Raw genomic sequence first — 57,671 nt, 5'->3', positions numbered from 1 at the left:
TCGTAAAAAAAATACATGCCAACACGGAAGAGGATGAACGCAAACTACGGTTTATGTACAGATCGAGCGGTATCGATACCCGTTATTCGGTCGTTCCTGATTTTTGTCCCAACATAGGAGATAGCAGACTTTTGGTCAACGATGGAGATGCAATAATCCAGCGAAAGCTTGAAGACCGGCTACAAATATATGACGAGGAAGCGGTTAGACTAGCTGCGGAAGTCGTAGAGAAATGCTTACCAGATGACTTGGAACGAGATAAGATTACCCACTTAATAACCGTCAGCTGTACGGGTGTCAAAGCACCTGGGATAGATATAGACCTGATTCAACGTTTCAATATGCGGAGCGATATTTGTCGTACGTCTGTAAACTTCATGGGCTGTTACGCGGCTATCCATGGTTTAAAGCAAGCACATTATATTACAGAAAAGGACCCCGATGCGAAGGTATTGCTCGTATGCGTAGAGCTGTGTACCCTGCATTTTCAGACCGACCGGACGATCGATAACGTGACCAGTACGATAATTTTCGGAGATGGAGCTGCTGCTGTACTGATAGAAGGTGATAATGCGCGTACTAGTGGTTGGCGATTAGGGGACTTCTATAGTGAAATAAATTTTGACGGTCTGGATGACATGGCGTGGCGGATTTCAGCGAATGGGTTTCTCATGACCTTGACCAATCAGGTACCCGCTATATTGGAGCGCACCTGCGATGCCGTCATTAGGCGTGCACTACAACGCTATAACATAGGAAAAGGGGATGTGGACCTATGGTGTGTACACCCCGGCGGGAAAAAAATACTAGAAGCTATTGAGCGAGGTGCCCATATTACAAAAGCGCAGCTGGAGCCTAGCTACGAGATACTCCGCGATTACGGCAATATGAGCAGCCCCACCGTGCTCTTTGTACTAGAAAAATTGACGAGGGACACCCCAGATAGTGCGAAAGAAAAGAATATGGTTGGCATGGCGTTTGGTCCTGGCTTAACTTTGGAAACTTTTTACCTTTATCATGTCTGATTTTCTAAAACGAAGTGACGAAAAGGAATTGTTAGACAACCCATTGGTTCCTTTTGAGGATATTAAGCAGACCATGCAAGAGCTGGGTACGATCAACACTTGGCTGGGTGGGCATCGGACAACTTTGGAGGGCCTGAAGAAGCTGCTAAATAACAGAACGAAAGTGAGTGTTTGTGAAATTGGTTGCGGAGGAGGGGACAATTTAGTCGTGATTCAGAAATGGTGTCGAAGACGCGGAATCGAAGTAGAGCTTACAGGTATAGATATCAATCCGCATGCTATTGCGTATGCGAAGTCACGTTATGGCATATTGGACATTCAATTCATATGTGACGATTATCGGGCGAATACACTTGTTAAAAAGCCAGATATTTTTTTTAACTCACTGTTCTGCCATCATTTTGATGAGGGAGATTTGGTTGAGATGCTGCGTTGGATGCGCGTAAACAGCCGATACGGCTTTTTTATAAATGACTTACACCGTCATCCGTGTGCCTATTACAGCATTAAATGGTTAACCAGACTATTTTCGAAATCTTATCTAGTCAGACACGACGCTGCGCTATCTGTGCGGCGTGGATTTACCAAAGCAGAGTGGATCAATTTGTTTGAGAAGGCAGGCCTTGGCGGGGCGACTATAGACTGGCAATGGGCTTTCCGATATCTAATTGTGTGCAGGAATGGACGGTATTGATTATGATATCGGCATTGTTGGTGCCGGCTTAGCTGGCTTAACCGCAGCTATCCAGTTACGGAAAAGGGGGTATTCTGTTGTAATCTTTGAAAAAAATAGTTTTCCTTTTCACCGTGTCTGTGGTGAATACATCAGCTTCGAAAGCTGGGATTACCTCACCGATTGCGGTATTGACCTTGCGGGTATGACGTTACCTGTTATTAAAAAGATACAGGTAAGTAGTTTAAGCGGAATATTGTTGAACGCGGATCTCGATCTGGGCGGTTTTGGTATTAGCCGTTATACAATAGATGGATTACTTGCTATGCGCGCCCGGGAGATAGGGGTGGAGGTTCAGGACAACTGCAAGGTAGATCATATGGAAATGTGTTCAGATTATTATTTGATTCATTCGTCCACTGCAAGTGTCCGGGTACGGATGGCTATTGGTGCTTTCGGAAAACGCAGTAATATTGATGTATATTGGAAACGTGACTTTATATCGAGGAAACCAAATGCACTCAATAATTATATCGGTATAAAGTATCACATCAAAACCAGTTTCCCAGACGATACAATCGCGCTACATAATTTTAAGAATGGTTATTGTGGTATTTCTAAAATTGAAGACAATAAATATTGCCTATGTTATTTGACAACAGCATCTAACTTGCAGGATAGCGGCGGCATTAAAGAGATGGAGCAGCGGTTTCTATATAAGAATACCTATTTGCGGCAATTGTTTGAACAAAGCGAGTTCCAGTATACCCAACCACTCTCGATTTCTCAGATCTCATTTGATACAAAGGAACCTGTTTTCGCCCGTACGCCACTTGTCGGTGACACATGTGGTATGATCACACCGATTTGCGGTAATGGGATGAGTATGGCTATGCACAGCGGTAAACTGCTTACCCAACTAGTCGACAAATATTTACAAAAACAGCTCTCACTAGATGGAATGCTAGCCGCATACGTGGAAGAATGGAAAAAGCAGTTCGCTGTACGTCTGCAGACCGGACGCTTCGTACAAAGCCAACTGGGCAAGGAATGGCGAACGAATCTGTTCATATCGTTGCTGAAAAAATTCCCTGCGATAACAAATCGAATCATGGAAAAAACGCACGGTAGAAACTTCTGAATGGCAAAAAAGGCGAACGGGATAGTCTTCCGTTCGCCTTTTTAAATAAAATAACTACAGACTTAATTTGCAGCTGTTGAATCGGCCGGAGCGTCTGTTGGTCCAGGAACAATATCAACCAATTCCACATCAAATACCAATGGGGCATATGGAGGGATCTTGCCGCCACCACGTTCACCGTATCCGATGCTTGATGGAACCAATAATGTCGCTTTAGAACCTTTGCTCAATAACTGCAGGCCTTCTGTCCATCCTTGGATAACAGGATCATGACCTACACGGAAACGGATAGGCTCATATTGACGCATTGGATTAAATACGTTTTCTTTTTTTGCGACGTCGGCATCATTGGTGTCGAAAATTGTACCCGATACAAGTGAGCCGGTATAGTTAACCACTACGGTGTCTCCGAGCGCCGGTTTGTTTCCTGAACCTTCTTCCTTCACTATATATTGTAGTCCGGAATCAGTTTTCTTAGGATCCAGCTTGTTTTTTGCGATGTAGTTTGCCAATTTGCCTTCTTCAGCTTGTTTCAATGTTTCGATTTCCGCTTTGAAATACTCATCGACTTGTGCGTACATGGCAGAATCCGTCAAATCTCCTTTTTTGAAGTGCTTCCTTACCTTTACCTTAAACGTAGCGAATTTGTCCGCAAATTCTGGTTTCGGCTGCCCAGTTTTTGCAGCCATAGTATCTAGATTTAAACGGAAAATAGCGCTATCGCCTTCTCCTAACATTTTGAACATGGAGTTATAATCACCAGCATATAAGCCTGGGATGGAATCTGGAGCGATATTGACAATTTGAGGCAAACCGATGTCGTATGTACTTTGCAATAAGGAATCCTTACGATCCGATGTTACGATCATGTCTACCGACAATAAATCGCCTGGCTGCGCTTTTTCTGCTCCTGCGTCTTTAACAATGTTATATTCAAGACCGCCATCGCCTTTCTTGAAATTTTGGCAACTGGTTGCAGCTAGTAAGCCTACAGCGGCCGAAAGGAATAAAATTGATTTCTTCATTCTGATATAGTCACTTAAGTTATGTTGTTAATATTTCTTTATATGCAGGCAATATAGATTTGAACTTGTTTACCACTTGGCTGAGTTGTTCTGTCGAACTCCCCCCCGCAGCATTTAAATGTCCTCCTCCGTTAAAGTACTTTTTACAAATTTCATTACATGGAATTTCTCCAGTCGACCGCAAAGATAATTTAATTAATTCAGTTCTGTCAATAAATAACGCTGCCAATCGGATACCTTTGACAGACAAGGCGTAGTTTACCAATCCTTCCGTATCACCTGTGGTCACTTGGAACTGTTCTAAATCCTCTTTTGTAACAGCGAATACTGCGGTGTTGTATTCCGGGATAACCTCCAGACAGTTTAACAGGCAATAACCCAAAAATTTCAACCGATTCTCAGTCGAGCTATTGTAAACGTGTTCGTGAATCTCCCAGTTCTTAGCTCCCGATTCGATAAGCTTAGAGATAATTAAATGTACTGCTGCAGTGGTGGAGCGAAAACGAAATGAACCGGTATCTGTCATGATACCTGCATATAGGCAAGTAGCAATTTCCGGCGTTATGCCCGCGATGTCGTCACACGCATCGGTGATAAACGTATAAACCAGTTGGGCGGTCGCTGCAGCCGTGGCATCCCAATAACTGAGGGACGCAAAATCTTCGGGATCCAAATGGTGGTCTATCATCCATTTTTGACCTTTTGCAGTGCGAAGTACAGGTTCCAAAATATTGGTACGGCTAAGTACACTGTAATCCAAGCAAAAAATAATATCGGCATGTTGTATAAGACGTTTCGCCCGTTCTGTTTCATTCGGAAAGATAATAACGTCTTCACGCCCTGGCATCCAGTTTAGGAAGTCTGGGAAATCAGATGATAATACGACCTCTACCTGGTGACCTTTCGTTTTCAGCCAATGATATAAACCTAAAGAAGAGCCTAGTGCGTCTCCATCGGGTTTGTGATGAGTTGTGATAACGATATTCTTAGGTTGGGCCAGTAAATGTAAATTATTTTCTCCTGTCAGCATAAATCTTATAAGTGTGCAAACCTACTATTATTTTGCGGGTTGCAAAAATTTTTACGATTATCTCTTTCTTAAAAAATGTTAAGATTTGTGAATTGTCGGGCAGCCTAACGTCTGCTTAATGTTTGAATGCATATAATTTTCGGTCCCGTCTGATACAAAGCAAGTATGTCGCACTATTGTAATCGATTTTACCATAATAGAAATTTGGTAGCCCTTCGATAGGAAAACCGTCCTGTATCGATCCCCTTTCATCAAAGAGATAAACAAGATAATTTTTACGAGAAGCAACTCCTAAATAGGTATTTGAACGATCTGTGAAATACTGCGGACGATCGTTTATCTCTTGCGTGAAAGTAAAATCGAATAAGGTGCTGTTATCGTGTATATTTTTTGCCAGCAGTTTTTTTTGGTCGATAATCGTCATGCGCTGTGCTATACCATCCACATTTGGAAAATACGAAATCAGCGTGTGGTTTCCTCCGTGTTCCAGCTTTGCGGATTTCGGTTCTTCGTTAAAATCTATCGTAAAAGAAACCTGAGCGGTATCAACGGCATACACCGCATGTCGGTTTTGATCCAGCCTAGCAATCGCTATTGGGTTTCTAAACTGGCTGTCCGCTATAACTTCTTCTTTAAGAAGATTGCCTTGTGCATCGAATTGATAAAAATGGCCATTTTCTGTGCCCACGAAAATTTGATTGTCATGCACTTTGATATCAAATAATATTTTTCCGTCCAGCTGCTTATCGCCCCAGCTTTCCGCCTTTTTACCGTCTAATGTGTACACCAGTAAATCACGGTCTGCAGGAATGAAGATCAACTGTTCGCCACCAACGTTGCTAATCGTAGGTCTATAAGTGGGCTCGCTGTCCATCCCTAATGAAAAACCGGGCAAAGACTGGCCGTCTGGGTCAAATCGATAAAGCCTGTTTCGGTCCGTTACCAGTACAATGGATCGGTCATCCAATTGTTGAGCTTCACCAACTATACGTCCGTGGAATACGGTAGACCAAAGTTTGGTGCCCGAAGGGCTAATAGCGTGCACGGAATGATCTTGCTCTTGAACCAAAATAAATTGGCTCGTATCCGAATGTTCGAAAACTTGCGGTGCGGTAATCGGTCGATTGTTAAACGCATATACCCAGTTGGCTGTTGCGCCCAACGCGTTTTTACTTTTGTACACGCCGTAAATACTGGATTGGAAATTACCATTATTACCCGCTATCTGAATAGACCAGGAATAAAAATCTTGATAACCGAAATCGTTCTTATCACGAAAACTTTTGCGATATGCCGATTTGAGCAGGTTGCTAATCGTAGAGGATGATGCGCTTGTGCGCACGAAACAGGTGATATTAGCTTCGTTTCCCTGTATTCGCTCTGAATTTTTGAAACCTAATGTGTTGGTCAATAGGTTTGCATTTCTCCAATCGCGTTGATACGCAGTCAATAGACTTTGGTGGTTGGCCAGCACGAGGATATTCCCTACACGCAAGAGGTATGGGCGGGTGAACGATTTGAGCGGGTCGCCATAAAGTGCGTATGGAATATTCGAATGGTCTAATCGATAGAGAGAATCCGACACCCTCGTGGCCATTGATGAAATGAATGCATTTAGCTTCGTAGAATCGGCGACCGAAATGAAAGCTAATTCCGTTCGGTTACTCTGTTCTACCAAAGCAAATTCCCCTCCAAAACTAGGGCGTATATCCTCTTCAAAAGAAACATCTTTGCTTTTTCCCATTTCAGCAAACTGTGCCTGCAGCTGTAGAAGTTCGTTCCGTCGTTTTAACAGCGCTAACAGGTCTTTTCGGAAGTTGTCGGAGTCGCTGATAGCGAAAGAGAGATAGGAAGCAGTATTTTCGGGAAAGTAAGTATACAACGTCTGTGATGTTTTCCCCTGATTTCCGAACAGTTCAATATAGTTTTCTTTGTTATGCGTCGTCTTACTTTCGCCGCTCAATATAAGGGCATCATTCTTGAAACTTAGATTCCATGCAGATTGCCCGCCGAGGTTGTTGAACAATTTGATGAAATTACCCGCCTTGCGACGCATAAGGTGCGCCGCGATTCGAGGTATTTGCTCATGAACAAAATATACACTGAGGGGGGAATTTCGGCTATTATTTTCTACAAAGTAATCAATTTCTTCCTTCTCCAATTTGGGAGCTTGTTTATCCATTACCTTATATAATAGACTGTCCGAAAAGGAAGCAAATAAAATGTTTTCATGACATACAATATGAAATACAGAATCTTTGATTCCCTTATCCAAGCTGTAGATATGGGTTTCAAGGGTGTCTTTTTGCGTTACGGTGTAGGCAGGAGCGAGCCCCCTTAAGAACGAGGAGATTGTCTCCCTATCCATCGACATTGATGTGGGGATAGTAAACAACGTAGCAATTTTTTCTTTTTCTGGATGAAAGGAAACGTACAGATCAGCTTCATTTACATAAGGTTGGATGGTAGAATGTCTAAGCAGTTTGGCCTTTAACGTGTGCCATTGCTCAAATTCCTGTCTTCCAACCATGGCTTCGAAGATTTCAAAGTCCTTAAAAATATTGTCGGTAGTCGCGTCGTTTTGAAACGTGGTAACGAGAAACGTTTCTTTGGGGAGGAAAGTAAGTGGACGGAGTGTTTCTTTTTTCTCCCCTTCTAAATTTGCAAAATAATATAGCGACGCACCAATAATGGCGACAAACAGTAAAATGGTAATGATAATCGTATTTCTCATCAAACACAGCCTCTAGCGGATTCAAACCTAAATAAAATGCTTTGCATTCACGAACCGAATGTCAAATGGGTTCACATAAGCCATTAAAAATAAGCAAAAATGCATAACGCAAGATATAAAAATTATCACTGCTAATTCCTTTTGTATACGATTAATTGCGTACCAGTATGTTATACCCGCGCGGCTCCCAGCTTTCCAAATTGGAAATTTGTTTTGTAAAATTTAAAATACAATATGTGGTATATTTTATTACATTTATACCCACGGAAGAAATATCACTTGAATACAATCTCTTTTATGAATAAACAAATTATATTGGTAGCTTCTTTTTTCGGATTGACGGCTGTAATATTAGGGGCATTCGGAGCACATGGCTTAGAAGGGAAAATTAGCGATTATCATCTGGAAACATGGAAAACAGCAAACCAGTATCACTTTTATCATACTTTTGCATTACTCTTCTTATCGACTTTTTCCAGAGCTAAGAACGCCTCTATACGTATTTCTTTTATTGCTTTTACAATCGGTATGCTATTGTTTTCGGGGTCCTTATACCTGTTAAGTGTCCGTTCATTAATCGGAATAGACGGGTTGGGATGGTTAGGCCCAGTGACACCGCTCGGGGGACTTTGCTTTATGGTCGGATGGGTAGGATTGTTCGTGGCTGCCGTCCGGAATCGTTCATAAGGTTTTGTTTTCTTTTTTTCCATAAAAAAAGAAGCAAAAAATTCGTCGCTGAAAACCTTTGGCATTAGGGATTGTGCAAAAATAATATTTCTACTTTTGCCAAAGCTTTTGAGGCGACATAAATGTTAATAAGGGATAGTGCGTATACGTGTAATAAAACGGTTAATAATGTACAGCGAATATGCGAATAAAAACGACCTTGCATTTTTTCGTGGCCATCTTTATGTAGGCTATTTCGTTAAGAACAGAATGCTGTCTGAGCGAAGCGAGTTTTATTCTGTTTAGGAATAGACAAAGAAAGATAACGAAAACATGCTAAGTCTTGACTTTTATGGATTCGTGTTTTATTTTGGTATCCATGAACTCACTTCGTTCGGTTTTGTTTCTTTTTTTGTTAAGAAAAAAAGAAAAGAAAGATAATTATGTCAGAAACCTCTTTATTTCATAACGATCGGGAAACATTGTTTGTTGATGTTATTTTACCATTATACATTGCCAAAACATACACTTATCGCGTTCCTTTGGAATGGAACGCTGATATTGCTATTGGAAAGCGTGTCATTGTGCAATTTGGCCGTAACAAAATCTATGCGGCAATTATCCATAAGATTTCCAACGAAGCCCCTTCAAGTTATGAGGCGAAGTATATACTCAACGTAATAGATGACGATGCGGTGGTTGATGCCAACCAGTTAGCTCTGTGGGAATGGATTTCAGCATATTACATGTGCTATTTGGGGGAGGTTATGCAAGCGGCTCTACCCGCGGCTTTAAAGATGGCGAGCGAAACAAAAATTGCAGCCTCCGAAAATGTAAACGTAGATCGCTCGCTTTTATCCGACAAGGGGTATATGGTCATGGAGGCGTTGGATGTGGCGGGAGAACTGACAATAAACGATATCGTAAAGCTATTAGGGCAGAGTACTGTTTTTCCATTGCTAAAGAAGCTTTTTGACCAAGGATATATATTAATATCAGAAGAGATCAAAAACAGATACGTGCCGAAGCGCAAGGCCTGCTTAAGGTTTGCGCCGGAGTTTGATGATGCCGAAGGTATACGGGGCATGCTTGATTCTTTAAACCGCGCACCAAAACAACAGGATGCAGTGTTGGGCTTTATGCAGCTTCGAAAGGCGAAGACCGATATCACACGGCAAGATATTATGGAAGTGACGGGTGTGAGTGCGGGGATCGTAGCATCATTGATCGAAAAAGGAGTGTTTGTTGTGGAGGAGAAGATCGTCTCTCGTTTAGGAGGTGAAGAGGTCGAAATAACACCAAATTTTGTTTTCAATGCTGGGCAGCAGCAAGCTTTCGATCAAATAAAAGGCTTTTTTGAAACGAAAGATGTTGTGCTTTTGCATGGCGTAACCGCTTCGGGTAAAACGCAGATTTACATACGGCTGATTGAGCAAGCCATCAAGGAAGGTAAAAATGCCTTATATCTTTTACCAGAAATTGCCCTTACCACACAGATCACAGATCGCTTGAAATTACACTTTGGAGATAAGCTAGGGGTTTATCACTCGAAATTTAATGATAATGAGCGAGCGGAGGTATGGCACAAGGTATTGAAAGGAGAGTATAAGGTGGTAGTGGGCGCTCGTTCCTCTGTATTCTTGCCTTTTCAGCATTTGGGCTTGGTTGTGGTCGATGAGGAGCACGAGAGTTCCTATAAACAATATGAACCTGCCCCGCGGTATCATGCTCGTGATACGGCGATCTATTTAGCGCACCTACAACAAGCAAAGGTACTATTGGGATCAGCCACACCGTCGATAGAAAGCTACTACAACGCGAAGGCGGGTAAATATGGGTTGGTCGAATTGACCGAGCGCTTTGGAGAATCCCAATTACCGGATATACAAATAGTCAGCGTAGAAGAGCAAGGTCGTAAAGACCAAATGTTTTCTTATTTCAGCGGTATTTTGTTACAGGGAATCACCGATGCGTTGGAGCGAAAGGAGCAGGTCATTTTGTTTCAGAACAGACGTGGACATACACCATTTATGCAGTGCAACACTTGCGGTTGGGTGGCTAAATGCGTGAACTGCGATGTTAGTCTGACGTATCATAAGTCCACCAGCCATTTGCATTGCCATTATTGCGGACACACCGAACCTCCGGTGCAGGTTTGCCCTGCTTGTGGAATGCCACATATCGAGAGCAAAGGTTTTGGGACCGAAAGAGTAGAAGAGGAGCTGGAGTTGCTGCTGCCACAAGCGCGACTGGGGCGGTTAGATTTGGACTCTACCAAAGGGAAATATGGATTTGAGAATATTATCACGGCCTTCGATAACCACGAGTTTGATATTCTTGTTGGTACGCAAATGGTGGCAAAAGGGTTGGATTTTGGACGTGTCAGTCTAATTGGTATTATTAACGCCGATGCGATGATTAATTTTCCGGACTTCCGGGCGTATGAACGAGCCTTTTCACTGTTTTCGCAGGTAGCAGGGCGTGCAGGACGTCGGGAACATAAAGGAAAAGTAATCATTCAAACGCATACTCCAAATCATAGAGTGCTCGAACAAGTCATTCAGCATGATTATGAAGGTATGTTTATGACGGAGGTAAAAGAACGTAAGAATTATCAATACCCTCCTTTTTATCGTATCATTAAATTGGATGTTCGTCATACCGAAATGCAGTATGCTAGTGATGCGGCCAACCGTTTGGCGAACTTGCTTCGTGTGCAGTTGGGCAATAGGGTGTTAGGGCCGGAGCCACCATTGATATCCCGTGTCCGGAATCATTTTATCCAGACGGTGACCTTAAAAATAGAGCGCTCCAATGTGAGCATCACCCGCGTGAAAATGTTGGTCAGCCAAGCGATAACGCAATTTGGCATGGAGAAACAATACAAAGGCGTGCGTATTTCTATTGATGTAGATCCTTATTGACCCCCCCGCTCTTTCCACTGTTTTGAAAATGATTTGTCAGCGATCTTTGGTAATTTCCGATGTTGTCCCCACGTTTTCTTGAAGAAATTTTGTAGAAAGAAATTTTTCGTTTTTCCACTAAAAAAATCAAGTAAGCCACGACGTTGAATCGCATAAGTAAAACCCTTCCAAGCACGCTTTTCCATGCTTGGGGCCAAACCTTCTGCAACGGAATCTCGACGGTTGAGCAAAAGCATCTTGTGTATATCTATGCCTACGGGACATACTTCGGTACACTTTCCGCAGAGCGAGGAGGCATAGCTCAAATGCTTAAACTCCTTCATGCCGCCTAAGTGAGGAGAGATAAGTGAACCGATAGGGCCTTGATAGGTTGTTCCGTATGTGTGTCCGCCGATGTTTTGATAAATTGGACATACATTTAAGCATGCTCCGCAACGAATACAGTAAAGTCCCTGACGTTGGTCTTTTTGTGCTAATACATTGGTTCGACCGTTATCGAGCAAAATAACATACATTTCCGCTGGACCGTCTACGTCCTGTTCTTGTCTAGGTCCACTTAAAACGGTGTTGTATACGGTGAGATTTTGCCCTGTTCCATGTGAAGCGAGCAGTGGCCAGAATAAATCCAGATCGGCAATGTTGGGAATGATTTTCTCTATGCCTACTACTGCGATATGTACCTTTGGAAAGGCAGTGGTAAGACGCGCGTTACCCTCGTTCTCTGTAATCGCGATGCTCCCTGTATCAGCGATAATGAAATTCGCTCCCGAGATACCAATATCTGCCGCTGTGTATTTCTCCCGCAGTAACTCCCGTGCTTTCATTGTTACTTGTTCTGCTGAGGCATCCACCGGGGTATCGAATTTTTCGTGAAACAATTTGGCGATCTCCTCTAAACTGAGATGCATAGCGGGTGTGACGAAGTGATAGGGTTTTTGATTAAGCAATTGAATGATAAATTCACCTAAATCACTTTCGAAGACTTCTACGTTTTTTTTCTCCAAAAACTGATTAAGTTCGATTTCCTCGGTTGCCATGGACTTGGTTTTTACGACTGATCGCGCCTGATGTCGCTCCATGATTTTAGCGATCTCTTGACGGGCTTCCTCCGCATCATTGGCCCAGATAACCTGTCCACCTCTTTTGGTAAAATTACTTTCAAAGTCTAGCAGATAGCGTTCTAAATTTTCGATAGTTTTCCATTTGACGAGATGAGCTTTCTTTTTCGAATTTTCCAAATCAAAAAACTTGCTTTTACCACGCTCAAAAGCGATATTGTATTTATCTATACTCGAGTTAATAATCTCCCGATGCCGTTGGTCAAAGGATTTGACCGCACTATCTTTTAAAAACTTGTCTGCAACATGCTCTCCCATGAGGTAAAGCTAATCTTTTTTCGAAAGATACGCAAAAGTCCCAGACAACGCTGTCAATATATCCGCTATTTCTTCGATTGCTTTTCGATCGTCGTCCGGTACCGTTTCGCTCTTCCTTCGAGACCACTTCGGCGCATCCTCGCCTATTGTCCGGCTGCCATTCGGGTTGGTATCGACACATGTCCGGACACACGCCGATACCAGCCCGAGCGGTATGCGAAGTGCCCCAGAGTTGGTACGAGGCTTTATCTACTGTTTCAGATTTAACGCTAAATTTAACTCGTCCAGCTGTGCATTGTCAATAGCCGCCGGCGCATCAATCATGACATCGCGCCCCGCGTTGTTTTTCGGAAAGGCAATAAAGTCACGAATAGTTTCCTGCCCGCCCAAAATAGCTACCAAGCGGTCAAGACCAAATGCCAGGCCGCCGTGTGGAGGCGCGCCGTACTGGAAGGCATTCATTAAGAAGCCAAATTGCTCCTGTGCTTCCGCTGCTGTAAATCCCAGATGTTTGAACATCAACGCTTGTGTTTCCTTATCATGGATACGGATTGAGCCACCACCAATTTCGTTGCCATTCAACACCAAGTCGTATGCGTTCGCGCGAACTTTCCCCGGATCGGTGTCCAGGAGATGCATGTCTTCTTTTTTCGGAGATGTAAAGGGGTGATGCATGGCATGGTAACGTTCTGTCTCCTCATCCCATTCCAGCAAAGGAAAATCCATGACCCATAGTGGTGCAAACTCCTTTGATTTACGTAAGCCCAATCGGTTCGCCAATTCCATGCGGAGCGCGCTTAGTTGTGTGCGTGTCTTGTTCGCAGGACCCGATAAAACCAAAATAAGGTCTCCTGCTTTTGCACCTGTAACTTCAGCCCATTTGGCTAGGTCGGTTTGGTCATAGAACTTATCGACAGACGATTTAAACGTTCCATCCAACTCACACTTGCAGTACACCATGCCCAAAGCACCTATTTGCGGACGTTTTACCCACTCGATTAACGCATCGATCTGTTTTCTTGTATATGACGCGGCTTCTGGTACAGCTATGCCTACAACTAGCTCTGCATTGTTAAATACGGCAAATTCTTTGTGCTGGGTGATGGCGTTCAGCTCGCCAAACTCCATGCCGAAGCGGATGTCGGGTTTGTCGTTTCCATATTTACGCATAGCTTCGTCAAACGTCATGCGCGGAAATTGTGCTATATCGATGCCGTGTATGGTTTTCAATAAATGATGTGTCAATCCTTCGAAAACGTTTAAGATATCTTCTTGTTCGATAAATGACATTTCACAATCGATCTGCGTAAACTCGGGTTGACGGTCAGCTCGTAAGTCCTCGTCACGGAAGCACTTTACGATCTGGAAGTACCTGTCAAGGCCACCCACCATTAATAGTTGTTTGAAAGTTTGGGGCGATTGCGGTAAGGCGTAAAATTGTCCGGGGTTCATCCGGGATGGAACGACGAAGTCCCGTGCCCCCTCCGGGGTAGATTTAATTAAGTAAGGTGTCTCTACCTCGCAGAAGTCTAAGTTTGCTAAATAATTACGTACTTCTTGTGTAACTTTATGGCGGAACAAAAGGCCGTTTTTTACCGGATTGCGACGGATGTCCAGATAACGGTATTTCATCCTCAAATCTTCCCCGCCGTCGGTTTCGTCCTCGATCGTAAAAGGTGGGAGTTGAGCCCCGTTCAGTATAGTCAATTCGTTTACGAGCACTTCAATTTCCCCCGTGGGGATATTCATGTTTTTAGATTCCCGTTCGATAACGGTACCTTTTATTTGTATAACGAACTCACGTCCCAATGATCTCGCCTGTTGCATAATCGTTTCATCGGTGCGCGCCTCGTCGAAGATTAGCTGCGTAATCCCATAACGGTCACGTAAGTCTACCCAGATCATAAACCCCTTATCGCGTGACTTTTGAACCCAGCCCGCTAGTGTAACTTCTTTATTTATATCGGCTGCTCGTAATTCGCCGCAATTATGACTTCTGTACATGTCCGCAAAAATATCGGATTTTACGGAGAATAAAGATTTGTTTGTTCTTTTTTTGCTTCTCCCACTTTGTCCCACATTTGGCTACGATATCGCACAATCCCACCTTTAAAATCTTATGCCACATATAAACTATTCTCGATGTGGGAAAGGTGCAGGGTGGCGGGACGCATCAAATTTTAAAGTGGCGAGCTTTGTTCCACTTTTGCGGTCAAAAGTGGAAACAAAAATCCTTTTTGTAGCATTTCTTCGATGTGGAAAACTTTTTTGTGTCATATTGTGGGGGAAAGTGGGGGAAAGTGTATACTTTTACATTAAAATTTAGATTAGCTGTATAGACTGTGAACTATTTAATCGGAGAATACGAATGCAAGCTGGACGCCAAAGGTAGGGTGGTGGTTCCTGCCGCGCTCAAAAGGCAACTGCCTGATGTGGAGCGGGATGGGCTTGTTGTGAACCGTGGCTTCGAGAAAAATTTGGTCATTTATACGCGTGCAGAATGGAATAAAATTTTAAAGCAGTTGTCTAGGCTTAATCAATTTCAGCCGAAGAACCGGGATTTTGTAAGAAAATTCATGAGTGGGGCGACGGAGCTAATGCTCGATTCCGCAGGTCGGGTTTTGATGCCAAAGAGTCTGTTAGAATACGCAGAAGTAGGGAGTGAGCTGGTATTGGCTTGTAATTTAGAGAAAATTGAGGTCTGGTCTAAAGCGAAATACGAAGAACAGTTGGGCGCGATATCGGAAGATGATTTTTCGGACTTGGCTGCGCAAGTGATGGGTGCGTTTGATTTGGAAGGAGGGCAGGATGGCGAATGATCCTATGATTTACCATGTTCCGGTGATGTTGGACGAGTGTATGGAAGGATTGGCTATTAAGCCGGATGGTGTATATGTGGATGTAACATTTGGTGGCGGTGGTCACTCACGCGAGATCTTGAAAAGATTAGGCGATAGCGGAAGATTGACAGCATTTGATCAAGATCCAGACGCAGTGAAGAATGCGTTGGATGATCCGCGATTTACGCTAGTTCAGCACAATTTTAGATTTTTGAAAAACAACCTGAGGTTACTAGGCATTCGCCAAGTGGACGGAGTGTTGGCTGATTTGGGCGTTTCTTCCCATCAGTTCGATTCGCCGGAACGGGGTTTTTCCATTCGTTACGATGCGGATTTGGATATGCGTATGGATCAGGTGGCAGATCTAGATGCAAAGAAAATATTGAATACGTACACGGAGGGGGAGTTGCACCGCATCTTTGGTATGTATGGCGAAATACAAAATGCACGTTCATTGGCAAAAACAATTGCGACAGCACGTGTAAGTGAGCCTATAGAAACTGTGGGAACCCTGAAAGAGGTAATTAAACGTCAGGTGCCGAAAGGAAAGGAGCATAAATATCATGCGCAGCTATTTCAGGCTTTGCGTATTGAAGTGAATCAGGAATTGGGAGCTTTACAGGAGTTTTTGGAGCAAACCGTTGCTGTGCTAAAGCCGGGCGGGCGATTGGTTGTCATGTCGTACCACTCGTTGGAAGATCGATTGGTGAAGAATTTCGTGCAAAAAGGAAAGTTTAAAGGAGAGGTGGAAAAGGACTTCTTTGGGAATGAAATAAAACCATTCAAAGTCATCAGTCGCAAGGCGGTGACGGCGAGTGCAAGTGAGTTGGCGACAAACAATAGGGCGCGTAGCGCTAAATTGCGTATAGCGGAACGTGAAGCTTAAATTTTTTGAGAGATATGTCCAAGAAAAACACGGTCAGAAACAAAGAGTTAAGTGCAGAGGTTCAAGAAAAAATGAATGAATCTGTTGAAGAGAAAGTGGAGGAAACACAGCATTTCCTTCGTTCTATTTTTTCAACAAAGCGTTTGTCCAGCTATTTGGTGGCGAGAAATCTGCCGTTTGCTGCGTTTGTGGCACTTCTTGGCTTACTCTATATCTCGAATCGGCACTTGGCGGAAAGAACAGTCCGGACCATTGACCGGTTGGGGCGGGATGTGAAAGAGTTGAGTTGGGATTACAAATCACTATCTGCCGAGTTGATGAAGCTGACAACGCAAACAGAGATTGCGAAAAGGGCAGATACCTTGGGGTTGAAAGAACGTCTGGAGCCCCCCATCAAATTGGAAGTAGTAAAAGGTAAAAAGTAACAAGACAGACACGGAGTCGTATGAATATTAGGAAGACTATACTTATTCGCGTGTACGCTGCATTCGGCCTTATGGTGCTTTTTGCACTTACGGTGTTTGGTAAGCTTTTGCATTTACAATATGTAGATGGCGGAGAGTGGCGCGCGATGGTGGATAGTTTGACTATTCGGGAGCGCGGAATTGAAGCGGCTCGGGGTAATATCTATGCTAATGACGGTAGTTTACTGGCTACTTCAGTTCCAGAATATGAGCTTCGGTTCGATGCTATGTCGATACCGTCTGAGGCAGACGACGTGTTTCATTCCAAAGTGGATTCTTTGGCGACACGGTTGTCTGTACATTTTAAAGATAAATCCTCGCGACAGTACTTAGTCTTGTTAAAAAATGCGCGTGCAAAAAGACAACGATATGTTCTCATCAAACGGAATGTTTCGCATCAGGACTTAAAAACTATCAAGACTTTCCCTTTGTTGCATGCATTTAGGGAGGGTAGGAAGAGATATCCCACAAGCTTGGTTACCGTGCGTGAAAATAAGCGGATTTTGCCCTTCACCAATTTGGCAGCAAGGACCATAGGGTACAAAAATACAAAAGGGGATACTGTGCTAGTGGGCTTAGAAGGCGCTTACGGAAAGTATATTGATGGAACGAGTGGTTCGCAATTAATGCAGCGAATCGCAGGCGGTGTATGGGTGCCTGTCAATCGGGAGGTAGAAGTTGCACCGGTTGACGGTTCGGATATTATTTCGACACTGGATGTAAATATGCAGGACATGGCGCAGCGCGCTTTGGAGAAGCAGTTGATAGCGAGTGATGCAGACAATGGTTGTGTTGTGGTGATGGAGGTGAATACGGGAGAAGTAAGAGCTATAGCTAATTTTACACGGGATAAAGAAGGCGTTTTCCGGGAGAAATACAATTATGCTATCGCACAGGGTGCTGATCCGGGATCCACCTTTAAATTGGCGAGCTATTTGGCCTTGCTGGACGATGGCTTTGTGGATACATCGAGCACAGTAGATATAGGAAATGGCACATATAAGGTGCCGGCGCATACCATACGTGATTCACACGCGCCAAAAAAATCAGTTTTGACTGTAAAAGAAGCTTTTGAAGAGTCTTCGAACGTAGGGGTTGCGAAGTTGATAAATACGTATTACGGAAATAAACCGGCGAAATATACGTCAAAGTTACATCATTTTGGATTGGGTAAACCTTTGGGGCTGCAGATTCCAGGTGAGGCTATTCCCTGGGTGAAAACACCCGATAGCAGGACGTGGAGTAAACTATCGCTCGTCCAAATGGCCTATGGCTACGAATTACGGTTGACACCGTTACAAACATTGGCACTTTACAACGCGGTTGCCAACGATGGGAAATTGCTGGCGCCCTTGTTTGTGAAAGAGATTCGTCATCTGGGTAACACGGTAGAGCGTTTTGATGCGAAGGTGCTTAACAAGCAAATCGCATCGAAAGAGGCTATCCGTAAAATGCAGGCGATGTTGGAAGGAGTGATGACAGAAGGAACAGGTAAGCGTTTGAGCTCGCCTCTGTATACTTCAGCAGGTAAAACGGGAACCGCACAAATGAACGACGGCGCGAAAGGGTACGGACAACGTCGTTATCAGTCATCCTTTGCCGGTTATTTCCCGGCTGAAAACCCCAAATATTCCATGATAGTGGTGATTCGAAATCCAAGAAAGGGATACTACGGTGGGGCTATCGCTGGGCCGGTCTTTAAGGAATTGGCAGATATGATTTATGCAAATGATTTGACTTTGCATGGAACGCTGGCAAACAGAAAGGTAAATACGTCCGGAGCAAAATTGCCGCTTACACTACGGGGGTCAAAAGAAGCATCAAATACGGTTTACCAAGCGTTGGGTTTTAATCCGTCAAATTGGGATACGATAGCGCAGGCGGCAGATTCATCTACAAAAGCTGTTCCTTTTGTAGAGGCGCAGGTAAAAGAAGGGGTTGTGCCGAACGTATTGGGTATGGGGTTATCCGATGCGATATTTACGATGGAGAACGCCGGGTTTAAAACAAAGATCTCGGGCTGGGGTAAAGTCGTTACTCAATCCCTTGTTGCGGGAACACGATTAAAGGTAGGTACGCCAATCGAACTGGCGTTGAATTAGAAGATATGAAGCTAAGAGAATTATTACATGCGATTCCGGTACAACAGCTCGAGGGTGTTCTCGAACTGGAGGTGTCGTCCGTATGCTTCGATTCGCGGAAAGTTTCCGCGGATAGTCTTTTTGTTGCCGTGCGGGGCGTGCATACCGATGGGCATTTATATCTCGACAAGGCGATCGAAAACGGGGCCCGGGTTTTGGTGCTTGACACTTTGCCGGCACAGTTACATACAGGTGTGACGTATGTCGTTGTTGCCGATACGTCGTATGTATTGGGTTTGTTGGCAGCTAACTTTTATGGTGACCCTTCTCGAGCACTAAAACTAGTCGGCGTTACGGGAACAAACGGTAAGACGACTATCGCTACCCTTCTCTTCAATCTGTTTAAAGGTTTAGGGTACCAGGCAGGATTGTTGTCCACAGTGGAAAACAGGATCGGCGAACGTGTTATTTCTGCAACCCATACTACGCCAGATCCGATAACACTAAATCGCTTGCTTCGCGAAATGGTAGACGAAGGATGTGATTATTGTTTTATGGAAGTGAGTTCACATGCTGTCGTGCAACAACGTACCGCAGGATTACGTTTTGCAGGGGGGATATTTGCGAACATAACACACGATCACCTGGATTTTCACGGTACGTTCGAACATTATATCAAAGCCAAGAAGAAGTTTTTTGACGATTTGGATCGATTTGCTTTCGCGTTGACGAATATCGATGATCGTAATGGAGCGGTAATGTTGCAAAATACATTTGCTCATAAAAAAACATACGGTTTGAAAAATATGGCCGATTTCAAGGCTAAGATTATCGAAAGCCATTTAGACGGTATGTTATTACAGGTGGATGGCCACGACGTCTGGGTGAAATTAGTTGGCGGATTTAATGCCTATAATCTGCTAGCAGTTTATGGTGCGGCAATTCTCTTGGAGCAGGAAACCATGAAAGTATTGACCGCGATGAGTGACATCGCAGGAGCGGAAGGTAGATTTGATATCGTTCGTTCAGCAAATGGTGTGGTCGGTATCGTAGACTATGCGCATACACCCGATGCAGTGGAGAATGTGCTGCTGACTATCCGTGAATTGCGGCAAAGCGGCAAGCAGATTATTACCGTATTAGGTTGTGGAGGCGATCGCGATAAATCCAAACGCCCCCAGATGGCGGCAGTAGCGGTGCGATTGAGTGACAAAGTCATCATCACATCCGATAATCCGAGAACAGAGGATCCGCTAGCCATCATCCGCGATATGGAGGCTGGAGTGGATTCGAAAGATCGTAAACATGTTTTTACCATCGCGGAACGCAAAGAGGCTATCCGAGCGGCTTGCCATTTAGCACAAGCCGGCGACATCGTTTTGGTAGCAGGAAAGGGCCACGAGAAATATCAAGAGGTTAACGGTGTGCGTCACCATTTTGACGACAAGGAAATTTTAATAGAAACGTTTAACGAACAATAAGAAATACGGATGTTATATTATCTATTCAGTTGGCTACAGGAGCACATGCATCTACCAGGGGCGGGATTGTTTCAATATATCTCTTTCAGGACTGCGATGGCTGTGATTGTTTCGTTAATTATTACCACGGTATACGGAAGCCGCCTGATACGTGCTTTACGGAATAAACAGGTGGGTGAGACCATTCGTGATCTCGGGCTGGAAGGTGAAAAGAAAAAGGTCGGTACACCGACAATGGGTGGGCTGATTATCATCGGGGGGATTTTGGTACCGACAATTTTATTTGCCAAGTTAGATAATATTTACATCATTATCATGATTATCACCACCATTTGGATGGGTACAATTGGCTTCTTAGATGATTACATCAAGGTATTCCGTAAAAATAAAGAGGGGTTAGCTGGACGCTTTAAGATCATAGGACAAGTGGGACTGGGTACATTGATTGCGATCACGATGTATTTCCATCCTGATATTGTCGTTCGGGAAAAAGTGCCGAACCCCACTTCTACAAAAGCGGTGGAGATTATGATGGATACCCAAACAGGTGAGCGTTATTATGCAGAAAATGTGAAATCCACCAAGACCAATATTCCATTCTATAAAAACAATGAGTTTGACTATGCGAAGGTGTTGAGCATGTTCGGTTTAAATGGTTACGTTGTCACGTTTATTGTGTTTTTAATTGTAGTCGTGTTCATCGTTACGGCCGTGTCTAATGGTGCAAATATTACGGATGGGATAGATGGATTGGCAACGGGAACCTCCGCGATTATTGGAATTACATTGGCAATTTTGGCTTACGTGTCTGGTAATGTGATTTTTTCGGACTATTTGAACATCATGTATATCCCGAACTCTGGCGAGTTGGTAATTTTTGCAGGGGCATTCGTAGGTGCTTGTACAGGATTCCTATGGTATAACGCCTATCCTGCACAGGTGTTTATGGGCGATACGGGAAGTTTGACCATTGGCGGTATTATCGCAGCGTTTGCCATTCTCATTCGGAAAGAACTGTTGATTCCAATGTTATGTGGCATATTCTTGCTTGAAAACCTGTCGGTGATTATGCAGGTGTCGTATTTCAAGTACACGAAGAAGAAATTTGGTGAAGGGCGACGGATATTTCTGATGTCTCCTTTACACCATCATTATCAAAAGAAAGGTTATCACGAATCGAAGATCGTTATGCGTTTTTTTATTGTATCGATTATTCTCGCGATCCTGACCATTGTTACATTAAAAACACGGTAAGATGTCCAATATAGCACATACCCATTACCCACAATCTGGCTTTCTTGCGATTCTAGGCGCAGGGGAGAGTGGTGTTGGTGCGGCTATTTTAGGAAAGGATAAAGGGTTCGACGTATTCGTTTCCGATAAGGGGCGGATTAGCGACGACTATAAGGCAACATTACGAAAGGAGAAAATCGCTTTCGAGGAGCAACAACATACCGAAGATAAAATTATGCAAGCGGCGTTGGTTGTGAAGAGCCCTGGCATTCCGGAACACGCGCCACTCGTAAAAGCATTAAGGGCAGCAAATATTCCGGTTATCTCAGAGATAGAATTTGCTGCACAATATACAGATGCTAAGCTTTATTGCATTACAGGGTCCAATGGCAAATCGACGACGACCATGTTAACGTACTATATGTTGCAGCGTGGGGGCGTAAACGTTGGTTTGGCGGGGAACATCGGGAAAAGCTTTGCTTTACAGGTGGCGCGCGAAAACTACGACGTATATGTGCTGGAAATTTCTAGTTTTATGTTGGATGATATGTACCAATTCCGTGCTGACGTAGCTGTTATTCTAAACATAACGCCCGATCATTTAGATCGCTACGATCAACATATGGAGAACTACGTCGCATCCAAATTTCGCATAATTCGGAACCAGACAAAGGAAGATTATTTCATCTACTGCCTAGATGATGAGGAAACGATAAAAGGACTGTCTTCATTTAAGACAAAAGCGAAGCACCTGCCTTTTACACAAAATCACGTAGTGGAGCAGGGGGCGTATATAGACGAGGAAAAGAATATTATAATACAAGTACCTAACAAAGACATTTTTGCGATGAATATTGAAGAGTTATCATTACAGGGGAAGCACAATGCATACAACAACATGGCGTCAGGCTTGATTGCGAAGGTTCAGGAATTACGCAACCAAACGATGAAAGAAAGTATGGAATCGTATGTAAACATCGAGCATCGTTTAGAGCATGTTGCTTGTATAGGAGGGGTGAATTATATTAATGATTCGAAAGCCACAAATGTCAATTCGGTTTGGTATGCTTTGGAGAGTTTTTCGCCCGATATCATCCTGATTATGGGAGGAGTAGATAAAGGCAATGATTACGGAATGTTGCGAGATCTCGTAAAATCCAAAGTTAAAGCGATTGTATGTATTGGTAAGGACACGGTGCGTATTCATGAATCCTTCGAGGACGAAACCGACGTGATTATAAACAGTTCGTCTATGCAGGACGCGGTCGAGATCGCTTCTTACTTAGCAAAAAAGGGCGATACAGTGCTGCTTTCTCCCGCTTGTGCGAGCTTTGATTGGTTTAAAAATTATGAAGAGCGCGGGGACAAGTTTAAGGAAGCCGTCATGACTTTGTAAAACGAATAAAATTTGATAAATGATGATGGATCAGATTTTCAGTAAATTAAAAGGTGACAAATGGATATGGATTATTGTGATTGTCCTGTCCGGGTGGTCTCTGTTGGCGGTTTACAGTTCGGTAGGTACACTTGCTTATAAAGAAGGTAAAGGTACGGAGCTGTATCTTTTCAAACACTTCTCCATTATTGCTGTAGGTTTGTTGCTGATGTATTTATCACATAAATTAGATTACCGTTATTATGCAGGCATTTCGAAATTGTTGATGATCGTTACCATACCGCTATTGCTGTTCACATTGGTTGGCGGGAACAAAGTCAACGACGCTAGCCGCTGGGTAACGATTCCAGTCATCAACCAAACCTTTCAAACATCGGATTTGGCGAAATTAGCATTGATTACTTTTCTAGCCCGTATGTTGTCGCGTAAAGCGCATGAAATCAAAGACCTTAAGAAATCATTCATCCCAATAATGGGAACGGTGTGTATGGTTTTCGTCCTAATTGCTTGGGCAAACTTGTCCACCGCCTTAATGTTATTCGGTACAAGTGTGTTGTTGCTTTTGATTGGACGTGTGAGTTTCAAGCAAATTGGCATTGTTTGTGTCGGAGGGGCATTCCTGTTGTTGTTAGTGATATTGATTGGGCCGCGCCGCGACACGTATATCAGCCGGTTCCAAAGTTTCTTTAAGACCGAACAGACAGCACAGCGTAATTCCTCCTTTCAAGAAGATAAAAATTATCAAGCGAACCTGGCTAAAATGTCTATCGCTTCGGGAGAGCTATTTGGTAAAGGTGCTGGGAATAGCGTAGGTAGGAATTTATTGCCACATCCCTATTCTGATTTCATTTTTGCGGTTATTGTAGAGGAGTATGGAACTATTGGGGGGGCAATCCTGCTCTTTTTATACGTTGCGTTAATGTATCGCTGTATACGGATTGTGACATTGAGCCCGCGCGCATTTGGGGCCTTCCTAGCAGCGGGCTTGGGATTTAGCCTAACCATACAGGCATTGGCGAATATGGCCGTTGCAGTTGGCTTGGGGCCAGTGACGGGTGTGCCATTGCCACTCGTCAGTATGGGAGGAACGTCGATTTTGTTCACGAGTGTGGCACTGGGCATTATTTTAAGTGTTAGTAGGAGCATAGAAGAATTAAAAGGAAAAGAAGAATTGAATGAAGTTCCGAAAAAACAGCGCGTGGTTGTTGGAACGATATAGGCGTGAAGAGTATATAGGGAATAAAATACTTTGCACGAGGTACTAAAACACAAAAGAATGGGACATAAAGTAATCATAAGCGGAGGGGGCACGGGAGGACATGTTTTTCCGGCTATCGCGATAGCGAATGCATTACGTCGTATGGAACCGGATGTAGAAATCTTGTTTGTCGGTGCTAACGGGCGTATGGAGATGGATCGTGTGCCCGAAGCCGGCTACAAAATTGTGGGACTGGATATACAAGGCATCGACAGAAATTCATTGTTGAATAACTTGGCGCTGCCCTTCAAGTTGATCAATAGTTTGATAAAGGCACGGAAAACCATAAAGGAATTCGGGGCTGATGTGGCAGTAGGCGTTGGTGGGTTTGCGTCAGGGCCTTTATTGATGGCAGCCAACAATATGGGAATGCCCACGTTGATTCAAGAACAGAATTCTTATGCCGGTATAACGAATAAGCTTCTTGGGAAGAAGGCGCAAAAGATATGTGTAGCATATGAGGGGATGGATGCATTCTTCCCGGCGGAAAAGATCATGTTGACAGGTAATCCCATACGCCGCGATTCGGTTGCCATAACAGGAAAACGTGAATTTGCTTTGCAGGTTTTTGGGTTGCAGCCGCATAAGAAAACCATATTGATTATAGGGGGCAGTTTGGGCGCAAAACAGATGAATGGTTATGTCCTTGACGTCATACACGAACTAGGAGAAAAGGAAGATGTGCAGTTTATTTGGCAGACGGGAAAGAGGTATTACGAGCATATGCAGGAGATATTGGACATGAGTAAGGTAATCCCAGGTAATGTAAAAGCCGTCCCATTCTTAGAACGCATGGATTTAGCTTACGCTGCGGCAGATCTGATTATCTCGAGAGCAGGTGCGGGGACGATATCTGAACTATGTGTCGTGGGTAAGCCCGTAATATTGGTGCCTTCACCCAATGTTGCTGAAGATCACCAAACGAAAAATGCAAAGGCTTTGGTTGCTAAGGAGGCGGCTGTAATGATTTCGGAAGCTGATGCCAAGCATACCATGATGCACGTAGCGTTAGCCTTACTTGCTGATGAAGCTAAATGTGCATCTTTAAGTACAGAAATTGAGAAGATGGCTAAGCCAGATGCAGATGAGACGATAGCGAGAGAAATATTAAAAATGATTAAATAGATGATGAACCTTGACCATATAAAACGTGTTTACCTGCTCGGAATAGGGGGGATTGGTATGAGCGGATTGGCCCGTTACTTCAAGCACTTAGGTTGTGACGTGCGGGGTTATGATAAAACAGAGACCGAGCTAACGCGTGCTTTGGTGCAAGAGGGTATTCAGGTAATCTATCAGGATGATATCGAACTACTGCCAGATGAATTTAAACAACCATCGGAACAAACACTGCTGATTTATACACCAGCTGTTCCGAAGGATCTTAAACTGAAAGCTTATTATTTAGATAGCAAAATTCGACTGTACAAACGTTCGGAGGTCTTAGGGATGATAAGTGCAAGCCGGTACACGATTGCAGTAGCGGGAACGCACGGCAAAACGACCACGTCGACGATGATCGCACATATATTGAAGGATTCGGGTTATGATTGCTCCGCGTTTTTGGGCGGAATCAGTTCCAATTATGATAGCAATGTGTTATATGGTAGAAATAATGTGGTGGTTGTGGAAGCTGACGAATACGACCGATCGTTTTTGACCTTGCATCCAAATATCGCTGTCGTTACTTCAGCTGATCCCGATCATTTGGATATATACGGTGACGAACGACACCTTATCGAATCTTTTGAGCTGTTTTTAAAGCGCGTAGTCCAAGACGGGGTATCCATTGTGAAGAAGGGTTTGCCTTTTAGCGGAGACATAACCTACGCAAGCGAGGATGAGTGCGATGCTTATGCGCGTGGCGTTCGCGTGGATGATGGTGTGTTTTATTTTGATTACATCGCCGATCAAACGGAAATGCTAAACATTCCTTTAGGTATTCCGGGGCTACATAATATAGAAAACGCGGTGGCGGCTATTACCGTGGCTTTACAACTTGGGATCACGCCCGATAAAATTAAATCGGCGTTAGCTTCGTTCAGGGGGGCGAAGAGACGGTTTGAGTATATCGTTAAAACGGCGACACACGTGTATATCGACGATTATGCCCACCATCCGGAAGAATTGCGTGCGTTTCTAACATCGATGAGGAGACTTTATCCCACAAAGAAATTGACCGTAGTGTTCCAGCCGCATTTATATAGTAGGACGCGGGATTTCGTGGATGGTTTTGCGGAGGTACTGGGATTAGCGGACGAACTATTGTTGATGGATATTTATCCGGCAAGAGAGTTGCCTATTGAAGGTGTAACTTCAGCTTGGCTGCTTGACAAGATCACTGTTGCGCATAAGCAGCTTGTCTCGCCGACGGGTGTTTTGGAAGTAGTGAAGCAACGCCGCCCGGAGCTGGTCGTGACGGTAGGGGCGGGTGATATTGATAAATTGGTTAAACCTTTAAAAGAGATTTTGGAAAATGCTTAATGCCGTTCGTAACATACCTTGGAGACAACTTGGTTATGCCAGTTTAGGGCTTATTGCCCTAATAGGGATAGGTATGTTGATGGGCTTGGTTAAGAAGAAGGATACGGCACAAGCTTGTGCTTCCATGAAGGTGGTGGTGGAAGGAAAAGAAACCTTTATCGATCAGCACGACATTTCTGACTTGGTGAATACAAAATTCGGAAATGTCGTTGGAAAACCGTTGAACGAAATTCCGATCGATCAGATCGAAAAAGCGTTGATGGAGCTTCCCTACGTGTCCAGTGCAGAGATCTATACCGATATGGACGGGATATTGCAGATTTTAGTACAACAACGAGAGGTCGTTTTGCGTATTGTAAATAAGGCAGGGAAAGAATACTACATTGATACAAAGGGAGCAAAAGTGCCCGTAACTTTGAAATACGTTCCACATGTTTTAGTGGCAAATGGGAATATACAAGAAGGGTATGAAAAACCATTGGATACTATTCAGACCCAACTATTGACGGACTTGGTTGCTATTGTGGACCATGTGAAGAATGATCCGTTGTGGAGTAATCAGATTGTTCAGCTTTATGTAGATGATAAGCAAGACATCGAGATCATTCCGCGGGTAGGGACTCAGCCACTAATTATTGGCAGTGCGGATAAATTAGCAGAAAAGTTAGCGCGTTTGGAGGTTTTCTATAAAAATATTCTACCAAAGGTCGGTTCGGACGCCTACGAAAAGGTAAACGTGAAGTATGACGGACAGATTATTTGTGAACGACGGGATGGGTGGGTGCTCGATAGTTTACAGATAAAATTAAAAATGAAATAATTAAATATTGAATATACAGCAACAAATACACAGCATATGAAACCAAGATTAGCAGAAAACGAAAAGGATAGTCCGATCATCGTAGGGTTAGATATCGGAACAACGAAGATTTGTGTCACGGTCGGTCGTCGTAGCGGAGCCAATAAGATTGAGCTTTTGGGTGTAGGGAAAGCCGAATCTTCGGGTGTAAACCGCGGCGTGGTCGCTAACATCCAAAGAACGGTAAGTAGCATTCGAGATGCAGTCTCCATAGCAGAATCCCAATCAAATGTAGATATCAAGGTGGTCAATGTAGGGATTGCGGGTCAGCATATCAAAAGTATTCAACATCGTGGTATTCTGACCAAACGAGACTATGATGAGGTGACGCGTATCGATGTGGAACAATTAATCTCCGACATGTACAAGCTGGTGCTTCCTCCGGGCGAGGAAATTATTCATGTATTGCCACAAGAGTTTACCATAGACAACGAACCGGGTATCAAAGAACCTATTGGTATGGCCGGACGTCGCGTAGAGGCGAATTTTCATATTATTTCCGGACGAGTAACGGATATCAATAATATCAAACGTTGTGTAGATAATTCGGATTTGGAAATCTCTTCTCTTGTGTTGGAACCTTTAGCGTCATCCGAAGCTGTGTTGGATGATGAAGAAAAAACTGCTGGTGTAGTGTTGGTTGATATCGGCGGTGGTACAACTGATGTGGCTATCTTTCATGAAGGTATTATCCGTCATACAGCGGTCATCCCGTTAGGCGGAAATATCGTGACAGAAGATATTAAACAAGGTTGCTCGGTATTGCGTAATCAAGCGGAACAGTTGAAAGTCCGCTATGGTTCTGCTTTGGCAGACGAAAATAAGGACAATGAGGTAATCTGTGTCCCAGGTATCCGGGGACGTGAGCCTAAAGAAATTTCAGTAAAGAACTTGGCTTATATCATCCAGGCTCGGATGGAGGAAATAATTGAGCACGTTTACTATGAGATTAAGTCATCTGGCTACGAAGACAAATTGATCGCGGGCATTGTTATTACCGGTGGCGGTGCCCAATTAAAACATTTGGTTCAATTAGTAGAGTACATTACAGGAATTGGTTGTCGAATCGGTTATCCCAACGAATATTTGGCGAAGACAGAAATGCTGCACAAACAGGCGTTAGAGGAATTGAAGAGTCCGATGTATGCCACGTCTATTGGGCTTTTGATTAAAGGCGTGCAGGCTGTTGAAGAAGCAGAAGCCACTGAACAAGAGGTGGAGACATCAAGAAAGGTAGGGAAAGTTAAGGAAATTGCGGAAGAGAAGAACAAGAAGGAGAGTTGGTTTTCCAAACTTCTTTCCGATTTTATCAAGGATGATGCAGGGATTGATGATGACACATTCATAGGAAGGAAGTAAGTTTTCCACAATGGATATTTTTTCCACAAATTAACAAATGTGGAAAACTGTTGTGAAGATTTTGGTATTATTACATTTGAATTGTTGAACCTGTCGGGGATTTATAATTGGTTTAGCAAGAGTTAAATAGGGTATTTTTATGTCGATACAATTTGAAATGTTAAAGGAACAATCATCAATAATTAAAGTTATTGGTGTGGGTGGTGGAGGTGGCAATGCCGTAAACCACATGTACAAGCAAGGGATTAGTGGGGTTGACTTTATCGTTTGCAATACGGATGCGCAGGCGTTGGAGTTGAGTCCTATTCCGAATAAGGTACAACTGGGAGTGAGTTTAACAGAGGGAATGGGCGCCGGTGCAGATCCTGATGTTGGTGAGAATTCAGCTATTGAAAGTATTGAGGATATCAAACGTATGTTGGGTACCAATACGAAGATGCTTTTTATCACTGCGGGTATGGGAGGTGGTACAGGTACTGGGGCCAGTCCGGTGTTGGCAAAAGCTGCGAAAGAGCTTGGTATCCTAACGGTAGCTATTGTAACTACTCCTTTTACATTCGAAGGTAAGCGACGCCGGTCACAGGCGGAAGAAGGCTTGTCGGAATTACGCAAATATGTCGATTCCTATTTGGTTATTTCCAATGACCGTCTGCGGGAAATATTCGGTAATTTAACGATGACGGCTGCTTTTGCCAAAGCTGATGATATCTTGACTACGGCTGCCAAGGGTATTGCGGAAATCATTACCATTCCGGGTTATGTCAACGTGGATTTTAAAGATGTACGTACCGTCATGAATGACAGCGGTGTTGCTATTATGGGCAACGCTGTTTCTACTGGCGAAAACCGGGCGCTGGAGGCTGTAACTGGCGCGTTGGCATCGCCACTGTTGAAAGATAATGAGATCGAGGGTGCACGCTATATTCTACTCAATATCACTTCTGGTAAAAAAGAGGTAACGATGGATGAGGTTGCTATTGTGACAGATTACATCCAAGAGCAAGCGGGGCTTTCTGCGGATCTTATATGGGGTAATTGCATTGACGATAGTTTTGAAGATGAGTTGTCGGTAACCATCATTGCCACAGGTTTCCAGACTGCCGAAGAGCGTGTCAAAGAAAAAGAGAAGGAAAAAGTTGCCTTACCTTTAAGCCCAGAACCGGCCAAACAATTTGTAAAACCAGTAGTTCAAAATCAGTTCATAAAAAAGGAAGAACCTGCTGCTACACAACAGACATACATTAAACCGATACAGGATACAACGGCTGAAGCACCTTCGATGGGAAGTCCGGCGACTCCCCAGGGAGACTTGTTCACTTCGCCGAAACCAATTCATGCGGCGGTAGCGAAAAAAGAAGAGCCAGAGGTTATCCGTCATACCCTGAATTTGGAGGAGCCCGAGCAGGAGGAAACACAAGATTCAGGCTTTGAATTGAAGACGTCGCCTTCTGTGTTTGAATTTAAACTACCATCGGTATTTGATACATATGATAAACCGAAAGATATAGAAGATACGAGCGACCTAGCAAGTTCGGTGAACGAAGAACCGACAGCACAGGTAGAAATTGCATCTGAAAAGGAAATAGATTTCGAAGACCAACTCATGAAGACGAAAGAACGTATATTGCGTTTAAAAGAGTTGAGTATGAAGCTAAAATCTAGTAATGGTTTACAGGAGCTGGAAAACGAGCCTGCCTATAAACGTAGACAAAAATCGCTGGAAGATGTGCCGCATTCATCGCAATCACAAGTGTCGCGGTTTACGTTGTCTTTTGATGACGGCGATACCGAGATCCGGCCGAACAATTCGTTCCTGCACGACAATGTCGATTAATCATCGAGATCAAAATACACTTGGAAGACAGCAGAAATGCTGTCTTTTTTATTTATATTTACCCAAGTGAAAATTAAATCTAGACGTATATGTTGGCTAAACTAAATAACCCTATTTGGGTAATGAGCTCCGCGTACGATAAATTGACTTTGGAAGAACTAATAGCCACTTCTAAGGAGGTAGGAGCACAGGGGATCGATTTGTGTGTATTTAGGAAAGACGGAACGCGCGAAGATCACACCGCTACGCATTTAGAATACGAAGACTTTTCCGCGACGGATGGCAAGCGTCTGATTGAGAAGTTTAATGCAGCGGAACTGAGTTTATCCTTGGGAGCATTTGAAAATATGATCGGTGGTGACCCTGAACAACGTATTAAAAATCAAAACCACCTTTTGCGCCTTATCCGGATAGCTTATCTGCTAGGCGGAGATAGAAATGATGTAAAAGTAGGGACATTTGTCGGGTATAACCATGATCTCGGAAATGAAATCGATGGGTTTCAGAAGAATTTAGAAGAGTATAAGCGCGTATTTGAACCTATCGTGAAATATGCGGAGGACCTTGGTGTCACCATTGTATACGAAAACTGTCCAATGGAAGGTTGGCGTTCTGCGCGTTATACCTCGACCTATAATAACTTACCCGCTGTGTTAGCTGCTAGAAAATTAATGTATACATTAATTCCAAGTAAGGCGCACGGAGAAATATATGACCCATCTCACGATATATGGCAGAATGCGAATCCTGTTGATGTGATGGAACAAATGGATATCGATCGATTAAAGCGTATTCACGTAAAGACTACCCGTAACTTGAAAACCAAAGCCCGTGTGGAATGGGGAGGGATGTATCCCATGCAGCAAGTGGATGTTTCGTTGGCGGAACAAGCGGACATTACCATTCCGCAACACGATTGGGATAGACACCACTATGAAGCGATGCTTCCCGGGTTTGGCGGGACAGATCATATGGATTGGAATGATTTTGTTGCCGTGTTGCATCGACGAGGCTTTGACGGTCCTTTCGAAATTGAAAACGAAGCTAAAAACTCAAAAGACACTGGAAATATTGCAGCCACTAATCAAGGGTTTGCCAATTGTATTCGCTTCCTATCGCCGCTGCTATGGGAACTGGATAGTGAAAAAGGATATATATATCAGCGTAGAAGCTACCTGGAAGAACCGTCTGTAAAGGATATTCCAGTAGTGACCATTGATCAACTGAAGTAAAAATGAGGAGGCTACCATAAAAAAAGCCTCCTTACCTATTTGTTACTTGTTCTCACTATGTAGCTTAAATAATTCAATGAGTTCGGGAATATTGCTTACATTTAATTTCTCGAAAACACGACTTTTATAAGTGCTCACGGTGGAAGAACTTAATTCCATCAATTTGGCCATCTCCAAAATGCCGAGTCCCTTGGTAAGATGCTTAGCTACATCCATTTCGCGATTTGACAGTTTATATAGGGGGTTACTCTTATCGAAAGAAGACTTACTCGTAGTGAGCTTTTGTATATAAAGTTCCTTAACCGTATCCGACATATATTTTCCACGTGTTATGATACTCTCTATTGCGTTTTTGAGCTCAGACATAGCGGTAGTCTTGTTAAGGTAGCCACAGGCTCCCGCATTAATGTATCGTAAAGCGTATATACTTTCCTCATAGGAAGAGAAAACCAATATTTTCACGCCGGGTTGTATATCCAACAATTCCTTGATGACTTTAATGTTATTGCCTCCAGGCATGTTGATATCCAGCAAAAGTAAGTCGAAGGATTCCCTGCGTAATTGATCGTAGACCTCGTCGTAGGTCTGTGCTTGTTGGATGCCGGCATCGGCAATACACTCCTTAATAATCATGGACGCCCCCAATCTTACAATGCTATGGTCGTCTGCTATTAATACTTTCTTCATCTTTTGGTTACTTATGTAACAAACCTAAATAAAATGCTCTACATTCACGAACCGAATATTAAAAGAGCTCGTGCATGCATTTAAAAATAAGGAAAAATGTAATATCTACGAGAGAAATCATCACAGGTAACTCATTTTTATACGTAATTTAAATAGTCGCTTCGAAGGCAGAAATTCGTGATAAATATATGTTTAATTGTCATTTTTGTGTATAATTGTTTTAAAAAAATAACATTATGGGGTTTTTAAAAGAATTTAAGGAATTTGCGATGCGCGGAAGCGTCGTCGATTTAGCAATCGGTGTGGTAATTGGAGGTGCATTCGGTAAGATTGTCACTTCGCTGGTCGATGATATTATCATGCCTCCAATAGGTTATATTACGGGTGGTATAGATTTCACGGAGATGCGGTATATCATAACGGAAGCTAATGAAGCTGCTGGCGTAACAGAGGTTTCCATCAACTACGGTAATTTTATCAACGTGGTTATCCAGTTCATCATTGTTGCCTTGTGTATTTTTATGGTAATCAAGGGTATGAATTCGCTTAAGCGGAAAAAGGAAGAAGCACCAGCAGCGCCTCCAGGACCATCGAAAGAAGAAGTATTATTGACTGAAATTCGCGACGCATTGCGAAGCAAATAGATTTTGATCTGTTCAAACTACACAAAGGGTGAATAAACCGAGCTTGCGAGTTCTTGAACACATCTTAAGCAAACACTGGTGAAAAATCTGATAGGTTCATCACCTTTAAGGAATAATTTATTAAGATGAAAAATTTGCTTCTTTTCTAAAATAACACTACTTTTGCACTTCCTTGCATTAGGGACGATTGATTAAGATATAAAAACAAGCATAATAGCGTCATGAAAAGAACATTTCAGCCTTCGTTAAGAAAAAGAAGAAATAAGCACGGTTTCCGTGAGCGTATGAGTACAGCTAACGGTAGAAGAGTATTAGCTGCTCGTAGAGCTAAAGGAAGAAGACGTCTTTCCGTATCAGACGAATACCGTCATAAAGGATAATAAATACGGGCCGGTGACTCCTGCGGGCTTGTGTTTCGGCAAATAGTCACAATGAGCTATACATTTACGAAGGAAGAACGATTATGTAGCAAAAGGCTTATCGAAAGTCTTTTCCGTAATGGTTCTTCTTTCGTTGTGTACCCTTACCGAATAGTGTTTCAGTACGCTCCGCTGATGCAACATAATGCTGTTCCCGTACAGTGTATGATTTCCGTCTCCAAACGCCGCTTTCGAAAAGCCGTAGACCGAAATGCTATAAAACGCCGTATACGTGAAGCTTATCGGTTGCAAAAATCAGATTTGCACACTTTTCTTCAAGAACATTCCTTACATTTACGTTTGGCATTCCAATATGTGGGAAAGGAAAAGGAGCCCTATACAATGCTCTATCAACGTATGGGAAAAGTATTAACCAAACTGAAAGATGAGCATACTCAAATTTTTATGGGAGAAGCTGATTAAGAAACCATTACAGTGGCTTTTTGTACTTGTTATACGTTTCTATCAGCTGTTTATTTCGCCGTTGCTGGGTGCCAACTGTCGATACACGCCTACTTGTTCTCAGTACGGTAAGGAAGCTATTATGAAATATGGACCTTTCAAAGGCGGTTACATGGCGATTCGACGAATTTTCAGATGCCATCCTTGGGGAGGTCATGGACATGACCCTGTTCCTTAATGTTTATGATTGACAATATATATATCTTACAAATAGAAACGGCGACACCGGTATGCTCGGTGGCTATAGGAAAGAACGGTGAAACGATAGCTAAAATAGAAGCAGATGCTCCTAATTTGCATGCGAGTCATTTAACGCTCTTCATTGAGCAGGTACTGGACACCGCTGCCGTTACGCGGGAAAGTCTACACGCTGTAGCAATCAGTATGGGTCCGGGCTCTTATACGGGGCTTCGGATCGGTGTTTCAACTGCTAAAGGCTTATGCTATGCATTGGATATTCCGTTAATTGCTGTCAATACCTTGGAAGCAATGGTCCACGGATTTGTTCCCCAAAAAACAGCGTCCGACGAAACTAGTATATACGTGCCCATGATTGATGCTCGGCGTATGGAGGTTTATATGGCTCAATACAATGCAAAGTTACAAGGCGTGGAGCATACGGTGGCGCGTATTATAGATAACCAAGCGTTTGCCGATGAAAATAAAGGACAGAAATATATCCTCTTCGGAAGTGGAGCAGACAAATTCGAAGCGCTTTTCGACGAAAATGAAACGGTACAAGTGAAGGTAGGATTCCGTAATTCAGCATCGTTTTTTGACAAACTTGCTTTCCAGAAATTTCAACAAGGCCTTTTCGAGGATGTGGTTTATTTTGAGCCTTATTATCTCAAGGATTTTATCGCTACTACTCCTAAAAAACGATAATTACAGCCACCGGCGCTTTTTGAACCAATAATAGATGAGTGCGGCGAGAACGGCCATCGCTATCATAATTGCTGGGTAGCCGTAGTACCATTCTAGCTCAGGCATATTTTTAAAGTTCATTCCGTACACCCCTACAATGAACGTCAGCGGCATAAAAAATACCGATATAATCGTTAGTGTACGCATAATATCATTGGTATGGTTGGACTCTATATTGAAGTAAACCGAGAGAAGCTGTGCCGTATTTTCCGAAATGTTGCGATACAGGGTGGAGGAGCGGGCATAAGTGTCTTTTAGATCCTGTGTATATATGTTTTTGAATGCCGATAAATGAAAAAAATCTACGATATCCCTGTACAGGGTCAATATAATTCGAATCAGGTCGATTTGGCGTTTAATATAATAGAGCTGACGCAGAAAGTCCCTTTTCCGTCGATTTAAAAACACCATCTCTTCGTAACTGTCCAGTTGGGTATTCAGTTTGTTGATCACCAGATTTTCAAAGGTCTTCAGTGCTTCGGAGGTAAGGTGGTTGATAAAAAGTTTGCTGGAATGGAGTTTACCAAACGGGAAACTGTCAACCAGTTTTTCCAGATATCCAATATTTCCGCGATGGACGGTAATTACAAATTTGTCACTAAAAAATATGGATATGCGTTCTGTAATTTCGGTTAAGGTATCTGAAAAGTTATCAAACCGAGAAGGAATGGAACGTATAATGAGGAAATGATAGTTTTCAAACGCTTCTATCTTGGGTAACTGTCCAACCTGTAAGCAATCTTTGATGGATGCTTCATGTAGTTGGTATTTAATACGGAGCGTTTCAAAATCTTCAAGTGTAGGCTCAGATATATCAATCCAATCAAAGGAAGCGTTGCTGGAATCTAAGACGGTGCGGACCATATGTGACGTAATATAATCATCAATCACAAAACAAATAAGGCTATTCTCGGAACAGCCTTATTTATTTGAATTTTTATTTCTTTTCCTTCGCTTTTTTGTCTTTATATTCCTTATTTAGCGCCTCTACTACTTCCGCTGTAATATCCATTTTCTTCTCGGCATATAATACGGTTGGATTGGAGACAGAGTATGTCAATACCAGTTCATAGCCTTTCTCTTCCGCGTGTTTTTTCAAATATTCGGTAATCGTATTGTATACGTTCGTGAATTCGGTCGATTCATCCTGCGCGATAGATGCCGACGCATTTTGATCTAAACGGCCAAGTTCGTCTTGTTTTCTGGCAAGCCGTTCTTCTGTCGCCTGACGCTCCGAGGCACTCATGCTGGCCGCCTTTTGCTGATATTCGGCTACCTCACGTTGGAAAGCTTGTCCTTTACTTTGCAAGTCACTTTGTGCTTTCTTTACCTTTGCCTCTAGTTTCGTTCTAACGTCTTTATAATATTCGTATTTTTCTGATAAGGTATCAGAGTTTATATAAACGATTTTCTCTTCGTTGTTGGCGTTCACTACAGCTGCAGCTGAATCATTCGTTGTATTGGTCGTTCCTGTGCTGGCGTTTTGGTTACATGAGGCAACGGCAAGGATTGCAATTAGTCCTAAAGATGTCTGTGATACAGTTTTAAATAGTTTATTCATTCTAATATAGTTTTCAGAAAACAAACCTAAGATAAAAAATCAACTTTTAGAAGTTCTTTGTCGTTTCATCGAAAAATTGTACCAAAAAAAACCGATGATACCCGTATAACCTGTTGGGTAAAAGGCTTGGTATCCTAGGTGTCTTTACATATACTATCTCTTGATTTTTAGGGAAAAAATTCGTATTTTTGAATGTTAAACGGTACTCATTTTAATTTAATTTCATGAGCGAAGAAAATAAGAATCGGTCAACGTACTCCGCCGATAACATTCAGGTGTTAGAAGGTCTGGAGGCAGTACGTAAGAGACCTTCCATGTACATTGGTGATACGGGTATTAAAGGTTTACACCATTTAGTTTACGAGGTAGTTGATAACTCTATCGATGAAGCCGTAGCAGGGTATTGTTCGGATATCAACGTCACTATTCACAGCGACAATTCTATTTCTGTTAAAGATAACGGACGTGGTATCCCGACGGGTATTAACAAGAAGGAGAATAAATCGGCCTTGGAATTGGTAATGACCGTGCTCCACGCTGGAGGTAAATTCGATAAAGATACGTATAAAGTGTCTGGTGGTTTGCATGGTGTGGGCGTTTCTTGTGTGAACGCTTTATCTATCCACCTATCGGCGGTCGTTCACCGCGATGGCAAGATTTTTCAGCAGGAATATGAAAAAGGTAAACCGTTGTACAACGTTAAAGAAATTGGTGAAAGCGATATCACAGGGACGATAGTCACTTTCCGTCCAGACTCCGAAATTTTTACGATGACAACCACGTATAATTATGATACGTTGGCAAATCGTTTGCGCGAGTTGGCGTTTCTAAATAAAGGCGTCCGCTTAGCATTGACTGACGAGCGGGAGATTAATGAGGACGGCACGCTTAAGTCAGACGAATTTTATTCTGAAGGTGGCTTGCGGGAATTTGTAAAGTTTCTAGACGGCACGAGGCAACCGCTTATTCCGGAGCCTATATACGTAGAGGGGATAAAGCAAGGTATACCAGTTGAGCTGTCCTTGCAGTATAACGATACGTACGCGGAGAATGTCCATTCATACGTAAATAACATCAACACCATCGAAGGTGGTACACACGTCGCAGGTTTCCGTAGGGGATTAACGCGTACGTTAAAAGCATATGCTGACAAGTCAGGTTTGCTTAAAAATCTCAAAGTTGACATCACTGGCGATGACTTTCGTGAAGGCCTAACAGCTGTAGTGTCTGTTAAAGTGGCAGAACCGCAGTTTGAAGGGCAAACGAAAACAAAACTGGGAAACAATGAGGTGATGGGTGCCGTAGATATGGCTGTAGGAGAAATTCTAGGGGTTTATTTGGAAGAAAATCCGAAAGAAGCAAAAACCATTGTACAGAAAGTTATCATCGCTGCTCAAGCTCGTGCTGCTGCACGTAAAGCGCGCGAACTCGTGCAGCGTAAAACAGTTATGGGAGGTTCGGGACTTCCGGGAAAATTGGCCGACTGTTCGGATAACGACCCAACGAAATGTGAGATTTTCTTCGTTGAGGGAGACTCGGCAGGAGGAACAGCCAAACAAGGACGTAACCGTCGTTTTCAAGCTATTATGCCGTTGAGAGGTAAAATCCTAAATGTGGAAAAAGCCATGGAGCATAAGATTTATGAAAACGAGGAAATAAAAAATATGTTTACGGCGTTGGGTGTAAGTGTAGGAACAGCAGAAGACTCTAAGGCGCTTAATCTGGAAAAATTACGCTATCATAAGATCATCATCATGACGGATGCTGATGTGGATGGTTCGCACATTGCTACCTTAATTTTGACTTTCTATTTCCGATATATGAAGGAACTGATAGAAAAGGGGTATGTATATATAGCAACGCCACCACTTTATCAAGTAAAAAAAGGTAAAGAATCGGAGTATGCCTGGAGCGAAGACCAACGTCTTGCAGCCATCCAACGATTAAAAGGCGCAGGAAAGGAAGAGTCTGTGAGTGTACAGCGGTATAAAGGTCTTGGAGAGATGAATGCGGAGCAGCTGTGGCTAACTACAATGGATCCGGAACATCGCACGTTACGTCAGGTTACTATCGAAAACGCGGCAGAATGTGATCGAATATTTTCCATGTTAATGGGAGACGAAGTCGCTCCACGTAGAGAATTTATTGAAAAAAACGCCAAATATGCGAAGATCGACGTATAGATCCACGATGTAATCTAGGAAATCCCAACCTGTTACGAGAGGTTGGGATTTTTTTGTCACTTGTTGTCAACTTAATGAGCCCTCGATGATTATGTACCTTTGCTGGATACGAAGTCGCAGTAGTATTAGAAAGCTTAGCAAATTCCATAAAAAAGCCCCGATTGGATTTCCAATCGGGGCTTCGAAGTATGCAGATAATCTAAATTACTTAGATTTCTTTTCGTCGCCTTCCATTTGCTCTTTCAACTGAGCAAGAACGCCTAAATCACCTAAAGTAGATTTCTCAACAGAGTCTTTTACTTTCTTCACAGCCGAATTAGCAGCTTTTGCTTCTTTTTTACGATTGTTGAATTCTTCGATACGAGCTTCCGATTTTTTATCTTCCCAGATACGGGAGTGAGAAATAACCAGACGCTTGTTCTCTTTGTTGAACTCGATGATTTTGAACTCAGTAACTTCGTCAACTTTCAATGGGCTACCGTCTTCTTTGACAGAGTGTTTGTTCGGGCAGAAGCCTTCTACACCATATTGTAATGCAACGATATCACCTTTGTCACCAACTTTGATTACCGTACCTTCGTGGATAGAACCCTCTGTAAAGATAGTTTCGAAAGTATCCCAAGGGTTTTCTTCCAATTGTTTGTGACCTAGCGAAAGTTTACGGTTTTCTTCGTCAAGTTCCAAAACAACAACCTCTAATGTTTCGCCCACTTTAGTGAACTCGTTAGGGTGGTTGATTTTCTTAGACCAAGAAAGGTCAGAGATATGGATCAATCCATCAATACCGTCTTCCAACTCTACAAAAACACCGAAGTTCGTCATGTTTTTAACAACAGCGGATTGTTTCGAACCGATTGGATAACGCTCTGTGATGTTTTTCCATGGGTCAGGTGTCAGTTGCTTGATACCTAGGCTCATTTTACGTTCTTCGCGATCTAATGTTAAGATCTCAGCTTCAATTTCGTCTCCTACTTTCAAGAATTCTTGTGGAGAACGTAGGTTTTGAGACCAAGACATTTCCGATACGTGAATTAAACCTTCTACACCAGGGATAATTTCAAGGAACGCACCGTAATCTGCTACAGTAACGATTTTTCCTTTTACTTTAGAACCTATAGCTAGATCTTTGTCTAAAGATTCCCAAGGATGCTCTGATAATTGTTTAAGACCTAAAGCGATACGTTTTTTCTCATCGTCAAAGTCTAATACAACTACGTTGATAGTTTGGTCTAAAGCCAACACTTCTTTTGGATGCTCAATACGGCCCCAAGAGATGTCTGTAATGTGAAGCAAGCCGTCAACACCACCTAAATCGATAAATACACCGAAATCTGTGATGTTTTTAACAGTACCTTCCAATACTTGTCCTTTTTCCAATTTAGCAACGATTTCAGTTTTTTGGTTTTCTAAATCGTCTTCAATCAGCACTTTGTGTGATACAACAACGTTTTTAAATTCATGGTTGATCTTAACCACTTTGAATTCCATTGTTTTACCTACGTATATGTCGTAATCACGAATAGGTTTGATGTCGATTTGTGAACCAGGTAAGAAAGCTTCCACACCTTTGATGTCTACAATTAGACCACCTTTAGTACGTGATTTAACGAAACCATCGATAATAGCATCGTTTTCCAATGCCTCATTGATAGCCTCCCACGATTTTTGTGTTTTAGCACGTTTGCGTGATAATACAAGCTGACCATTTGCGTCCTCTTGAGATTCTACAAATACGTCTACTTTATCACCAACTTTCAAGTCAGGTAAGTCGCGGAACTCAGATGATGCTACAAGACCGTCTGATTTGAAGCCTACGTTCAATACAACATCTTTGTTATTGATCGATACGACAGTACCTTCAATAATTTCGCCTTGATTGATTTGATTGAACGTTCCAGCGTACTGCTCTTCTAATTTAGCACGCTCTGTGTCACTGTAGTTACCGAACGCTTTTTCATCTAAATCCCAGTCGAAGTCACCTTCTGGTGTACTCCATGCAGTAGATTTGATGTCGTCGATTAAGTTTGAATCTGCTTCAGACTCGATTTGTTCAGTGTCTTTCACTACTTTAGTGTCAGCACCTTGTAGCTCTGCGTTTTTCGCCGCTAACTCTTTTTCTGCTTCTTGTTTTTTTGCCATTAATTATTAATTCTCCTTTTCCCTGCGTTGCAGGGACTGCAAAGATACGAAAAACTTTTATTTACAATAGATTATATTTAAAAAATTGAATTTCGGTACCTGCTTCATTCCGAGCGGAAGTACGGCTCCATTTTTTCCTGGAAAATCTGAGGAGCACGACAGGGTTTATTCTTTGCCATATCGACAAAGACAAGCTGGGTATAACCCGTATTCAACAATATACCGTTTTGGTTGTATATCTCATACTCAAATTGGATGCGCACCACCGGTTTTTCTTTGATATAGGTTTTGATAGTGATCAAATCATCGTACCGCGCGGGCTGGTAATATTTGCATACCAAGTCTGTAACGGGTAGCATAACGCCCAGGGCCTCCAATTCTTTGTAAGAAATACCCGTGCTGCGTAACATTTCCGTACGGGCTACCTCGTAGAATGCTGCATAGTTTCCATAATACACATAGCCCATTTTGTCGGTCTCTGCATAGCGTATGCGCAATTGAGTTTCGTGTGTAAACATGCTGTTCCCTTATCTCATTATATTTCGTTCATTCAGCGCGCGTTGAAACTTTCGTGCGTTTACCAGGTGTTCTGCCTGCGTTCTAGCAAAATTATGGTAACCGGAAAAATCATCTTTAGCACACATATAAATATAATCATGCTCCTTATGATTAAGGACAGCGTCGATAGCTGCAATGCTAGGAAGCATAATTGGTCCGGGGGGCAGCCCTTTATACCGATAGGTGTTATAAGGATTGTCGATGGTAAGGTGCCTATTCAGTACGCGCCGGATAGTAAAGTCGTTGTTCGCAAAAATCACCGTAGGGTCTGCTTGCAATAACATTCCTTTTTTCAGGCGATTGAGGTAAAGTCCCGCGATAGCCGGCATCTCGTCGGTATGCAACGCTTCTCCCTTAACGATAGAAGCAAGAACGCTTACTTCTTGTGGTGTTAACTGGACGGCTGCTGCTTTTTCTTTGCGTTCAGAAGTCCAAAATTTGTTGTATTCGTCATGAAAACGGGCAACGATTTTGTTCGGTGCTGTATTCCAATATATCTCATACGTGTTCGGTATAAACATAGTGAAGAAATTCTCCGCAGTAAACCCATATGACGTTGCAACCTCTTCATTATCGAGGATCGTTATAAAAGCGGTGGAGTCCGCCTCGAAATTTTTTCCTAGCAGTGCGGCAAAATTCGCTTTGAGACGGATGTTCTCAAATCTAAACTTAACCGCCTCTTGAAAACCCCCTCTAAGATTTCCTATCAAGCGTCTGTTAGACATACCTTTCGTCAGCTTATACCGTCCGGGTTTCACATTATCTGGATATTCCATTGTCTCCGCGACAAAACGAAAAAAAGCCGGATTCTTGGCGATCTGTTGTTCTGAAACCGCACGTGCGACATCTTCGAATGTATCACCTGTCTTTACGTAAAGATACTCTTGTTTGTCTGTAATACTCGGACCCATAAAAGCCTGATACCCGATCCACGCCGCTACAATGCCTACAATTAATAATAGAATGAATATAATGCTGAAAGCTTTCCGAAAACTTCTTCTTTTTTCCGTCATGTTTGTTTCTTTAATTAGCTAACGTGATATGCACCGGACTGCCTAAGCTTATAAAGCCTGCGGTACTATCTGGTTGCTGGGAAATGATTGTTGTAGACAGCGAATCAGTGACCATTCCCGAATAGGTAATATTCCCTACGTTCAACCCTACACCCGACAGTGCAAACCGTGCTTCACTTAATGATAAACCAATAAGATTAGGCACTTCGATATCATCTGCCCCTTGCCCGTTACCCAATACGATCGTTATCTGAGAGCCTTTTGGGATAAGTCTTCCGGCTTTCAACGGTTGACCGCCAAACTTGACATCCAAGACAACATCCCGTGCGATATCAGCAATATATACAGTGTCGGCGACTTTAAGCGATTGGTTTCTCAAAATAGCTGACGCTTCAATCCACGTCTTGTCTATAATGTCGGGGAAGGCTACCTCTGGCGGTGTCTCGGTGATAATTGTCAAATAAATCGTCCTTCCCGTTTTCACATGCGATTTGGCATCAGGATCTTGCTCGATGACCAGACCAGGCTTTGCGTCCATTTGATAAACGTAATCAATCGAATAGGCTAAATCTGCTTTGTCCAAGGCCTTTGTTGCATCTCCGATATGCAAGCCCTCGACTTGCGGCACTTCGATTGAAACGCCATGTTTAGTATACCATTTGAGTCCGAAATAAATACCCAAAAATAGGAGAGCAAATGCTATCAACGCACCAATTAAATTTTTTCTAAACGTATCTGTTCTCAGATACAACAATAGTTTCGACATGTATTGTTCCTATAAAATTAAAGTACATTTTACCACGCACTGAACTTTCAATATAATAGACAAAATTATTCTTTTTTCCCCGTAACACAAGTTATATTTGTTTTTATGAAAACAAAAGTGGCTTTAATCACCGGCGGGTATACCGGAGAGGCGGAGGTTTCTTTCAAGAGTGCCGCATTTGTACAAGAGAAACTTGACAAGGAAAAATACGATATATACCCTATAACAATTACGTTGGATCGTTGGTTTCACGTAACAGAGACGGGTATTAAAATACCGATAAATAGGGAAGATTTTTCGTTGGATATCGAGGGAGATATCGTAACATTTGATGTTGCCTTTATCATCTTACATGGGGCGCCTGGAGAGGACGGTCGCTTGCAAGGTTACCTAGATATGATTGGTCTACCCTATACGTCCTGTGATGCATTGACTTCAGCCCTGACGATGAATAAAGGATATACAAAAGCCGTTATATCGGATATCACTAATCTTTACGTAGCGAAATCTGTTTTATTATTTGAAGCAAATCGGAGAGAGGCTGTTGCTATGGTACAGCAAAACCTGACCTTACCTTATTTTGTAAAGCCCAATGCAGGAGGAAGCAGCATAGGTATGTCGAAAGTGAAGGAGTCATCTGCGTTACAGCCCGCATTGGACAGGGCTTTTGACGCAGCAAACACTGGTTGTCAGGTTCTTGTCGAGGAATTTGTGACAGGACGCGAATTTTCGCAAGGTATCTTTCGAAATGCAAAAGGAGAGTTGGTGGTGTTGCCTGCCACGGAGGTTCGCACCACACGCGAGTTTTTTGATTTCGAAGCAAAGTATGTGGCTGGATTAACAGAAGAAATCACGCCGGCTGACTTAACAACGGAGCAGAAAGAGCGAGCTTCTCGGATTATCCAGGATATCTATGTTCGTTTAAACTGCAAGGGTATGGTACGTGTGGACTTCTTTTTGGAAAAGGATACGGATAACTTTTACTTTATCGAAATCAATACGATTCCTGGTCAGACCGCACAAAGTTTTATCCCACAGCAAGTGCGGGCTGCGGGGATGGAAGAAGGCGAATTTTATGCCGAGTTAATTGAAGCGGCTTTGAGAAATTAGATTTATTTTCTACTTTTATTGAAAAATACATCTAATTGTTATGAGGAAGAGAAAATTAAGTCTTCTTTTCGTTTTCTTTTTAGGAGGTGTTGCCGGTTTACAAGCACAAGAAAAGAACGTTGTTGTACAATCCAAGCGCAACAGCGATAAATCTGTGGAATTAACCTATGAAAAAAATGATCCCGGACATGTTTTATTGGCATTGAATTTTAAAGAATTGTCCAATGCCAGAACGACAAAACAGGTGTTTGCTTTAAAAGGATATGCCGGTGCCGTTACAACATTGTTGCCGATTAACAGAGAACAATCTATTACCTATTCGTATAACTACCGGTATGTTCGCGGAAAGTTGAACCCCAAGATTGATGCAGAGGATATTTATATTCTGCCATATACCTCCGGAACACAAGTCTATGTCGCAGAAGCGAGATTTTTAAAAGCAACTTACTTTGGCAATACAGCACCCAATGATTGGAAATCGTACGGCATGGCGACCGACGAGCAGCAGGCTGTAGTTGCCAGTCGGAAAGGTACTGTAGTGGAGGTAACAGATATCTATGATGACGAAGAAAGCGATGGTACTTCGTTTACGAGTAAACAAAACGGTGTTATTATCGAGCATAAGGATGGAACATTGGCACATTACAAAGGATTGGCAAAAGGATCTGTAAAAGTTAAGGTGGGAGATGAAGTGAATCCGGGAACGATGTTGGCGCTTAATACAAAACGAGGGGATTCGAATAGATATGGAATCACGTTTGTCGTGATGTATTTAAAAAGCGACGATTTATATATGAACGCCGGAAAAACGATGGGTACATCTCAAAGTCTGTATGGGTTTGTAACACCGCAGTTTTTTGTAGATGGTGAACCCGCGGTGTTGAAGGATAGGACAACATATACAGCCAAGTCCAACGATGATGTTATCGCACGGGAAATGTCAAAAAAAGAGCTGAAACGTTATCAAAAAGGGAAGTAGCAACTATCCACTGAATTGATCTTTATATAGGGTGTCAAACCCGCTCCCAAGCCTCAAAGGTAAAACCATAGGCATGTCGGTCATCCTGTACATGCCTATCTTCACTGACCTTTTTCCATTCGTTTGCTGGAAGCTCCGGGAAATAGGCATCTCCATCCAAACTGGTATGTACGCGCGTTAATAAAACCTTTTGGGCGAGCGGAAGTGCTTGTTTATAAACCTTCGCACCGCCAATGATGAAGATTTCTCTTTCGTCGCGACAGTACGTGAGGACCTCAGCAAGTGAGTTGGCCACATCAACGTCTTCCGCCAACCAATTTAAATCTTTCGTCAGCACAATGTTACGTCGTTGCGGCAAAGGCTTTCCTATGGATTCATACGTTTTTCGCCCCATGACAACAGAATGATTTAACGTATGCTGTTTGAAATATTTAAAATCATCCGGAAGATGCCATAGCATCTGGTTGTCTTTTCCAATAGCATTGTTCTCCGCTGCAGCTACAATTAGGGTTATTTTTAGATCACTCATCATTCATCACTTATGGTTCATCACGCGGTCCCTACACGGCGACAGGGGCCTTGATATGAGGGTGAAACTCGTAATTTTCTAATTCAAAATCTTCAAACTTAAAATCGAAAATATTTTTCACATCCGGATTTATTTTTATGCTAGGTAGCGGTTTCGGTTCCCGGCTTAACTGCAACTCCGTTTGTTCGAAATGATTACTGTATATATGGGCGTCTCCCAATGTATGGACGAAATCGCCAACTCCCATGTCACATACTTGGGCAACCATCATGGTTAATAAAGCGTATGATGCAATATTGAAAGGCACCCCTAGGAAAATATCCGCGCTTCGCTGGTAAAGTTGGCAAGAAAGCTGTGGCTTCATGATACCCTTTTCAGGTTGTGCGGGCGCAACATAAAACTGGAAAAAAGCGTGACAGGGCGGAAGCGCCATGTTCTCTATTTCCGCAACATTCCATGCAGACACAATAATCCGGCGAGAGTCGGGTGATTTTTTAAGCTGCTCCATAACTTGCGTTATTTGGTCGATATGGCGGCCGTCCGGTGTTGGCCAAGAGCGCCATTGTGAACCATATACAGGCCCTAGATTACCATTTTCATCCGCCCATTCATCCCAAATGCTTACTCCGTTCTCTTTTAAATATTTGATATTTGTGTCGCCCTGTAAGAACCAGATCAATTCATGTATGATGGAACGAAGATGTAATTTTTTAGTGGTAACCAACGGAAAACCGTCGTTGAGGTTGAAACGCATCTGGTAACCAAATACACTGCGTGTGCCAGTACCTGTGCGATCCATCTTATCAACCCCATTTTCATAAACATGCTTCAGTAAATCCAGATATTGTTTCATAATGACTACGAAGATAGTTGTTTTTTTCTTAACAAAAAAAGAAACAAAACCGAACGAAGTGGGCTCATGGATACCAAAATAAACTCGCTTTGTTCAAACAGTATTTATTCATCGGGGTATGCCTCTTAAGGCATTCATGATTACTTGGTAATTTGTTTTTAACGGAATAATCTTCAGGAAAATGGCCACAGAACAATATAAGGTCGATTGTCTCCGCTTGAGTGCTAAGTGGTATTGGCTACTTTTACCCACCGCTGCACCATCCCTCCCTTAACACAAAATGTCGCCTCAAAAGCTTTGGCAACTGTAGAAATTTCATTTTTGTACAATCCCAAATGCCAAAGGTTTTCAGCGACGAGTTTTTTTGGTTCTTTTTTGCGGAAAAAAAGAACAACATATTTTTTAGTAACTTTGCAAAATCGTCATGAACAAAAAAGTAGCTTTTTATACGTTGGGATGTAAACTGAATTACTCAGAGACGTCTTCTATTGGCCGGATTTTCAAAGAAGCGGGCTATGAAACCACACCGTTTAATAGCCATGCAGATGTATACGTTATCAATACCTGCTCGGTGACTGACCATGCGGATAAAAAATGTCGTAAGGTTGTGAAAGAAGCATTGAAGCATTCTCCAAATGCCTATATTACCATCGTGGGGTGTTATGCCCAATTGAAACCACGGGAGATAGCCGAAATTCCCGGCGTGGATATGGTTTTGGGGGCTGCAGAGAAGTTTAATATTATCGAACATATCAACGATCTGACGAAGCAAGAAAAAGCTGTGGTTCATAATGCGCCGATAGACGAGACACATCAGTTTGTTTCTGCTTATTCCATAGGCGATCGCACCCGTACGTTTCTGAAAGTACAGGATGGATGTGATTACTCGTGTACATTCTGTACGATTCCATTAGCACGTGGAGCAAGCCGTTCTGGAAAGATTGAAGATATCGTAGCGCAAGCGGAAGAGATTGCGGCTTCGGGCGTAAAAGAAATTGTGTTGACGGGCGTCAATATTGGCGACTTTGGGATACGAGATGGCAAAAGGCAAGATCGTTTTCTGGATTTAGTGAAAGCGTTGGATGAAGTCGAGGGTATAGACCGTATACGCATTTCCTCTATTGAGCCGAACCTGCTGGCGAATGAAATCATAGAATTTGTCGCACAATCTAAAAGATTTGTGCCGCATTTCCACATGCCGTTACAATCAGGAAGTAATAAAGTATTGGGGAAAATGCGTCGGCGCTATAAACGCGAACTTTATGCAGAACGCGTCGCGAAGATCAAATCGTTGATGCCAGACTGTTGTATAGGTGTCGATGTTATTGTGGGATTTCCCGGCGAAACAAAGGAAGATTTTCTCGATACATACAACTTCTTGAATGAAATGGATATTTCCTATTTGCATGTCTTTACCTATTCAGAAAGGGACAATACGATTGCCGCGCAGATGGAAGGAGCCGTTCCGGGGGCACAACGTAGCGACAGGAGTAAAATGTTGCATATACTTTCGGAGAAAAAGAGACGTGCGTTCTATGAAAAGCAACTCGGTAAAACAGGGGAGGTGCTGTTTGAGAGCGATGTTAAAGACGGTTATATGCATGGGTTTTCGAAAAATTATGTGAAAGTGCGCTCGTTGTACGACCCATTACTCGTCAACGAGATTGTGCCTGTTAAATTCGCGGCTATTACAGATCAATGCGAAGTGGAGATAGAAGAATTGCCCGAGTTGTCGATGCATTCGTAAGATTGCTTAGCGCCTGCGGACATTAAGCAGTATAACCACCACCAATATACCGGCCACCCCTATAAATTGCCATATCGACACGTGTTCCTTTAGTACGATATAGGACATGCACACCGCGACGGGCAGTTCAATGTAACTTAGTATATTTCCAAGTGATACACCTGTTTTGGGGATACCGTATGAGAATAAAAGCGGAGGGAGCACTGTCCCGAAAACGGAAAGTAACAATCCATAACGCCACAAGGAAGAAAAAACCGATACCGTAAAAAGACTAAATGGTTGCAACACAATAAATACCAACAGAAAAGCCCCGATAATCATGTAGGCGCTTTTGTGAAGAGGTGGGTGGTCATTGCCAACGCGCCCACTGACGATAATAAATAGGGCATAGGCAGTAGCTGCGAGCAGCCCATAGCCAATGCCTACGACGCTAATCGATTTGAAGTCATGCTCTAATAAACCGGTCGCGAGAACGGTGCTTCCTAAGATGGCAGCGATACCTATGGCTTGTCGTCGCGTGAGTCGTGTTTTAAAAAAAATAAATTCGATTAGTTGTCCAATCCAAATATATTGCATCAAAAGAATAATGGCTAAGGACGCTGGAACAAGCTGTACGCTTTTGTAGTATAAAATACTCACCGCGCCGGTGGATAACCCACTGACGATGATGTGCCATTTGGGCGAACCAGCAGGGAATCTGGAAAAATAGCCTATTTTTGCGATAAACATTACGCCGATGAGCCCCCATAAGAGCGACATGCCGAAAAGCGCTTGAATCCCTGTTACCTCTCCCAAGGTAAACCCTTGGGCGTAGGCTTTTTTAACAAAGGTCGATAATATGCCGAAACTGGCAGCACCTAAAACAACCGCAATAATGCCTTTTACTTGTTCCCTGTCCATTCTGGCGCGCAAGATACAAAATCAGGGCAATTCCAACACATTGCAATATTGCTAAAATAGTCTTTGATGCTTACTTTTGTTGTATGCAGCACCGATCATTTAAGTACCTCACGGTGATATCGTGGGTTATGGCAGTTTTGATATTGGCATCTTGTGGATCCAGAAGAAAAACACGCTACGGAAGTCTTCCTCGTCACGGGACCTCCAGTACCAGTAAAACTATTCCTACAGATGCGAGTGATGCTCGAAATAAGTCATTATCTGGCTCTGGAATAGATGATTATGCTGCGATACTAGGTGTTTCCGCCCGAGATTTGAACAACAAATCGCTTTATGCTTTCATTGATAAATGGTTGGGGAGCCCACATCGCCTCGGCGGCTCGCAGCCATCGGGAATAGACTGTTCTGGCTTTGTCGGCATTTTGTATCGCGAAGTGTATGGTAAGAATTTACCTCGCACCTCACGGGATATGGGTAATCAGGTGAAAAGGAAATACGAAAGGCAGTTGCGAGAAGGCGATTTGGTCTTCTTTTCCTTTGGTGGAAGGAACATAGATCACGTAGGTGTATACCTGCATAATAATAAGTTCGTACACGTGTCAACGCGGAGAGGTGTTATTATTTCTAATATGAAAGACAGTTGGTACTACAAATACTTTGTACGCGCGGGTACGCCAAAAATCTAACATTTAAATTACACAATCAGTCTAATAAGACGGGTTGGTTCATGTTAAGTTACCATGGTAATGTGTATTTTTGCGACAAATTTGATTTGTCATGAGTAAAAAAGCGAAGACCATCTTTTTGGGACTATGTATCATCGGGTCGTTTTTTATCTATTGTGTCTATTATTATTCCAATATGATAAAGAATGCGCCTTTCCGGTATTCAGACTTTGAATACGTTGCTATCCAATATGGCTCGCGGGATTCGATGCTGAATAGCTATAATTCGGCGACCCAAGATTACCAATATCTTGATCGCGAAAATAAGATCGTTAAAAAGAAATTGAAGCTGTCGAGCGATGATCTACTTTTTCTACATCGAAAAGCGATGGAAATGGGATTTTGGAATGTGGAAGACGATATGACAACACCAAGAACAGATTCCATTACAGGGCGTGTTGTGCCGCGTTACATCCTTGAGTTTAAATACAAGGAAAAAGGAAAAACAGTTACAATGGACGCGGATTATCCGGGAAATCAGAAAATGATGGATGCCGCTAAAACGACAATAGAGACAGTTTTGGAGCGGATAAATATCGCGAACGCACGATAAAATATAATATCTCTTTTAACATAATGCTAATCATTACTTCACATGAATATCAGACCTTTGTGGTGAGTAATTTTTGTTCGTCATTAATGTTTAATTAATGGTTAGTTAGTGTTTATGTTAAGGCTTGTTGTGAAATATGCCAAAAGCAAAGAGGTTGTCCCCCATAGGACAACCTTTTGTTTTAGGTATCCTGCTACTTCTTTACTTATTAGCTATTTTTCTGTCTATCAACTACCGAATTCTTCTCTGAAAGAAGATGGCGTAAATCGTCAGCCGCCGGAAGCTCGAATACCTCCAGGTGAAAATATTTTATAGCGGCGAACAAGTGGTCAAATAAATCGGACATCGTATTTTCGAAGAATGCCCATTCGGTACCATTCGTAAACATATATAGTTCGAGCGGCAAACCGTGTTCGTTTGGTGCCAACTGACGTACCATGAACGTCAGCCCCTTATGAATATCGGGATTATGTCTCGCATAGGCCCCAATATAGGCTCTAAATAGTCCTACGTTAGTCATTCGCCTACCATTTACCAGCATCGAATCATCCGCGGCAGTGTGTTGATTATAAGCCTGGATTTCCTCTTCCCGCGTTGCAATATACGGGGCTAGCAGTTGGATCTTTTTTAATACTGCAATTTCATCATCTGTAAGGTAGCGAATGGAGGAAATCTTGATGTTTATAGCGCGCTTAATTCTTCTACCGCCGGAATCCTGCATGCCACGGTAATTTTTGAAGGCGTCGCTGAGCAGTGTATAGGTGGGCACCGAAACGATTGTCTTGTCAAAATTCTGTACCTTGACCTTGTTCAGGTTAATTTCCAATACATCACCATCTACTCCGTATTTAGGCATTTCAATCCAATCCCCCACGCGTACCGAATCATTCGCCGATACCTGTATACTGGCTACAAAACCGAGAATGGTGTCCTTAAACACCAACATCAAAATTGCGGACGCCGCCCCGAGCGAAACGAGAAACTGCCACGGTGAATTGCCGGTCAGAATAGAAAATATCAGCGTGCCGATAACAAAAATGAAAAATATCTGCGTTACCTGTAAGTAACTGTCCAACGGTTTATCCACAAATGCCTTCGACAAACGCAGGATATCTCGTCCAGTTTTTAGCAGGCTATTGATGAGCATGTAGAAAGAAAGTATGACTAGGATACTTAAAAACTTGTTAAGACCGGCCGTGAAATCGGGAAACCCTATAAAAATAAAAGGAATCATCTGTTGGGCGACAACGATCAGAATAAAGTGGCTGAGATGATTAAGTGATTTGTTCCGAATTAGAAGGTCGTCCCATTTTGTTTTGGTATTTGTGATAATCTTGGTGAGGATAGAATTAAAAACAGCGCTAATGATCATATCTAAGATATAGAGTATCAGAAAAGCGACAATAAGCAGACCGGCGGAAGTGACGACATGTGCCAACCGATCAGATAATCCGGTTTGCTCGATGAGGTTTAATGTCCAATCATATAGCGCGCCGGTTTGTTTTGAAGTCATATCGAGAATGTCTACGTTGTTCATATTCAGCGGACAAATGTACAGAAAAAAGCGCGAAAATCAGCCAGTTGAACGGTCGTGTCTGTGCTTGAATAAAAAGTTAAACAAAATAGCGACTATCAATGTATAGCCGGCAAAAGCTAGCCATATATGACGCCAATCTTTCAGCAATACATTTTCACTTAGTAGGCCATTAGGTAGTATTGATATTCCGCGTGACGATATAAATCCGAGCAAGGTGCTATTGGAAGTTTCTGTTTGGAGGTAGGTGGCCAATGTTTCCAGTGATGAAAACTGTAGGGTAAAGTATTGGTCTATCATCCACCCAGAGATTAAGCTGCCCAATATCGCTCCGAAACCATTGGTCATCATCATAAATAGACCTTGAGCAGCGCTACGGATATGCGCGGTTGTAGACTTTTCAACAAATAAGGATCCCGATATATTGAAAAAATCAAATGCCATTCCATAAACAATGCAAGAGAGGATGATCATCCATAAGCCCGCGTGGGGGTCGCCGAATGCAAACAATCCAAATCGAGCTACCCACGCCCACATGGCGATGAGCATCACCGTTTTGATGCCAAATCGTTTCAAGAAAAATGGAATAGCTAGGATGAAGAGCGTTTCCGAAATTTGTGAAATGGACATAATGAGCGTAGAATACTTGATAGCGAAAGAGTCGGCGTATTTTGGGAAAAACTTGAATTCATCCAAAAATACATCACCATAAGCATTCGTCAGTTGTAGAGCACCTCCCAAAAACATACAGAAGATGAAAAAAACAGCCATCTTGTAATCTGCAAACAGTTTAAATGAATCCAGCCCGATTATTTCCGTCCAGGACTGCTTCTCTCGGGATTGACGGTTTTTAGGAGGACATTTAGGCAGCGTCAAAGCGTAGAGGCCTAATCCCATAGCAGCGATCCCCGCGATGTAAAACTGATAAGCTGTCGCCTTATTACCCGTTAAATTCACGACCCACATCGCGGCTATAAAACCTATCGTTCCCCACACACGTATAGGTGGGAAAACCTTGACCACGTCATATCCGCTTGCCACAAGTGTCGTATAAGAAATGGAATTGGATAGTGCGAGTGTGGGCATATAGAAACACATGGCCAATAGCATAACATAAAAAAATGTCTGCGGATTATCGACCTGTGGAAGATAAAAGAGTGTCATTGCGTACAGCACATGTAGCAAGCTGTATAGTTTCTCCGCGTTTATCCACCGGTCGGCCAAGATGCCCATCAGGGTAGGCATAAAGATGGATGCGATACCCATCGTTGAGAAAATGGCGCCGAACTGGGTGCCATCCCATTGCTTGGTGCCAAACCAATAATTGGCGATGGTAATTAACCAAGCTCCCCATACAAAAAATTGGAAGAAGCTTACAATGGTCAACCGAAATTTAATAGGCATAAAAACGTTTATGTCGTTAGATAGTTACGTGATTAAATTACCCGTTTTTTCGTCTGTCGATTTCGTCTCGTATTTTTGCCGCCGTCTCATATTGTTCTGCTTCGATTGCTTTCTTAAGATTCATCTCAAGCTGTTCGTTACTCATAGTACGATAGGGCGACGTTGGCGCATTTTCTTTTTCGGTCGATGCTGCACTCGTCATCGTGTTTTCTTTGTGAAGCCCCTCCAGGTTCTCTAAAAAAGCGAAGTCGTTGCTTTCAATAACAATACCTGCAGCATCCATAATAAAATCGTACACATATATGGGTGCACCAAAACGTACCGCTAACGCGACCGCATCGGAAGTCCGAGAGTCGATATCGAAAGTTTTATCCCCGTTAGAGCAGACCAGCTTTGCGAAGAAAATGCCATCTACCAAGTTGTATATCAGGACTTCTTGGATATTGATTTGAAAATTGTCAGCAAAAGTTTTGAAGAGATCATGCGTCAAGGGGCGGCTCGGTTGCATTTTTTCGATTTCTACGGCGATTGCTTGCGCTTCGAACCCCCCAATGATAATAGGCAACCGTCGATTACCCCCCATCTCCCCTAGAACCAGTGCGTAAGCACCAGATTGCGTTTGACTGTACGACAACCCCACGATATCTAATTTGATTTTCTTCATTCTTAATGCCTAAACTATATACAAATATGTAAATATTCGAGACAAAATAAAAACCTTAAAAAAAATGATCGGGTGTAATCCCTTACAACCCGACCATTTCACTTTGTTTCAATTGTTTGTTTAGTGATTCTTATATGCTTTGAAGGCATCGATGAGTTTAGGGACGATATCAAATGCATCCCCCACGATGCCGTAATCGGCGACTTTAAAGAAAGGTGCTTCGGGGTCATTGTTAATCACAACGATAGTTTTAGATGAACTTACACCAGCAAGGTGCTGGATCGCCCCGGAGATACCAATAGCAATATATAAATTTGGACTTACGGCCAACCCTGTCTGTCCCACATGTTCCTCATGTGGGCGCCAGCCCGCGTCGGATACCGGCTTAGAACAGGCTGTAGCTGCACCCAACACGTCGGCCAATTCCTCAATCATTCTCCAGTTTTCAGGACCCTTTAAACCCCGGCCTGCAGATACGACGATATTCGCTTCAGGCAACGGTATTTTGTCCGTGGCTTGCACAATATCGTTGATTACCGTAGATAAATCGCTCGCTGAAACCGATGGTTGGAATAGTTCGATTTCGACGGTTGTCGGTGATTCCACGGCCTCCATGGCGTTTGGCGTCAAAGCGATTACTTTGACGGGAGCCGTGAGCTCCTGTGTTGCAATAGCTTTACCCGAGAATGCAGACTTTTTAATCTCCCAAATATCACCTTCGATCGTGGGAAGTGTAACAGCGCCGTCAGCAAGTGCAGCGTTTAATTTAGCTGCAACGCGCGGAGCTAGTCCTTTCCCACTGAAGGAATTAGACAGCACGATGGTTGTTGCCTGTATTTTTTTTGCTACCTCTGCGATAACAGCGGCATACGCTTGATTGACGAATTGATGGAGCTGTTCGGTATTCACCTCTAGCACTTTGCTTACTCCATAGCGGCCGATATGTTGTAAGGACGCGGCATCGACCTTTCCGATGCTAAGGGCGTGTACAGGCTGACCGGTCAAGTCTCCGATAGCTTTTGCATAGGAAACCGCCTCGTATCCAGACTTTTTAAATGCTCCCGCTGTGTTTTCGATATATACTAAGATTGCCATAATAAGCGCTTTAATGAAGGTTTATATAACTTTTGCCTCGCTGTGCAACAACTCAACCAGCTGCGCGATGTCGTCCTTGTCAACAAGTTTGACGTTACCCCGAGGAGGAGGCGTGTCGTAGTGGGTTATTTGAGATAGCACAGGTACATCAACGGCCGCTATAATTTCAAGCGGTTTTGACCTTGCCCCCATAATCCCGCGCATATTCGGGATCTTAGGTTCAGCAACCCCTTCCGCTGTCCCAACCACGGCAGGTAACGGGACTTGGTTTACTTCCTTACCTCCCTCTATTTCACGTTCCACTGTGGCGCTTTTGCCATCGATACCCAACTTTTTAGCAATCGATATGGAGGGAATATTCAACAACTCGGCTATGTATCCCTGCACGAGGCTGCCATTAAAATCGATAGACTCGCGGCCTGTCAAGATAAGATCAAAGTCTTGCGTTTTTGCATAAGAAGCGATTTGATTCGCGACAAACCAAGCATCACGCGGATGCGCATCTACGCGCACAGCAGCATCTGCACCGATTGCCAATGCTTTTCTGATGGTAGGGTCAGCTGCGGCTTCTCCAACATGGATAACCGTTATAGCACCCTGTCCATTGCCGGCAAGCTCCACAGCTCTAGCCAAAGCAATCTCATCATAAGGATTAATAATGTATTGAATTCCAGTGGTATTGAATGCCGTATTATTATCCGTAAATGTGATTTTGGATGTTGTATCCGGCACATTGCTTATACATACAAGTATCTTCATTGGAGTATCTTTTTTAGCCTTAACACAAACCTATCAATTTCAATAACCAAAAACAAGATGTGAATTCGTATTAGCCGTCAGTAAATTGTCATTTTTGTATGCTAGCATAGTATTTTGTTTTGTATAACTATTCCTACTTTTCCTCTATAAAATTATTTTTCAATGGCAGAGGAGAGCGAAATAAACCACGTAGTGCTCATGAATTCCTTTGAAAGCATACGAGCATGAATAATTCATTTCATATGCTCACGCAATTATATTGCATATAAAATAGAATTTATTTAGGTTTGTTTTTATCATGCGCAACAGACTAGAAGAATTACAAGAGTTTTTAAAAGATAGCCCTAACGACCCCTTCCTAAAATACGCCATAACCATGGAGTATAAAAAATTGGGCGATAATGAAAACACACTCGCCGGCTTCCAAGACCTGCGGGCGAACCATCCAGACTACGTTGGGACATATTATCATTTTGCAAAGTTCCTAGAAGAGCAGGGGAGGAAAGAGGAAGCTTTGGAGACCTATAATCTGGGGATGGAAGTAGCGCAACGACTACGGAACCGTCACGCTTACAATGAACTTTTAGCGGCTTATAATCTGGCCATGGGGATAGCGGACGAGGACTGGGACGACTAAAACGTTAAATAAGACGGCAGAGGCGTTTTGTGGTATCTTTTTTGCAGTCCTTTAGCAAATCAGATGTCATGCGCTATTGTATATATATATATGGACTCTTTTCGTTGCTGGGGCTTTTTTTTATAACCGGTTGTGTGAATAGCCGAACGAATGCTAGTATAGAAAACAATAAGTTTGGTAAGCTAACCGAGGGCAGACTAGTAGGAACTTATCAGGGTAATCTCCCCTGCACAGATTGTGATGCGATTATGACATCTTTGACATTGGCAAACGATAAAGCCTATACCCTAAAGTATATATACGTGGGAAAAAGTGCTGAGCCCTTTTCAAAAACCGGTACCTGGGAGTTGAGGGACGGCGAACTTGATTTAGAGGGATTGGACTACAAATATAAAGTGGAGGCCGATCAGCTACGGCAACTAGATTTGTCCGGAAAAGAAATCAGGGGAGAATTAGCGGAGCGTTATATACTCCGTTTTGTTAATTGACCTCTTTCTTTTTACCCGCGCGCTTCGCAAATCTCTGTTAATTTTTTAACCACAAAATCAACCTCCTCTTTTGTATTGTATTTGCAGAATGAAAATCGTACAGATGGTTTGTCTGGATCGCCCCCTAAAGCTTGGAGCACGTGGCTGCCGATTTGGGAACCGGAGCTGCATGCACTTCCTCCTGAGGCAGAGATGCCCGCAATGTCAAGACTAAATAGCAACATATCCGCAATTTCCGCACAAGGAAGTGACACATTTAAGACGGTGTAAAGCGAACCCGCGCTCGTTATATCACCATTGAAGGTAATCTGGGGGATATTCTTTCGCAGCTCCGTAC

General features: G+C 42.9%; 53 protein-coding genes (2 of these 53 only partly in view). 32 read left to right on the top strand and 21 right to left on the bottom strand.

What is annotated here, in order from left to right; genetic code table 11:
- The 3 genes in view from C5745_RS08505 to C5745_RS08495 are tightly spaced (each overlapping or abutting the next) and all read left to right on the top strand, a layout consistent with a single transcriptional unit that may run on beyond the window.
- Positions 1-1,025, top strand: partial view of a type III polyketide synthase gene (locus C5745_RS08505; protein WP_105716564.1) — the 3' portion only. 70 nt of this gene lie to the left of the window's left edge; 1,025 of the gene's 1,095 nt are visible here — the last part of the coding sequence; its start codon lies off the left edge, out of view; it ends in the stop codon at positions 1,023-1,025.
- On the top strand, positions 1,018-1,719 hold the full coding sequence (locus tag C5745_RS08500; RefSeq protein WP_105716563.1) for a methyltransferase domain-containing protein: 702 nt from the start codon (positions 1,018-1,020) through the stop codon (positions 1,717-1,719). The genes C5745_RS08505 and C5745_RS08500 overlap by 8 nt, the downstream gene beginning before the upstream one ends.
- Entirely contained in the window at positions 1,706-2,839 is a 1,134-nt protein-coding gene (locus C5745_RS08495) for an NAD(P)/FAD-dependent oxidoreductase (RefSeq protein ID WP_105716562.1), read from the top strand. Before C5745_RS08500 ends, C5745_RS08495 begins: the two co-directional genes overlap by 14 nt.
- A 62-nt stretch (positions 2,840-2,901) precedes the next feature.
- Here C5745_RS08495 and C5745_RS08490 read toward each other — a convergent pair whose 3' ends face one another.
- From C5745_RS08490 to C5745_RS08480, 3 genes are all read right to left on the bottom strand, one after another.
- On the bottom strand, positions 2,902-3,864 hold the full coding sequence (locus tag C5745_RS08490) for an FKBP-type peptidyl-prolyl cis-trans isomerase (protein ID WP_105716561.1): 963 nt from the start codon (positions 3,862-3,864) through the stop codon (positions 2,902-2,904).
- A 19-nt stretch (positions 3,865-3,883) separates the two neighbouring features.
- Positions 3,884-4,894, bottom strand: coding sequence for a DHH family phosphoesterase (locus C5745_RS08485; RefSeq protein ID WP_105716560.1), 1,011 nt, complete (start codon positions 4,892-4,894; stop codon positions 3,884-3,886).
- 115 nt (positions 4,895-5,009) lie between these two features.
- Positions 5,010-7,628 (bottom strand): NHL repeat-containing protein, encoded by a 2,619-nt coding sequence (locus C5745_RS08480; protein ID WP_105716559.1) that lies wholly within the window; start codon positions 7,626-7,628, stop codon positions 5,010-5,012.
- Between the two features lie 297 nt (positions 7,629-7,925).
- Between C5745_RS08480 and C5745_RS08475 the strand changes: the two genes are divergently transcribed.
- Positions 7,926-8,315 carry a DUF423 domain-containing protein gene (locus tag C5745_RS08475; RefSeq protein ID WP_105716638.1) on the top strand — a complete coding sequence of 130 codons (390 nt, stop codon included), beginning with the start codon at positions 7,926-7,928 and terminating at the stop codon, positions 8,313-8,315.
- A gap of 422 nt (positions 8,316-8,737) precedes the next feature.
- Positions 8,738-11,218 (top strand): replication restart helicase PriA, encoded by a 2,481-nt coding sequence (gene priA, locus C5745_RS08470; RefSeq protein ID WP_105716558.1) that lies wholly within the window; start codon positions 8,738-8,740, stop codon positions 11,216-11,218.
- Here priA and C5745_RS08465 read toward each other — a convergent pair.
- Both C5745_RS08465 and aspS read right to left on the bottom strand, forming a co-directional pair.
- Positions 11,212-12,594 (bottom strand): LutB/LldF family L-lactate oxidation iron-sulfur protein, encoded by a 1,383-nt coding sequence (locus tag C5745_RS08465; RefSeq protein ID WP_105716557.1) that lies wholly within the window; start codon positions 12,592-12,594, stop codon positions 11,212-11,214. The two genes, priA and C5745_RS08465, sit on opposite strands and share 7 nt — an antisense overlap.
- A 249-nt stretch (positions 12,595-12,843) precedes the next feature.
- Positions 12,844-14,598: an aspartate--tRNA ligase gene (gene aspS, locus C5745_RS08460; protein WP_105716556.1), complete on the bottom strand. Its 1,755-nt coding sequence runs from the start codon at positions 14,596-14,598 to the stop codon at positions 12,844-12,846.
- A gap of 338 nt (positions 14,599-14,936) precedes the next feature.
- Here aspS and mraZ point away from each other — a divergent pair, with 338 nt between their 5' ends.
- From mraZ to C5745_RS08390, 14 genes are all read left to right on the top strand, one after another.
- Positions 14,937-15,413, top strand: a complete 477-nt coding sequence (gene mraZ, locus C5745_RS08455; protein WP_105716555.1) for a division/cell wall cluster transcriptional repressor MraZ — start codon at positions 14,937-14,939, stop codon at positions 15,411-15,413.
- Positions 15,403-16,320 carry a 16S rRNA (cytosine(1402)-N(4))-methyltransferase RsmH gene (rsmH, locus tag C5745_RS08450; protein ID WP_105716554.1) on the top strand — a complete coding sequence of 306 codons (918 nt, stop codon included), beginning with the start codon at positions 15,403-15,405 and terminating at the stop codon, positions 16,318-16,320. The genes mraZ and rsmH overlap by 11 nt, the downstream gene beginning before the upstream one ends.
- Before the next feature lie 14 nt (positions 16,321-16,334).
- Positions 16,335-16,745: an FtsL-like putative cell division protein gene (locus tag C5745_RS08445; protein WP_105716553.1), complete on the top strand. Its 411-nt coding sequence runs from the start codon at positions 16,335-16,337 to the stop codon at positions 16,743-16,745.
- 20 nt (positions 16,746-16,765) lie between these two features.
- Positions 16,766-18,886 (top strand): penicillin-binding protein, encoded by a 2,121-nt coding sequence (locus C5745_RS08440; RefSeq protein ID WP_105716552.1) that lies wholly within the window; start codon positions 16,766-16,768, stop codon positions 18,884-18,886.
- 5 nt (positions 18,887-18,891) lie between these two features.
- On the top strand, positions 18,892-20,346 hold the full coding sequence (locus C5745_RS08435) for a UDP-N-acetylmuramoyl-L-alanyl-D-glutamate--2,6-diaminopimelate ligase (protein ID WP_105716551.1): 1,455 nt from the start codon (positions 18,892-18,894) through the stop codon (positions 20,344-20,346).
- A 9-nt stretch (positions 20,347-20,355) separates the two neighbouring features.
- A complete protein-coding gene (gene mraY, locus C5745_RS08430) occupies positions 20,356-21,600 on the top strand; it encodes a phospho-N-acetylmuramoyl-pentapeptide-transferase (RefSeq protein WP_105716550.1) in 1,245 nt (414 codons plus the stop codon).
- 1 nt (position 21,601) lies between these two features.
- A complete protein-coding gene (murD, locus tag C5745_RS08425; RefSeq protein WP_105716549.1) occupies positions 21,602-22,975 on the top strand; it encodes a UDP-N-acetylmuramoyl-L-alanine--D-glutamate ligase in 1,374 nt (457 codons plus the stop codon).
- Between the two features lie 25 nt (positions 22,976-23,000).
- Positions 23,001-24,194, top strand: a complete 1,194-nt coding sequence (locus C5745_RS08420) for an FtsW/RodA/SpoVE family cell cycle protein (RefSeq protein ID WP_105716637.1) — start codon at positions 23,001-23,003, stop codon at positions 24,192-24,194.
- 57 nt (positions 24,195-24,251) lie between these two features.
- The gene (gene murG, locus C5745_RS08415; protein ID WP_105716548.1) at positions 24,252-25,358 is read left to right on the top strand and encodes an undecaprenyldiphospho-muramoylpentapeptide beta-N-acetylglucosaminyltransferase; all 1,107 of its coding nucleotides are present in this window, start codon (positions 24,252-24,254) and stop codon (positions 25,356-25,358) included.
- A 3-nt stretch (positions 25,359-25,361) separates the two neighbouring features.
- The gene (murC, locus tag C5745_RS08410; RefSeq protein WP_105716636.1) at positions 25,362-26,717 is read left to right on the top strand and encodes a UDP-N-acetylmuramate--L-alanine ligase; all 1,356 of its coding nucleotides are present in this window, start codon (positions 25,362-25,364) and stop codon (positions 26,715-26,717) included.
- Positions 26,710-27,537: a cell division protein FtsQ/DivIB gene (locus C5745_RS08405; protein WP_105716547.1), complete on the top strand. Its 828-nt coding sequence runs from the start codon at positions 26,710-26,712 to the stop codon at positions 27,535-27,537. The genes murC and C5745_RS08405 overlap by 8 nt, the downstream gene beginning before the upstream one ends.
- 36 nt (positions 27,538-27,573) lie before the next feature.
- A complete protein-coding gene (ftsA, locus tag C5745_RS08400; RefSeq protein ID WP_105716546.1) occupies positions 27,574-28,935 on the top strand; it encodes a cell division protein FtsA in 1,362 nt (453 codons plus the stop codon).
- A gap of 139 nt (positions 28,936-29,074) precedes the next feature.
- Entirely contained in the window at positions 29,075-30,769 is a 1,695-nt protein-coding gene (gene ftsZ / locus C5745_RS08395; RefSeq protein ID WP_105716545.1) for a cell division protein FtsZ, read from the top strand.
- Between the two features lie 89 nt (positions 30,770-30,858).
- The gene (locus tag C5745_RS08390; RefSeq protein ID WP_105716544.1) at positions 30,859-32,001 is read left to right on the top strand and encodes a sugar phosphate isomerase/epimerase family protein; all 1,143 of its coding nucleotides are present in this window, start codon (positions 30,859-30,861) and stop codon (positions 31,999-32,001) included.
- 42 nt (positions 32,002-32,043) lie between these two features.
- Here the strand turns inward: C5745_RS08390 and C5745_RS08385 are convergent, their stop codons facing one another.
- Entirely contained in the window at positions 32,044-32,688 is a 645-nt protein-coding gene (locus tag C5745_RS08385) for a response regulator transcription factor (RefSeq protein ID WP_105716543.1), read from the bottom strand.
- Positions 32,689-32,924: 236 nt separating this feature from the next.
- Here C5745_RS08385 and mscL point away from each other — a divergent pair, with 236 nt between their 5' ends.
- From mscL to tsaB, 5 genes are all read left to right on the top strand, one after another.
- Positions 32,925-33,332: a large-conductance mechanosensitive channel protein MscL gene (gene mscL, locus C5745_RS08380; protein WP_105716542.1), complete on the top strand. Its 408-nt coding sequence runs from the start codon at positions 32,925-32,927 to the stop codon at positions 33,330-33,332.
- Between the two features lie 221 nt (positions 33,333-33,553).
- A complete protein-coding gene (gene rpmH / locus C5745_RS08375) occupies positions 33,554-33,712 on the top strand; it encodes a 50S ribosomal protein L34 (protein ID WP_105716541.1) in 159 nt (52 codons plus the stop codon).
- A 51-nt stretch (positions 33,713-33,763) separates the two neighbouring features.
- A complete protein-coding gene (locus C5745_RS08370) occupies positions 33,764-34,174 on the top strand; it encodes a ribonuclease P protein component (RefSeq protein WP_105716540.1) in 411 nt (136 codons plus the stop codon).
- On the top strand, positions 34,137-34,391 hold the full coding sequence (yidD, locus tag C5745_RS08365; RefSeq protein ID WP_105716539.1) for a membrane protein insertion efficiency factor YidD: 255 nt from the start codon (positions 34,137-34,139) through the stop codon (positions 34,389-34,391). Before C5745_RS08370 ends, yidD begins: the two co-directional genes overlap by 38 nt.
- 5 nt (positions 34,392-34,396) lie before the next feature.
- Entirely contained in the window at positions 34,397-35,098 is a 702-nt protein-coding gene (tsaB, locus tag C5745_RS08360; protein WP_105716635.1) for a tRNA (adenosine(37)-N6)-threonylcarbamoyltransferase complex dimerization subunit type 1 TsaB, read from the top strand.
- On the opposite strand, the gene C5745_RS08355 is transcribed toward tsaB, so the two are convergent.
- Positions 35,099-36,028: a CorA family divalent cation transporter gene (locus C5745_RS08355; protein WP_243403289.1), complete on the bottom strand. Its 930-nt coding sequence runs from the start codon at positions 36,026-36,028 to the stop codon at positions 35,099-35,101.
- A 46-nt stretch (positions 36,029-36,074) separates the two neighbouring features.
- A complete protein-coding gene (locus C5745_RS08350; RefSeq protein WP_105716537.1) occupies positions 36,075-36,698 on the bottom strand; it encodes an OmpH family outer membrane protein in 624 nt (207 codons plus the stop codon).
- 224 nt (positions 36,699-36,922) lie between these two features.
- Between C5745_RS08350 and gyrB the strand changes: the two genes are divergently transcribed.
- Positions 36,923-38,881, top strand: a complete 1,959-nt coding sequence (gyrB, locus tag C5745_RS08345) for a DNA topoisomerase (ATP-hydrolyzing) subunit B (RefSeq protein ID WP_105716536.1) — start codon at positions 36,923-36,925, stop codon at positions 38,879-38,881.
- Between the two features lie 204 nt (positions 38,882-39,085).
- Here gyrB and rpsA read toward each other — a convergent pair whose 3' ends face one another.
- The 4 genes from rpsA to C5745_RS08325 all read right to left on the bottom strand — a co-directional run bounded on the left by rpsA (position 39,086) and on the right by C5745_RS08325 (position 43,357).
- Positions 39,086-41,020, bottom strand: coding sequence for a 30S ribosomal protein S1 (rpsA, locus tag C5745_RS08340; protein WP_105716535.1), 1,935 nt, complete (start codon positions 41,018-41,020; stop codon positions 39,086-39,088).
- Positions 41,021-41,124: 104 nt separating this feature from the next.
- The gene (locus C5745_RS08335) at positions 41,125-41,538 is read right to left on the bottom strand and encodes an acyl-CoA thioesterase (protein ID WP_105716534.1); all 414 of its coding nucleotides are present in this window, start codon (positions 41,536-41,538) and stop codon (positions 41,125-41,127) included.
- Between the two features lie 9 nt (positions 41,539-41,547).
- Positions 41,548-42,591 (bottom strand): endolytic transglycosylase MltG, encoded by a 1,044-nt coding sequence (gene mltG, locus C5745_RS08330; protein ID WP_105716533.1) that lies wholly within the window; start codon positions 42,589-42,591, stop codon positions 41,548-41,550.
- 10 nt (positions 42,592-42,601) lie between these two features.
- On the bottom strand, positions 42,602-43,357 hold the full coding sequence (locus tag C5745_RS08325; RefSeq protein WP_105716532.1) for a PASTA domain-containing protein: 756 nt from the start codon (positions 43,355-43,357) through the stop codon (positions 42,602-42,604).
- 105 nt (positions 43,358-43,462) lie between these two features.
- On the opposite strand from C5745_RS08325, the gene C5745_RS08320 reads away from it, so the two are divergent.
- Both C5745_RS08320 and C5745_RS08315 read left to right on the top strand, forming a co-directional pair.
- Positions 43,463-44,467: a D-alanine--D-alanine ligase gene (locus C5745_RS08320; protein WP_105716531.1), complete on the top strand. Its 1,005-nt coding sequence runs from the start codon at positions 43,463-43,465 to the stop codon at positions 44,465-44,467.
- 40 nt (positions 44,468-44,507) lie between these two features.
- Positions 44,508-45,446 carry a peptidoglycan DD-metalloendopeptidase family protein gene (locus C5745_RS08315; protein WP_105716530.1) on the top strand — a complete coding sequence of 313 codons (939 nt, stop codon included), beginning with the start codon at positions 44,508-44,510 and terminating at the stop codon, positions 45,444-45,446.
- Positions 45,447-45,480: 34 nt separating this feature from the next.
- Here C5745_RS08315 and C5745_RS08310 read toward each other — a convergent pair whose 3' ends face one another.
- Positions 45,481-45,978, bottom strand: a complete 498-nt coding sequence (locus C5745_RS08310; protein ID WP_243403288.1) for a dihydrofolate reductase — start codon at positions 45,976-45,978, stop codon at positions 45,481-45,483.
- A gap of 28 nt (positions 45,979-46,006) precedes the next feature.
- Entirely contained in the window at positions 46,007-46,828 is an 822-nt protein-coding gene (locus C5745_RS08305) for a thymidylate synthase (protein ID WP_105716528.1), read from the bottom strand.
- Positions 46,829-47,252: 424 nt separating this feature from the next.
- Here C5745_RS08305 and mtaB point away from each other — a divergent pair, with 424 nt between their 5' ends.
- Positions 47,253-48,575, top strand: a complete 1,323-nt coding sequence (mtaB, locus tag C5745_RS08300; RefSeq protein WP_105716527.1) for a tRNA (N(6)-L-threonylcarbamoyladenosine(37)-C(2))-methylthiotransferase MtaB — start codon at positions 47,253-47,255, stop codon at positions 48,573-48,575.
- A gap of 6 nt (positions 48,576-48,581) precedes the next feature.
- Here the strand turns inward: mtaB and C5745_RS08295 are convergent, their stop codons facing one another.
- Complete coding sequence (locus tag C5745_RS08295; RefSeq protein WP_105716526.1) at positions 48,582-49,475, bottom strand: EamA family transporter; 894 nt, start codon at positions 49,473-49,475, stop codon at positions 48,582-48,584.
- A gap of 83 nt (positions 49,476-49,558) precedes the next feature.
- Between C5745_RS08295 and C5745_RS08290 the strand changes: the two genes are divergently transcribed.
- Both C5745_RS08290 and C5745_RS08285 read left to right on the top strand, forming a co-directional pair.
- Positions 49,559-50,161 carry a C40 family peptidase gene (locus tag C5745_RS08290; RefSeq protein ID WP_243403287.1) on the top strand — a complete coding sequence of 201 codons (603 nt, stop codon included), beginning with the start codon at positions 49,559-49,561 and terminating at the stop codon, positions 50,159-50,161.
- Between the two features lie 91 nt (positions 50,162-50,252).
- On the top strand, positions 50,253-50,753 hold the full coding sequence (locus C5745_RS08285; RefSeq protein ID WP_243403286.1) for a hypothetical protein: 501 nt from the start codon (positions 50,253-50,255) through the stop codon (positions 50,751-50,753).
- A 208-nt stretch (positions 50,754-50,961) separates the two neighbouring features.
- On the opposite strand, the gene C5745_RS08280 is transcribed toward C5745_RS08285, so the two are convergent.
- The 5 genes from C5745_RS08280 to C5745_RS08260 all read right to left on the bottom strand — a co-directional run bounded on the left by C5745_RS08280 (position 50,962) and on the right by C5745_RS08260 (position 56,209).
- On the bottom strand, positions 50,962-52,266 hold the full coding sequence (locus tag C5745_RS08280; protein WP_207795753.1) for a mechanosensitive ion channel family protein: 1,305 nt from the start codon (positions 52,264-52,266) through the stop codon (positions 50,962-50,964).
- Positions 52,267-52,326: 60 nt separating this feature from the next.
- Positions 52,327-53,691: a nucleoside permease gene (locus C5745_RS08275; RefSeq protein ID WP_105716524.1), complete on the bottom strand. Its 1,365-nt coding sequence runs from the start codon at positions 53,689-53,691 to the stop codon at positions 52,327-52,329.
- A 37-nt stretch (positions 53,692-53,728) separates the two neighbouring features.
- Positions 53,729-54,355, bottom strand: coding sequence for a bifunctional nuclease family protein (locus C5745_RS08270; RefSeq protein ID WP_105716523.1), 627 nt, complete (start codon positions 54,353-54,355; stop codon positions 53,729-53,731).
- A gap of 120 nt (positions 54,356-54,475) precedes the next feature.
- Complete coding sequence (locus C5745_RS08265) at positions 54,476-55,450, bottom strand: electron transfer flavoprotein subunit alpha/FixB family protein (RefSeq protein ID WP_105716522.1); 975 nt, start codon at positions 55,448-55,450, stop codon at positions 54,476-54,478.
- A 21-nt stretch (positions 55,451-55,471) separates the two neighbouring features.
- On the bottom strand, positions 55,472-56,209 hold the full coding sequence (locus C5745_RS08260) for an electron transfer flavoprotein subunit beta/FixA family protein (protein ID WP_105716521.1): 738 nt from the start codon (positions 56,207-56,209) through the stop codon (positions 55,472-55,474).
- Positions 56,210-56,507: 298 nt separating this feature from the next.
- Here C5745_RS08260 and C5745_RS08255 point away from each other — a divergent pair, with 298 nt between their 5' ends.
- Together C5745_RS08255 and C5745_RS08250 are read left to right on the top strand one after the other, a co-directional pair.
- On the top strand, positions 56,508-56,846 hold the full coding sequence (locus C5745_RS08255; protein WP_105716520.1) for a tetratricopeptide repeat protein: 339 nt from the start codon (positions 56,508-56,510) through the stop codon (positions 56,844-56,846).
- A 134-nt stretch (positions 56,847-56,980) separates the two neighbouring features.
- Positions 56,981-57,334, top strand: a complete 354-nt coding sequence (locus tag C5745_RS08250; RefSeq protein ID WP_165793051.1) for a copper resistance protein NlpE — start codon at positions 56,981-56,983, stop codon at positions 57,332-57,334.
- An 11-nt stretch (positions 57,335-57,345) separates the two neighbouring features.
- Here C5745_RS08250 and C5745_RS08245 read toward each other — a convergent pair whose 3' ends face one another.
- Positions 57,346-57,671, bottom strand: partial view of a cysteine desulfurase family protein gene (locus tag C5745_RS08245; RefSeq protein ID WP_105716518.1) — the end only. Its footprint extends 811 nt past the window's final position; 326 of the gene's 1,137 nt are visible here — the last part of the coding sequence; its start codon lies off the right edge, out of view; the stop codon is at positions 57,346-57,348.

The organism is Sphingobacterium haloxyli (assembly GCF_002980525.1).
In the GTDB taxonomy this organism is placed as follows: domain Bacteria; phylum Bacteroidota; class Bacteroidia; order Sphingobacteriales; family Sphingobacteriaceae; genus Sphingobacterium; species Sphingobacterium haloxyli.
This window is presented reverse-complemented; position numbering and strand designations above follow the sequence as displayed.

Excerpts from the sequence above, each read along its gene's own strand:
- C5745_RS08480 (WP_105716559.1), bottom strand. The coding sequence starts at position 7,628 with ATGAGAAATACGATTATCATTACCATTTTACTGTTTGTCGCCATTATT.
- C5745_RS08310 (WP_243403288.1), bottom strand. The coding sequence starts at position 45,978 with ATGATGAGTGATCTAAAAATAACCCTAATTGTAGCTGCAGCGGAGAAC.
- C5745_RS08280 (WP_207795753.1), bottom strand. The coding sequence starts at position 52,266 with ATGACTTCAAAACAAACCGGCGCGCTATATGATTGGACATTAAACCTC.
- C5745_RS08275 (WP_105716524.1), bottom strand. The coding sequence starts at position 53,691 with ATGCCTATTAAATTTCGGTTGACCATTGTAAGCTTCTTCCAATTTTTT.
- C5745_RS08325 (WP_105716532.1), bottom strand. The coding sequence starts at position 43,357 with ATGTCGAAACTATTGTTGTATCTGAGAACAGATACGTTTAGAAAAAAT.
- C5745_RS08315 (WP_105716530.1), top strand. The coding sequence starts at position 44,508 with ATGAGGAAGAGAAAATTAAGTCTTCTTTTCGTTTTCTTTTTAGGAGGT.
- rpmH (WP_105716541.1), top strand. The coding sequence starts at position 33,554 with ATGAAAAGAACATTTCAGCCTTCGTTAAGAAAAAGAAGAAATAAGCAC.
- C5745_RS08435 (WP_105716551.1), top strand. The coding sequence starts at position 18,892 with ATGAAGCTAAGAGAATTATTACATGCGATTCCGGTACAACAGCTCGAG.
- mltG (WP_105716533.1), bottom strand. The coding sequence starts at position 42,591 with ATGACGGAAAAAAGAAGAAGTTTTCGGAAAGCTTTCAGCATTATATTC.
- C5745_RS08255 (WP_105716520.1), top strand. The coding sequence starts at position 56,508 with ATGCGCAACAGACTAGAAGAATTACAAGAGTTTTTAAAAGATAGCCCT.
- rpsA (WP_105716535.1), bottom strand. The coding sequence starts at position 41,020 with ATGGCAAAAAAACAAGAAGCAGAAAAAGAGTTAGCGGCGAAAAACGCA.
- C5745_RS08490 (WP_105716561.1), bottom strand. The coding sequence starts at position 3,864 with ATGAAGAAATCAATTTTATTCCTTTCGGCCGCTGTAGGCTTACTAGCT.
- C5745_RS08295 (WP_105716526.1), bottom strand. The coding sequence starts at position 49,475 with ATGGACAGGGAACAAGTAAAAGGCATTATTGCGGTTGTTTTAGGTGCT.
- C5745_RS08260 (WP_105716521.1), bottom strand. The coding sequence starts at position 56,209 with ATGAAGATACTTGTATGTATAAGCAATGTGCCGGATACAACATCCAAA.
- C5745_RS08285 (WP_243403286.1), top strand. The coding sequence starts at position 50,253 with ATGAGTAAAAAAGCGAAGACCATCTTTTTGGGACTATGTATCATCGGG.
- C5745_RS08465 (WP_105716557.1), bottom strand. The coding sequence starts at position 12,594 with ATGGGAGAGCATGTTGCAGACAAGTTTTTAAAAGATAGTGCGGTCAAA.
- C5745_RS08440 (WP_105716552.1), top strand. The coding sequence starts at position 16,766 with ATGAATATTAGGAAGACTATACTTATTCGCGTGTACGCTGCATTCGGC.
- C5745_RS08500 (WP_105716563.1), top strand. The coding sequence starts at position 1,018 with ATGTCTGATTTTCTAAAACGAAGTGACGAAAAGGAATTGTTAGACAAC.
- C5745_RS08405 (WP_105716547.1), top strand. The coding sequence starts at position 26,710 with ATGCTTAATGCCGTTCGTAACATACCTTGGAGACAACTTGGTTATGCC.
- C5745_RS08265 (WP_105716522.1), bottom strand. The coding sequence starts at position 55,450 with ATGGCAATCTTAGTATATATCGAAAACACAGCGGGAGCATTTAAAAAG.
- aspS (WP_105716556.1), bottom strand. The coding sequence starts at position 14,598 with ATGTACAGAAGTCATAATTGCGGCGAATTACGAGCAGCCGATATAAAT.
- C5745_RS08350 (WP_105716537.1), bottom strand. The coding sequence starts at position 36,698 with ATGAATAAACTATTTAAAACTGTATCACAGACATCTTTAGGACTAATT.
- murC (WP_105716636.1), top strand. The coding sequence starts at position 25,362 with ATGAACCTTGACCATATAAAACGTGTTTACCTGCTCGGAATAGGGGGG.
- murD (WP_105716549.1), top strand. The coding sequence starts at position 21,602 with ATGTCCAATATAGCACATACCCATTACCCACAATCTGGCTTTCTTGCG.
- C5745_RS08495 (WP_105716562.1), top strand. The coding sequence starts at position 1,706 with ATGGACGGTATTGATTATGATATCGGCATTGTTGGTGCCGGCTTAGCT.
- C5745_RS08445 (WP_105716553.1), top strand. The coding sequence starts at position 16,335 with ATGTCCAAGAAAAACACGGTCAGAAACAAAGAGTTAAGTGCAGAGGTT.
- C5745_RS08385 (WP_105716543.1), bottom strand. The coding sequence starts at position 32,688 with ATGAAGAAAGTATTAATAGCAGACGACCATAGCATTGTAAGATTGGGG.
- C5745_RS08270 (WP_105716523.1), bottom strand. The coding sequence starts at position 54,355 with ATGAAGAAAATCAAATTAGATATCGTGGGGTTGTCGTACAGTCAAACG.
- ftsZ (WP_105716545.1), top strand. The coding sequence starts at position 29,075 with ATGTCGATACAATTTGAAATGTTAAAGGAACAATCATCAATAATTAAA.
- mtaB (WP_105716527.1), top strand. The coding sequence starts at position 47,253 with ATGAACAAAAAAGTAGCTTTTTATACGTTGGGATGTAAACTGAATTAC.
- C5745_RS08320 (WP_105716531.1), top strand. The coding sequence starts at position 43,463 with ATGAAAACAAAAGTGGCTTTAATCACCGGCGGGTATACCGGAGAGGCG.
- tsaB (WP_105716635.1), top strand. The coding sequence starts at position 34,397 with ATGATTGACAATATATATATCTTACAAATAGAAACGGCGACACCGGTA.
- C5745_RS08335 (WP_105716534.1), bottom strand. The coding sequence starts at position 41,538 with ATGTTTACACACGAAACTCAATTGCGCATACGCTATGCAGAGACCGAC.
- C5745_RS08485 (WP_105716560.1), bottom strand. The coding sequence starts at position 4,894 with ATGCTGACAGGAGAAAATAATTTACATTTACTGGCCCAACCTAAGAAT.
- priA (WP_105716558.1), top strand. The coding sequence starts at position 8,738 with ATGTCAGAAACCTCTTTATTTCATAACGATCGGGAAACATTGTTTGTT.
- murG (WP_105716548.1), top strand. The coding sequence starts at position 24,252 with ATGGGACATAAAGTAATCATAAGCGGAGGGGGCACGGGAGGACATGTT.
- C5745_RS08420 (WP_105716637.1), top strand. The coding sequence starts at position 23,001 with ATGGATCAGATTTTCAGTAAATTAAAAGGTGACAAATGGATATGGATT.
- rsmH (WP_105716554.1), top strand. The coding sequence starts at position 15,403 with ATGGCGAATGATCCTATGATTTACCATGTTCCGGTGATGTTGGACGAG.
- C5745_RS08475 (WP_105716638.1), top strand. The coding sequence starts at position 7,926 with ATGAATAAACAAATTATATTGGTAGCTTCTTTTTTCGGATTGACGGCT.
- C5745_RS08290 (WP_243403287.1), top strand. The coding sequence starts at position 49,559 with ATGCAGCACCGATCATTTAAGTACCTCACGGTGATATCGTGGGTTATG.
- mraY (WP_105716550.1), top strand. The coding sequence starts at position 20,356 with ATGTTATATTATCTATTCAGTTGGCTACAGGAGCACATGCATCTACCA.
- gyrB (WP_105716536.1), top strand. The coding sequence starts at position 36,923 with ATGAGCGAAGAAAATAAGAATCGGTCAACGTACTCCGCCGATAACATT.
- ftsA (WP_105716546.1), top strand. The coding sequence starts at position 27,574 with ATGAAACCAAGATTAGCAGAAAACGAAAAGGATAGTCCGATCATCGTA.
- mscL (WP_105716542.1), top strand. The coding sequence starts at position 32,925 with ATGGGGTTTTTAAAAGAATTTAAGGAATTTGCGATGCGCGGAAGCGTC.
- yidD (WP_105716539.1), top strand. The coding sequence starts at position 34,137 with ATGAGCATACTCAAATTTTTATGGGAGAAGCTGATTAAGAAACCATTA.
- C5745_RS08370 (WP_105716540.1), top strand. The coding sequence starts at position 33,764 with ATGAGCTATACATTTACGAAGGAAGAACGATTATGTAGCAAAAGGCTT.
- C5745_RS08390 (WP_105716544.1), top strand. The coding sequence starts at position 30,859 with ATGTTGGCTAAACTAAATAACCCTATTTGGGTAATGAGCTCCGCGTAC.
- C5745_RS08305 (WP_105716528.1), bottom strand. The coding sequence starts at position 46,828 with ATGAAACAATATCTGGATTTACTGAAGCATGTTTATGAAAATGGGGTT.